This is a genomic window from Acinetobacter sp. A3 (genome assembly GCF_012371415.1).
Classification (GTDB): Bacteria; Pseudomonadota; Gammaproteobacteria; order Pseudomonadales; family Moraxellaceae; genus Acinetobacter.
The window spans coordinates 57,672-109,935 of the sequence record NZ_JAAZQW010000004.1; the positions used below are offsets into that span (position 1 = coordinate 57,672).

The window sequence follows — 52,264 nt, forward strand, 5'->3', positions numbered from 1 at the left end:
GAATAACCAATTGTTTATTGTTCTATGAATTGATGCGGAATGACTTTGCTTTATTGGTGCAGAGTAAAGTAAAATTGCGCAACATTGTAGGCCTATTTAGGCTCGATTGTACGAGAAACCCAATGACCCATTTTATTTTCGTGACTGGTGGTGTAGTTTCATCACTAGGTAAAGGTATTTCAGCTGCTTCAGTTGCTGCACTTTTAGAAGCCCGTGGTTTGAAAGTAACCATGGTCAAAATGGATCCATACATTAATGTCGATCCAGGGACAATGAGTCCTTTCCAACATGGTGAAGTTTTTGTCACAGAGGATGGTGCTGAAACTGACTTAGATTTGGGTTATTACGAACGTTTCTTGCGTCGTGCGAAAATGACCAAGTTAAATAACTTTACTTCAGGTCGTGTTTACCAAGACGTTTTAAACAAAGAACGTCGTGGTGATTACTTGGGCGGCACAGTTCAGGTAATTCCGCATATTACCGACAACATTAAAGAACGTGTACTTCGCGCAGGCGAAGGCTACGATGTCGCAATCGTAGAAATTGGCGGTACAGTAGGTGACATTGAATCTCTCCCATTCATGGAATCTGTACGTCAACTTATGGTAGAATTAGGTCATAAGCGCACTATGCTAATGCACTTGACATTATTGCCATATATCAAATCTGCTGCAGAGTTGAAAACCAAGCCAACTCAGCACTCTGTTAAAGAATTATTGTCTATTGGTATTCAACCAGACATTCTGATCTGTCGTACAGAACATGATGTCGATGCTGACACGACCCGTAAAATTGCACTGTTTACGAATGTGGAAGCACGTGCGGTGGTGGTGTGTAAAGATGCCAAAACCATTTATCAAATTCCACGTACTTTCTATGAGCAAGACGTTGATGATTTAATTTGTGAGCGTTTTGGTTTCAATGATCTTCCTGAAGCAGATTTATCTGATTGGGACAACGTAGTTGAAGCATTATTGAACCCAGAGTACAGCGTTCGTGTGGCGATGGTGGGTAAATATGTTGAACTGCCAGATGCTTACAAATCTGTAAACGAAGCATTGCTGCATGCGGGTATTCAAAACCGTGTCAAAGTTGAAATTGACTACGTTAATGCTGAAGAACTAGAAAGCCAAGATGTACGCACTGTACTGAAAGATGCAGATGCGATTTTAGTACCAGGCGGCTTTGGTGAGCGTGGTACTGAAGGTAAAATGCAGGCAATCCAGTATGCACGTGAAAACGGTGTACCTTTCTTGGGTATCTGTTTAGGTATGCAGTTGGCTGTGATTGAATATGCACGTAACGTGGCCGGTATTACCGATGCAAGCTCAACAGAATTTAACCGTTCAACCAAGTCACCACTCATTGGTTTGATTACTGAATGGTTAGATGAGCGCGGCGAAGTGCAACAGCGTTCTGTTGATTCTGATTTAGGTGGCACAATGCGTTTAGGTGCACAAAAATCTGAATTGGTAGAAGGCACAAAAACTGCACAAGTGTACGGTTCTAACGAAATTGTTGAGCGTCACCGTCACCGTTATGAGATGAATAACCGTTATATTCCAGTGCTTGAAGAAGCAGGTCTAAAAATTTCGGGTTATTCACCAATTCAGCACTTGGTTGAAACTGTGGAAATTCCGCAACACCCATGGTTTATTGCGGTACAATTCCACCCAGAATTTACCAGTTCGCCACGTGATGGACACCCATTGTTTGCAGGCTTTATTGGTGCAGCGAAGCAACAGCATCAAAAAAACAAATAAGATGGCTTTAGGAATAGACTAGGAAGTTTAAATGTCACTATTAAAACCACAGGAAATTGTCCGTTTAGGTGATATACAAATGGCGAACCATTTGCCATTTGTATTGTTTGGCGGCATGAATGTCCTTGAGTCCAAAGACCTTGCTTTTGAAATTGCTGAAACCTATGTGGATATTTGCAAACGCTTAGATATCCCGTATGTGTTCAAAGCCAGTTTTGATAAAGCCAACCGCTCAAGCCTGAACTCGTTTCGTGGTCCAGGCTTGGAAAAAGGCATTGAATGGCTGGCTGACATTAAAAAGCATTTTAATGTGCCAATTATCACCGATGTGCATGAGCCATATCAGGCTGCACCTGTGGCAGAAGTAGCTGACATTATTCAACTTCCTGCGTTTTTAAGTCGCCAGACCGATTTGGTTGAAGCGATGGCGAAAACTCAAGCCATTATCAACATTAAAAAAGCACAATTCCTTGCGCCACACGAAATGCGTCATATTTTGCATAAGTGTTTGGAAGCAGGGAATGACAAACTCATTCTTTGTGAGCGTGGCTCAGCATTTGGTTACAACAACTTGGTTGTAGATATGCTTGGCTTTGACATCATGAAAGAAATGAATGTTCCTGTGTTCTTTGATGTAACCCATGCCTTGCAAACCCCTGGTGGTCGCGCAGATTCAGCAGGTGGTCGCCGTGCACAAATTACCACTTTGGCACGTGCAGGCATGGCAACAGGCTTGGCTGGTTTATTCCTAGAAGCGCATCCTGATCCTGAGCAGGCAAAATGTGATGGACCTTGTGCCTTGCGTCTCTCACAGCTTGAGCCGTTCTTGGCACAGCTCAAAGAATTGGATACCTTGGTTAAAGGTTTCAAAAAGCTAGATACACACTAAGTTAGACGTATATTAAATTATAGACTCATTGATGCGATCAAAAGCATCTTGTTATTAATCAACTGAGGAATTGTTCATGAGCCAAATCGTTGACATTCGTGCACGTGAAATTTTGGACTCTCGTGGTAACCCAACCATCGAAGCAGACGTAATCTTAGCATCTGGCGTAGTTGGCCGTGCATGTGCACCATCAGGTGCTTCAACTGGTTCTCGTGAAGCTCTAGAACTTCGTGATGGCGATCAAGCACGTTACTTGGGTAAAGGTGTTAAAACTGCAGTCAACAACGTGAACACGCTAATCCGTGATGCGTTAGTAGGTAAGTCTGTGTTTGAACAAAAAGACATCGACAACACCATGATCGCGCTTGATGGTACTGAAAACAAAGAAAAACTAGGTGCAAACGCTACACTAGCAGTATCTTTGGCTGCTGCACGTGCTGCTGCAGACGAAAAGAAAATTCCTCTTTTCCAATACATCGCAGATTTACGTGGTCAAACAATTTTGACTATGCCTGTACCAATGATGAACATCTTAAATGGTGGTTCTCATGCAGACAACAACGTAGATATCCAAGAGTTTATGATTGAGCCAGTAGGCTTCACTTCATTCTCTGAAGCATTACGTGCAGGTGCAGAAGTATTCCATTCGTTGAAATCTGTATTGAAAAAACAAGGTTTGAATACTGCAGTAGGTGATGAAGGTGGTTTCGCGCCGAACTTACGTTCAAACGAAGAAGCAATTACTGTTATTCTTGAAGCAATTGAGAAAACGGGTTACAAAGCTGGTTCTGATATGATGCTTGCGCTTGACTGTGCATCTTCAGAATTCTACAAAAATGGTCAATATATTCTTGCAGGTGAAGGCAATAAAGCATTCTCAAGCAATGAATTTTCTGACTATTTAGCAGGTTTGGTCAACCAATATCCAATTATCTCAATTGAAGATGGTTTGGATGAATCTGATTGGGAAGGTTGGTCTTACTTGACGTCTATTTTGGGTGACAAGATTCAATTGGTAGGTGACGACCTATTTGTGACCAATCCAAAAATCTTACAACGTGGTATTAATGAGAAAGTTGCTAACTCAATTCTGATTAAATACAACCAGATTGGTACTTTAACTGAAACGCTTGATGCTATTTATCTTGCTAAAGCAAATGGTTATACCACTGTTATTTCACACCGTTCAGGCGAAACTGAAGACTCTACAATTGCAGATCTTGCAGTGGGTACTGCAGCGGGTCAAATCAAAACAGGTTCATTGTGCCGTTCTGACCGTGTAGCAAAATATAACCAATTACTTCGTATTGAAGAATTGACGAAAGCTGCATATCGCGGTAAAGCTGAATTCAAAGGTTTGAACTAAGCGACATCGTGCATGTTAAATGTATTTGACTCCAAAGCGAGTAAAGCATTGTTGGGCCTTGCGATCTTTTTGATCGCAGGGTTTCAATATTTATATTGGTTTGGTGAGGGTGGTTATCAGGACCATGCCGCACTGACAGAAAAAATCCAACAACAAACAGAATTAAATCAAGATCTCAAAGAACGCAATCGTGTACTTGCGGCAGAAGTGTATGACTTAAAAAATGGGGTAGAAGCCATAGAAGAGCATGCCCGTTTAGATTTAGGCTTGATTAAGCCACATGAAACATTTGTGCAAATGAGTACCATCAGCACACAATATAAACCCATTTATATTCAACCCAATTCAACTGTAGATTTACGCACCAATGAATCACAACAACCCGCAGCAACCGCCACAACACCCTAAACTTTGGGCGATTATTCCCGCAGCGGGTTCGGGTAGCCGTTTTTCAAAAACTGAATTAAAACAATATCAAACCATACAAGATCAAACTGTCTTAGAGCATAGTATTGCACGTTTAAATCATTTACCGTTGGCAGGCTATGTTTTGGCCATAGGTCAAGCAGATGATGTAGCACAAAACCTAAATTTGGCCCAAAAAGAAAAAGCACATTTTTGCTTAGGTGGCGCCGAGCGAGTAGACTCTGTACTGAATGCGCTACGTTATTTGGCGGAAATTGCACATGCAGATGACTGGGTCTTAGTGCATGATGCAGCACGTCCTTGTGTTACGACTACTTGTCTAGAGCAGCTGTATAAGACTGCACAAGACACAGATCAAAGTGCAATTTTAGCTATTCCTGTGCGAGATACCTTAAAGCACGTTGCACATGCACCTCAAATTGAAAAAACAGTCAGCCGTGACCATCTCTGGCAGGCGCAAACCCCTCAAATTGCAAAACTAAGTGTGCTCAAAACCGCAATCGAATCTGCTTTGGAGCAGAAACATACTATTACGGATGAAGCCAGTGCTTTAGAAGCTATGGGGTATGCAGTCAATGTCGTACAGGGGCGTTCTGATAATATTAAAATCACCTATCCTGATGATTTGGAACTTGCACGTTTAATTTTATCTGCACAACAACAAGCCCTGTAAAACCACAAGATAAAGTGGAAATTTCAGCGATTATAGTTTAATGATTCACTCTGTGCAGCTTTGCTTCTATAATTGTCCGTTCTGTCTATTTAAAACCTTTGAGCCGTATGAATCCATCGCAGCAGTATCGTTTTTTACGTCACTCATTACGTGATGGTAGAAGCATTAAAAATGATTCCTCACGTTGGACTAAACTACATTTAGATCCGTGGTTGCTATGCTTTTTAATTCTAAATGCGATTCTAGGTTTAATGGTGGTGTATAGTGCCACAGCACAAGACATGGGGATGGTTTTACGCCAAGCCACTAGTTTTGGGATTGGTTTTGTGGCCATGATCATTCTTGCGCAAATTCCACCGAAAGTGTATCAGGCGGCTAGTCCGTATTTTTATATGTTTGCTGTGGTCATGCTGGGGCTTGTTCTGCTCATTGGTGAAACCCGTATGGGCGCAAAACGCTGGATCAGCTTACCCGGAATTGGCAGCATGCAACCCAGTGAGTTTATGAAATTTGCTATGCCGTTAATGATGGCGTGGTATTTTTCTCGTCGTGCTTTTCCGCCTAAATTTATTCATATCATTGTTGCCTTAGTGTTGATGATGATTCCTTTTGTCCTTGTTGCCTTACAACCTGACTTGAATATTGGCCTGATTATTCCAGGTGTATTTGCCTTATTTTTAAGTGGGATGTCGTGGCGTTTGATTCTAGGTGCAATTGGGGCTTTGGCTGTTGCTGCACCTTTGCTTTGGATGTTCTTTTTACAGGAATATCAAAAGAAAAGAGTCTTGACCTTGTTTGACCCTGAATCTGATGCCTTGGGTGCAGGCTGGAATATTATTCAGTCAAAAATTGCAATTGGCTCAGGTGGTTTTACAGGCAAGGGCTATTTGGAAGGAACCCAGTCACACTTGGGTTACTTACCTGAACATCATACTGACTTTATTATGTCGACCTATGCCGAAGAATTTGGATTTATAGGTGTATTTTTACTGTTCAGTTTGTTTGCTGCCATTATTTTACGCTGCTTAATGATAGGGATGAACTGTTTCCATAATTTTGGCCGTTTGTATGCAGGTACAGTTGGGCTGACTTTCTTTTTCTTTGTGTTTTTAAACTCTGGGATGGTGAGTGGTATTTTACCTGTTACGGGTGACCCATTGCCGCTGATGAGCTATGGTGGTACAGCTGTGATTTCCATGCTTGCCAGTATGGGCATTGTGATGTCAATTCATACCCATCGTTGATATTGAACTAAATTAAGGTGGAGTGGATATAGTTCTTCATCATCTTATAAACTACTGAAATAGCCGAAGCTTAACAGACGTTCTCTATAAAATTTAAGCAGATCAGTGGCACACCGAGTACATCATGACCCAGTTAATTTTTATTGCACTGTTCCCCTTAATTGCTTTAATTGCAATGGGCTATGCATTGAAGCGTATTCACGTACTGGATGAACCATTCTGGAAAGGTGCAGAGAAATTAAATTATTATATTTTATTTCCAAGCATGCTGTTTTTAAACCTTGCCACAGCACACATTGAAGCGAAATCAATCGCACAAATTATGTTTGTGGTGGGTATCGTGGTCACATTGGCAAGTTCTCTGTTGTACGCTTTACGGCATTATTTTAAGACACCTGCGGCACGCTTTGGGGTGTATATGCAAAGCATGGTGCGCTTCAATACCTATATTGGTTTAGCATTAGTCGCAGCATTGTTTCAAGCGCAGGGCATGGCACTGTTTGCAATTATTCTGGTGTTTTGCATTCCATTGGTCAATGTATTGTCGGTACTTGCTTTGAGTGATACCAAGACTTTACAGCCACAGCAAATTTTATATGCACTGATGAAAAACCCACTGATTTTAGGCTGTATAGTCGGTGGTTTGTTTAACATATCAGGGCTGAGTTTGTGGATCGGCGCAGAGCATTTAATTCGGCAGATTGCTTTATGTAGTTTACCATTAGGGCTGATGTGTGTAGGGGCAGCACTACAGTTTAATGGTTTACAGCGAGACTTAATGCCTTTGGGATTAAATGTCGTTGGTCGCTTGCTCTTTATGCCTGCTTTGGCATGGCTTGTTTGTTGGGGTTTGAAACTACCAGTTTTAGAAACACAAATACTGGTCTTGTTTTTTGCTTTACCGACAGCATCTGCCGCTTATGTTCTAACACAGGTTTTAGGTGGTGATAGTCGGATGATGGCAACGGTCATTAGCCTGCAAACAGTGTGTGCAGCTTTAAGCTTACCATTCGTGTTGTGGTGGTTAATCTGAAGATTGATAAGGCTTAAACAGACTTAATCATATAAACGGTATATTCCTGCAAAGCGCTCACAGCCTTTTTGGCGAGTGTGTATTTTTAATATCGCTTTAGAATAGTCAAATTGATAACTGCAATCATGTTCATTGTCAGTAATTTCTGTTTTTTGTTCAGGTGTGGTGTAGGCTAAAAAAGCAATACTTTGCGATTCGAGTCGATTGTTCGGATTGCGATAAGCAAGTCCTTCAATTTTAATGCTATTTTTACTGAGTTGATGAATCTGTAAATGCACAGGCTGTGCAGCAAATTGACCATTTTCATATTTTAAATAATGCTGGGTCATGCTCTGATTCATAGAGGTAAAAAAATTCAGTTGATCGATACGTACATCAAATTGTTGGGTATAACAATTTAAACTTTTACATTGCTGTAGGCGTTGCATCCACAACTGTTGAGTGTCTTCTATAAGGCGAATTGGCGCATCACTCATCAAATATGCAGTTAAATGTTGATCATTTAATTTTTCACGTAATTCTGAAAAATCATCATTGCACACTTTGCTGAGCTTTGTTTGGGCAGCAGTAGAACAATCAATCCCTTGAGCATAAGAGAAAGATGAATATAAACAGCCAAATAGCAGCAGTGTGCCTAAGTTTTTGATAAGATAAATTTCAGATTTCAACAGCATGATCGCTTATACTTTCACTATGTTGCGCTAGTCTAACTATAGCGAAATCGAAAGTATGAATACAAGATTTCAATGATTTATTTCTACAGGAGTTGAACATGGTTGCACATATTCGAATTGGACAAGGATTAGATGTTCATGCCTTTGAAGCAGGGGATTTTGTGACGCTTGCAGGTGTTCAAATTCCGCATACACAAGGTTTAAAAGCACATTCAGATGGTGATGTGGTGTTGCATGCGCTGTGTGATGCGCTGTTAGGTGCATTGGCCTTAGGAGATATTGGTCAGCACTTTCCAGATACAGACCCGAATTATAAAGGTGCAGATAGCCGAGAGCTGCTTAAACATGTGTACCAACTGATTTTAGACCGTGGTTATAAACTGAATAATGCCGATATTACGGTGGCTTGTGAGCGTCCAAAACTTGCTACGCACACTTTGGAAATGCGCCAAAGTATTGCCGATGTGTTGGATGTGGAAGTAACACAAATTAGTATTAAAGCCACAACTACCGAAAAACTCGGTTTTACTGGACGTCAGGAAGGTATTTTAGCAACTGCAACAGTGCTAATTTCACATACTAAATAAAAATGAAGATATCTGCTGAGGTGAATCAAGTTTCAGCAGATTCTAAAGCCTGCTGTAAGTCTTGAGTGGCTTTACGACCTTGAAGCTGTAAAGATACTGCGTGAATTAAACCTGTCCACGTTTCATTGGGTTTCCAAATGTCATGTAAGAAGTCTTGTGCTGTGGCAATATCCATATCCATAAAATATTGGCGATATACATACATCAAACTACTGGCGTGATTATTGTTGCTACAGTGAACCCAGACCATTTGGCTTTCCAGTAAATGATCCAGTAAATCTAAAAACAATAAGCACTGATCTGAAGATGGTGTTTCCAGTGAAATTGGCAACTGAATATAGTTGAGTCCAATATCTAGACAAATTTTATCCTCATGGGGAAGGGTGTGTTCGGCATCACTTTCAGCCAAATTAATTACTGTGCCAATGCCGTACTCTTTAATCAGTTTTAATTCGTCTGCGGTAAGTTGACCTGAAGTAAACAGGCGTTCATGAACAAACTGGAATTTTTTAATTTGGCTAAGTTGAGTTTCAAGTTCATTCATGGCGAGTCATTTCCTATGCAACAAATAGAAACGCCATCATGAAGATGGCGTTTTTTAAATCTTAACGATTTGCTAAAACGTCTTTTAATGCTTCATGCATTTCAAGTAATGCTTTTTCTGTGGTTTCCCAGTCGATACAACCATCAGTCACAGATTTACCATACTCTAAATCGCATAAGTTTGCAGGAATATCTTGACGACCACCTTTAAGGTGACTTTCGACCATAATGCCTACAATAGACTTGTTACCATCAACAATTTGCTCGGTAATATTTTTTAATACCAGCGGTTGTAAGAATGGGTCTTTGTTGGAGTTGGCATGACTGGTGTCAATCATGATTTTGGTGCTAACTTTGGCTTTAGTTAAAGCATTTTCAGCTTCTGCAACAGAGCCAGCATCGTAGTTAGGTTTGCCATTGCCACCTCGTAAAACCACATGCGCATATGGGTTGCCGCTGGTACGAATTACAGAAACTTGACCTTGATCATTCAGGCCTAAGAAGCTATGACCATGTTTTACCGATTGCATAGCGTTGGTTGCAACTGTTAAACCGCCATCTGTACCATTTTTAAAACCAACAGGAGATGAAAGACCTGAAGACATTTCACGGTGTGTTTGGCTTTCTGTGGTACGTGCACCAATTGCAGACCAAGAAATTAAATCTTGATAATACTGTGGTGAGTTTGGATCAAGTGCTTCGGTTGCACATGGTAAGCCTTTTTCATTTAGCTCAAGTAAAAGTTTACGACCAAGACGTAAGCCTTTTTCAATATTGAAAGAGTCATTCATGTCTGGATCGTTAATTAAGCCTTTCCAGCCCACAGTAGTACGTGGTTTTTCAAAATAGACACGCATGACAATGTAAAGAGAGTCTTTTACTTTTTCGCTTAAAACTTTCAAACGATCTGCATATTCGTGTGCAGCAACAGGATCGTGAATAGAACATGGGCCAATGACCACAAATAGACGCTTGTCTTTACCATCTAAAATATTGCGGATAGTTTCACGACCATGAAGAACGGTTTGATAAGCAGTTTCAGTCAAAGGTAACTCAGTTTTTAATTCTGCAGGAGTCACGAGTGGCTGAATACTTTTAATATTCACGTCATCGATGTCTGATTGTGTAAGAGGATTAGACTGTAAAGTATTCATTGCCGTCACTGGTTTGATCATACAAAAGATTGTTTAATAGTCTGAATATAACATGAATTTCACTGTATTTTGTTATAAAAAGATGAATACTTCTTTAAAAAATAAGTGATGAATCGGGCAGATAAATTAAACTGCCCATTTCTATAAATTATATTCAAACTTAGTTTGTTAATTATTGCTTGGATTGTGCTTCAGAAATCACAACCGCTGTTTCAGGTGTACTTACAGGCTTAGATTTGACAGGATTCACCATAAAGTTAATCCCAATCACAAATAGGGTAATCCCTAAAACTTTACGAATAACTTTTTCAGGTAAACGGGAACTGAGCAAAGTCCCAACCACAATGGCTGGAATTGAACCGACTAGCAACCAAATCAATAAATTGAAATCGACATTGCCTGAACTCATGTGTCCTAAGCCTGCAACTAAGGTTAGCAGTACTGCATGCACGACATCTGAGCCGATAATACGAATCATTGGTAGGTTTGGAAACATTAACACCAAAGCCATAATGCCAAAAGCACCAGCGCCGACTGATGAAAGTGTGACAAATACCCCAAGTACAATACCCATAATTACAATCAGTACGCGCTTATCTGCGGCCTGAAGTTTGACTTTTTCTAAATCCTGAGTCATGTCAGGTAATTCTTGTTTTCTGTATTTATTAAAAAAAGTTTCGATTTGGCTACGGAAAACAATTGAGATGCCAGTTAAGGTCAACATAAAGCCAAGAACAACGGTCAGCACCATTTTATAATGAGTAGATTGGCTTAAGTAATTTTCCAATACCCAATGTGTGGCAAAAGATGCTGGAATACTGCCTACAGCAAGCCAAATTACAATAGGCCAGACGATATTCATTTTTTTTGCATGCACCAAAGAACCACAAAATTTTGAAATCGCGGCATAAAGTAGGTCTGTGCCAATGGCAATGTGCGGTTCAATTTTAAACAGGCTGATCAGAATAGGAGTCATGAGTGAACCACCTCCAACGCCAGTGACACCAACGCAGAAGCCAACCAATACACCCGCTAAAATAAACTCAATAGGACCAACCATGAAAAGCTGCCGAACATAAAAAAACGTGGATATAGTATGACTTTTGCAAATAAGCTGTTGTCTTGATTAATGATTTACTTATTCTTAAAACAGATATAGTGAATTTGGCTGTTTCAGGAAAATAGTCATCTAAAATTTCTATTTCTTACAAAATACAGTGGCTATGCTAAAATGCCCTAAGTGATATAAATTAAAATTTAGAGGAAAAACCTTTGCAAAATCGGAAACTTAAAATTGGTATCGTTGTGGGAGAAGTATCGGGAGATACTTTGGGTGCACAACTTATGCGACGTTTTCGTGAGCAAGGCATTGATGCAGAGTTTGAAGGCATTGGTGGGCCTCAAATGATTGCAGAAGGCTTTAAAAGCTATTATCCGATGGATATTTTATCGGTGATGGGCATAGTTGAAGTACTCAAAGACCTAAAAAAACTATTTGCGGTGCGCGATGGTCTAGTCGAACAATGGAGTAACAACCCAGTCGATGTTTTTGTAGGTGTCGATGCCCCCGATTTTAATTTACGTCTTTCTAAAAGTTTAAAACAAAAAAACCTACCCATTAAAACGGTACAATACGTTAGTCCTTCGGTGTGGGCATGGCGTCAAGGTCGGGTACATGGCATAAAAGCCAGTATAGATTTGGTGTTGTGTCTATTTCCATTTGAAAAAGCCTTTTTTAAAAAATGGAATGTGCCTGCTGCTTTTGTTGGGCATCCACTTGCGAGCCAGTTAAGTCTAGATAATCCAATTACAGCAGCGAAGCAGGAATTGGGTTTAGATGACACTCAGGCACATATTGCCTTATTGCCAGGTAGTAGACGTGGTGAAATTGAACGTTTAGGACCTTTGGTGTTAGATGCAGCTCAAATTTTAAGCCAAAAACATCCACAGTATATTTTTTTGATTCCTGCCATTAATGACGCACGCAAACAACAAATTGAAAATCTGTTGCAGTCTTATCCGCTAGTATTACAAGCCAAAATCAAGATTATGGAAAATCGTGGTACGGAGTCAAAAATTGGACGTCAGGTCATGAATGCATCCAATATTATTGCACTGGCTTCGGGAACGGCGACTTTGGAAGCGATGTTGCTGCACCGTCCTATGGTGACTTTTTATAAGCTCAACCGTATTACCTACTGGATTGCAAAATTGTTGGTCCAAATTCCGTATTATTCATTACCGAATATTATTGCAGGTAAAAAGGTCATTCAGGAATTAATTCAGGATGATGCAACGCCTGAACGCTTGGCTTCTGAAATTGAAAAGCTAATGAATATTGAAGCTGCACAGATTCAAGCCATGCAGCACATGACCATGCATAAACAATTGCTGTCAGACAATAGCGAAGACCCAGCCCAAGCAATTTTGGCAATTTTGGATCACTAAGTTATTCGCATAATTATTTATAGAGTGGTTTGAAATTGCTGTCGATATTGGCTAGGCGTCAGTTCAAACTGCTTTTTAAATGTCTGGCTAAATGCGGTTTCTGAAGAATAACCCACACGATGTGCTATTTGTTGTATCGACAGTTGGCCTTGCTGCAAATAATTTGATGCCAAACGCAGACGATGTTGTTGTAAGTAGGCCAAAGGTGGCTCGCCAATTAACTGATTAAATAAGTTGGCAAATTTAGAGCGGGACATACAGCATTGTTCTGCTAGGCTTTCCACAGTCCAAGCCTGTTCGGGTTGGCCGTGAATAGCCGCTAAGGCATTGGAAAGTTCGGGATGTGCCAAAGCACCAAGCCAGTTATTGGAGTCATCTAACTGGGCAATATAATCCCGCACACATTCTATAAGTAAAATACTCACCAAGTGATCGAGTATTTTGTCACGGCCAGGTCGGATTTGATGACTTTCTACTGCTAAAAACTGTAAGCCAATTTGCAACCATTCAGGTGCTGTGCTGCACATAATATGTGGAATATGTAGATATTCGGGTAGGGCATTTAAAAGTGGTTTTGCCATCGTGGTATCCATGTGGCACTGGATTACCAATATAAATGCATCTTCAGCTTGTTCGTGATGAACCGTTCCGAACTGAACAGACTGCTGTGATTTAAGTTGGAATAAGTCTGAAATATCAAAATGTTCAGTCCAGTGTGTCTTGGCTTGCGCACATGCATAATGACTACAACCCGAAGGAATCAGCACAATATCGCCTGCATCTACTTGTAGTTGGGTTTTTTCAGACAAGTGCACATGCAGTGTCCCTTGTAGCACCACATAAGCCAGCATGGCACCCTGATCATGATATTGAAATGACCAATTTCCATGCGGATTCAAATAGATATACGCAGACTGGTGTAAATGTATATCTTCAAAAATCTTACTTAAAGCATCCATATTTTAAGCATAAACAAACGTAAAATTAAAAACCTGTGATTTCGGGACAATATTGCGCATTTTGCGCCAAAGACTTTTGCATAGTTTTTTTGGACGTCTGCAACTGTTCATTCTTGTATTGATATTCAACTATATAGACAGATGAGCGTAGAAGGAAGCTAAGAAAATGAACGCACCACTTCATTTAATGGAAAAAATGGAACAGGATGTTCCTTATAAGAGCGTTACTCAACTCGATAAGAAGCGTTATTTGTGGTTGATCAGCCCATTTTTACCTGTGTTGGGTATGGGAATTTTAGCGGGATACCAATTTGCACCTAAGCCTGCCAAAAAAGTATTTGCGTTGGGTGGGCCATTATTATTACATGTCATTATTCCAACCATTGATACCTTAATAGGTCAAGATGCGAATAATCCAAGCAATGAAGATGTAAAGCGACTTGAACAAGACCCGTATTATTCACGTTTGGTGAAAAGTTTTATTCCGTTGCAATATGCCACCAATATCTATGCTGCTTATTTGGTTGGACGCCCACAAACTTCATTACTTGATAAAGTTTTATTGGGTATTTCTATGGGCATGGTGAACGGTATTGCTGTAAATACCGCACATGAACTCAGTCATAAATCTTCAAAAATAGATCATTTGCTGTCACATTTGGCCTTAGCACCAACAGGCTATAATCATTTTCGGGTAGAACATCCTTACGGTCATCATAAACGTGCAGCAACGCCTGAAGACCCTGCATCTTCACGTATGGGTGAAACATTTTATGAGTTTTGGCCACGTACAGTGAAAGGCTCGTTTCAATCTGCCATTCAAATTGAAATCCAGCGTTTAAAGCGTAAGGGCAAACAATTTTGGTCTAAAGAGAATGAGTTGTTACAAGGCTGGGGGATAAGTGCTGCTTTTCATAGTGTATTGCTGGCACGTTTTGGTACAGGAATTTTACCGTATTTAGCCACTCAGGCTTTTTATGGCATCAGTCTATTTGAGCTGATTAATTATATTGAACATTATGGCTTGCTCAGACAAAAAGATGCGCAGGGTAAATATGAACGAACCATGCCCGAACACAGCTGGAACAATAACAATATTGTGACTAATTTATTTTTATATCAATTACAACGTCATTCTGACCATCATGCGTATCCGACCCGGCCATTTCAGGCACTGCGCCATTTTGATGAAGCGCCTGAATTACCAAGTGGATATGCCAGCATGTTGCTGCCTGCACTGATTCCACCACTGTGGTTTAAAATTATGGATCAGCGAGTGTTTGAGCATTATCAGGGCGACTTAAACAAAGCCAATATTCAACCTAAGCGTCGTGCACGTATTTTTAAGAAATTTGCGGTAATTGATCGTTGGTTAAGCCGTTAAACTTTCTGCTTTAATAGCAAAAATTACATCAATAATATGTTGAGATAAGAAAACGTGATAGGGTAAAAGACAGAAATTTACCAAGATGTTTGAATAAATTCTGTCTTTTATTGCATAAAGTTATATGTCTGAATGGGTAAAATTATTTCAATTCGCTTGAGCTTTTTCCTAATTCACGTCGGGCAATAATCAGTTGCTGAATCTGTTGCGTGCCTTCAAAAATATCTAAAATTTTGGAGTCACGTGCCCATTTTTCCAATAATTCATCTTCGTTATAGCCTACCGCAGCCGCCAATTCGACACATCTTAAAGTAATGTCATTACAAATTCGGCCTGCTTTGGCTTTGGCAATGGAGGCTTCACGTGAATTAGGCTGTTTATTGTCTGCCATCCATGCGGCTTTGAGCATCAGTAAACGTGCAGCTTCCCATTCTGCTTCCATTTTATAAATTTGTGCAGCGATATGTGAGCACTGTAAATATGGGGTGGCATAGTGTTCATCTAGGTGGTCTTTGAAAATTTTTTGAATACGCTCCAATGCGGCTTTGGCACAACCCACAGCCATGGCTGCAACCAAAGGGCGGGTATTGTCAAAAGTTTCCATTACCCCTGCAAAACCTTTCGCAACATCAATTTCTGCATTACCCAAAAGATTGCTAGCAGGCACGCGACAATCTTCAAAGCGAATACTGGCGGTGTCTGACGCTTTGATCCCTAATTTATGCTCCAAACGTTCTACCGTCATGCCTGGTGTGCCTTTAGGTACCACAAATGATTTAATCGCAGCACGTCCAAGTTGTTTATCTAAAGTTGCCCAAACCACTACTGCATCTGCACGATCGCCAGAGGTTACAAATATTTTTTCACCATTTAAAATATATGCATCGCCATCTTTGCGGGCTGTGGTTCGTATGGCCGCAGAGTCTGAGCCACAGTTGGGTTCAGTAATGGCCATAGCAGCCCAAACCCCATGAAAGCGTTGCAATTGTTCTTCATTGGCAACCGCTGCAATGGCGGAGTTACCTAAACCTTGGCGTGGCATACTGAGTAATAAACCTGTATCGCCATAACACATTTCTACAATACTGAGGGCTGTAGACATATTTACGCCATTTTTATTGCCTGTAGATGTATCGCCACGTTTATTGACTGCAGCACCTGCATTCATGCCATCTCCCGCTTGGTTCATGCCATCGACTAAGGCAGCGAGCATATCCAGTTCTTTTGGGTAAGCATGTTCAGCTTTATCGTATTTTCTAGAAATAGGGCGCAAGACATTGAGTGCAACTTCATGTGCCTGATCAATCAGCATTTTAAATTTTTTCGGGTTTTGTAAATTCATGCCTGTATTCCTTATATTTTTTGGCTTTATTTTTGATTGAATTCAGCATTAAGCATGTAAACCAGAATGCATAATTGCCGTTGCACGTAAATCACGATACCAGCGTTCTACAGGGTGTTCTTTGGTAAAGCCATGACCACCTAAAATTTGTACGCCATTGGTGGCAATTTGCATGGATTTTTCTGCACATAGCAGTCGGGCTAAATACGCTGCACGATGAAAATTTTGTCCTGATTCTGCAAGACTTGCGGCATTCAGCAACAACATGCGCATAGCTTCAATTTCAATGGCCATGTCGGCAATCATAAATGCCACACTTTGACGATGTGAAATTGGCTCGCCAAATGCAGTGCGTTCATTGGCATAGCCAATGCAATAACTTTTAACTGCTTCACAGCAACCTAAGGCCATGGCGCACCACATGAGATTGCCTAAATCTAAAAAGGCGCTATAGTCAAAATCATCTGTACCTAAGCGTTCTGCAGGGGTTTGATTAAAACTCAAAGTGACTGTTTCAGAGGCTTTTAGCCCCATAGCAGGTGATTCTTTCAGTTTTATGCTTGCATCACGCTGAACGATAAAGACTTCGGGCTTGTTATCAAGCTCGGCACTAACTAAAAATAAATCGGCAGTTTTGGCTAAAATCACCAGCGTTTTTTCACCTGTGATTAGGTACTGTCCATTTTGTAAGGTTGCTTTGGTTTTTAATTGATACGGATTAAAAGCAGCAGTATTTTCCTGCACTGCAAATGTAGCTTGTATTGTCAGCCCGCTAGACTCTGCTTCAGCAAAGGCTGTTAAATAAAGATTTTGAACCGCTTCTGAACCCCAACGGGTGATGGCATTGATTACACTAAAAGTCGAAAGCAGTCCTGCAGTTAAACTAAAATCGCCTCGCGCCAATTGTTCTGCAATTAAAAGATGACTGACAATATTTTGCTCAGTTGCCACTCCGCCTAAGGCTTCGGGTAGGGCGTAGCTATTTAAGCCTAAATCTGTGCTGTATTGCCAAAGTTGTTGTGGGAATTGCGCATGAAGGTCTGCTTCATAAGCCAAAGGATAGATCACCTCTGTTGCAAATTGCTGCATCGCATCGACCAGCATTTGTTGTTCTTCATTCAGTGATAAATCAAATAAATCTTTCGACTGCTGCTTCAACCGTTGCTGTGGCACGCTTTGGGTACGTTTAAATGTTTTTTGAGTGCTTTCCAGTGTTTTAAATCCTGCTTTTGCAGAATGATAAAGTGACTTTTCGACCCATTTGCGCAATTTGAGTTGATCCAGTCGGTCACTCGATGCCATTTTTGTGAGTAGTGCTAAGCCGAATCCTTGGGCTTTATTGATCATTTGACTCATGATTATGCTGTCCTGCATAGAAAGTGCTTTTTTATGCTGACATGCAGCGTATAAAAAAACTATGTCATTGCTGACATGCAGAATTGTCAAAGATAAACGGTAAAAACTAAACAGCAAGTGGCATTAATTAAATGATATTGCACAATTATTTTTCTTTTTGAAAAATATTAATTTCAAAAAAATTGACCTAAATGACAATTAAGCGAAATGCCAGTCTGCCGTTTAGGTCATTTAATCCAGTTAGATGATTCAAGTTGTGATGAATGCAGAAAATTTTTTCACTTAAATAAACTTTTGAATCATCTTGCGTACATTGGTTTTTGCATCAATCACAGTCATAAATGTATAGGCACCAATGAATTTACGGCTAATAAACATAAATTCTTTAGGCGGTACACTAAAGTAACGTGAAGCCATAGACTTAGATGCCTGTTGCATGACTCGGCTATGTAACTGACTTTTTTTCCAGTCATAGCGAGAGTGTTCATCCATTACGCCAGCAGGTAAGTCACGGTTATTGTCTAGGTGACTAAAGGCTTCTGTGGCCAGTAAAAATACTTTGGCCATATCGGGTTTAATACTTTCAGGAATACTGTCAAAAAACTCGTAACCTGTCATAGCATTCACCATCATTTGTGGGTCATGGTAATAACCTGCTTTAATCAGATTACGTGCCACAGTCAGCAAGTGCTGGTCAAATTGACGGATAGCACCGAAGTCCAATAGTACAATTTTATCGTGAATATCTTCACCATTACCCAAACGCACCAAGTAGTTGCCAAAGTTCGGGTCGGTTTGCATTTCGCCCCATTCAAACACTTCACGCACCGCAATTTCTAAAGAAGCTTCGCCCAATAGATTACGGCGTTCTTGTGGCAGGGAAAGCATCACAGGGCTGTTAATTGGCACACCACGTTCAAAAGTCATGCACAGCACTTGATCACTGCAATACTCATCTACAATTTGCGGCACGATATAACGTGGATCATCTTTTAAACGTGCTGCAAAGCGACGAGTGGTGTCTGCTTCAATTTGATAATTCACCTCACGGTGCATCATCTCACGCACTTCATCAAACCACTGATCAAATTCGCGGGTTTGAGGAACCATGCGGGTTAATTTGAGCATGTTTTTGAATAGACTCATGTCTGAGTCTATTGCATCTGCAACGCCTGGGTATTGAATTTTTAGCACCAATTCTAAACCATCAGACTTGCGTGTAGCACGGTGTACTTGCGCTAAAGAGGCTGTGCCTAAGGGTTCGTGATCAATAGTCAGATCATCTAGTTTTGCACCCAATTGTGCTTGTAATTGCTGTTTAATTGCAGGCCATGCCAAAGCAACAGTTTGGTTATTCAGTGTGTTGAGTGCTTGTGTGATTTCTTCAGGTAAAAAGTGTTCGCCATACAGCGCCATCATTTGGCCAATCTTCACGATTGAACCTTTTAATTTTCCAATTTCCGCCACCAAATAGTCGGCTTGCTCTTTCATGGCTTTTTTGCGTTTACGTTCTTTTTCTTCTTCGCTAGAAAACATGGAAGTGGCATTGGAAGCTGCCCAGCGTGTTCCCGCCAGTAAGGATGCTTTTGCGATGGATAAGCGTCGATCCATAGAGGAAGTCTTGAGTTGTTTAAGCTTATCGTTCTGATCTGACATTAAAATCAATCCTTAAATCAGCAATTCGCAGGAAAATTAGATTGTAACGGATATTACCGTGTCTTAACGTATTAAAAAAGTTCAACTTGCTGAACGTCGAGTTTCCTATCAAAAAAAAACCTATAAAACGCATGGAAAATAGAATAAAGCATCGAAATGAATTTTTTACATGCGATATTGTACTTTGGTTTCAGCTTTTTTCATTAACAGGGTTTTATTGTCCTGAATGAATTTGAGAATCATGGTTTTGACCGATTCATGTAAAAAACCGTGTGCATAACCTTTTACAATAATCACGCTAGGCAGGCAAAAAAACAGATATTTGGCATCATCCATAGACGCATTTTCAAAAATGCCGTTTTCAATCAGGATTTGCTGAAAAAATTGTTTTTCAATCAATACCGCATCTGAATGGTTGTCATTCCAGTAGCTTTGGCGCATGGCCATTAAATTATTGTGTTTGTAGCTCATAAGGCTGAACGATTCATCTATAAAATGAGTAATTCAATTATTGGGATGACGTCACATTTTTCAATGATTTTTCTGTATATATCATTGACTGGGCAATAAAAGCTGGGCGTTGACTATAGGATTTTGAGCCTGAATCTTGTAGCATCAATACAGCAATTTACGTTTCGCAAAATTATAAAATATTGAAGAATCACCGCGCATGCATCAAAAGGCGCTCAGGGGAAAACATGAAAGTTTGGGCAGTTACATTAATGGGGATGCTGGCTTTAGGTACAAGCCAAGTCTGGGCCAATGGTTTTTCACAGGCCTATATACAATGTATGAATAATACTTATGGGAGCATTGATAAATCACAAAAATGTATTCACAAAGAGCAGAAAGCTCAAGTTAAACGATTGAAAAAACATTATAAAGCCTACGTGAAGCGTAGCGCAGGCAATGCTCAAAATATTCAACAACAGCATCAACTTTGGGAAAATCGTGTGAAACAGCGTTGCCATTTATCGGGCAAAACCAATTTTGCAGAAATGCAACGTCGCCAATGTGTATTGGCACAGACAGTAGAACGTGCGGATTATTATCAAGGTCAATTTGTAGGCATTAAATAGCCAAGTTGCAGCTTAAAATAATTGTCTGAAATGCGCTTAAACATTATAAAACCGAGTAAAACAGGGTATTATAAAGCGTTTTAAAATTAGACCTTGGAGCGCCTTAAGTGGATCGACCGACAATTAGCCCTGAACATTTGCAGGAAGCTGCTGAAAACCTAAGCACTATTCGTGATTTTATCCGTTTTGGGGTTACAGCATTACGTCAATACGATGCACATTTAGGTCAAGGTACAGAAGATTATTTTGCAGAAAGCTCTGCATTGGTATTGCAAACCATGTCTTTAGACTGGAATGCAGACCCAGAAATTTTAGATGCCAAACTTTTACCAAGCGAAGTGGCTGAGTTTTTAAGTCTGCTTGAACGCCGTATTAACGAAAAAGTACCAACTTCATATTTGTTGAATTTGGCTTATTTCTTTAATAAACCATTTTATGTAGATGAGCGTGTTTTGATTCCACGTTCACCTATTGCAGAACTAATTGAAAATCGTTTTGCGCCATATTGTCTAGATGAAAATGGTCAAATGCGTGAAGCAGATAATAATTTACCTGCTAATTCTGCACCAAAAACACCACAACGTATTTTAGATATGTGTACGGGTTCAGGGTGTATTGCGATTGCATTGGCTTATGCATTTCCAGACTCAGAAGTGGATGCAACCGATATTTCTAAAGAAGCCTTGGAAGTTGCTCAAATCAATACTGAGCATCACAACAAGCAGTATCAGATTGCTTTATTGGAATCGGACTTATTTGCCAAAATTCCAGCAGAAAATCAGTACGATTTAATCGTATCTAACCCACCGTATGTTGATGCCGAAGATATGGCAGATTTACCTGAAGAATTTCACCATGAACCTGAGTTGGCATTGGCAGCAGGGCAAGATGGCTTAGATTTAGTGCGCAAAATGCTGGCGCAGGCTGCAGATTACCTAACTGAAGATGGTTTGATTGTGATTGAAGTGGGCAATTCTGAATGGGCAATGAAGCAAAACTTCAATACGGTCGATTTACATTGGCTTAAATTCCAAAAAGGTGGATCAGGTATTTTTGCACTGACTGCAGCACAATGTCGTCAGTGCCGCGATTTATTTATTCAATCTGTTCAAGCATAAGGAGTCGTTGGACATGGCAGGCAATAGTATTGGACAACTCTTCCGTGTAACGACTTGTGGCGAATCTCATGGCGTAGGGCTTATGGCCATTGTAGATGGCGTGCCACCAGGCATTGAACTGTCTGCTGAAGATTTGCAAAAAGATTTAGACCGCCGTAAACCAGGTACATCTAAATTTGCGACACAACGTAAAGAACCCGATGAAGTAGAAATTATTTCAGGCGTGTTTGAAGGTAAAACCACGGGAACGTCGATTGGTTTATTAATTCGTAATACTGACCAGAAATCTAAAGATTATGGCAACATTGCGCAAACGTTCCGCCCTGGACATGCAGACTATACCTATACCCAAAAGTACGGTTTCCGTGATTATCGCGGTGGTGGACGCTCTAGTGCGCGTGAAACAGCTATGCGCGTTGCTGCGGGAGCAATTGCTAAAAAATATCTATTTGAAAAATTTGGCATTGTGATTCGTGGTCATGTAACGCAAATTGGTACAGAAAAAGCTGAAAAACTGGATTGGAATGAAGTAGTCAATAATCCATTCTTCTGTGGTGATGTAGATGCTGTGCCACGTTTTGAAGCTTTAGTAACATCTTTGCGTGAGCAAGGCACAAGCTGCGGTGCGAAGCTTGAAATTGTGGCAGAAAAAGTACCTGTGGGTTGGGGTGAACCGGTTTTTGACCGTTTAGATGCCGATATTGCACATGCCATGATGTCAATCAATGCTGTGAAAGGTGTAGAAATTGGTGATGGTTTTGCCGTGGCAGAACAGTTTGGTCATGAAACCCGTGATGAACTCACGACGGATGGTTTTTTGGCAAACCATGCAGGTGGTATTTTGGGCGGGATTTCAAGCGGGCAGGATATCCGTGTTGCAATAGCCTTAAAACCAACGGCGAGTATTACCACACCAGGTAAAACTATTAACCTAAACCGTGAAGACACAGATGTATTGACCAAAGGTCGCCATGACCCTTGCGTGGGCGTGCGAGCAACGCCAATTGCAGAAGCAATGCTTGCGATTGTGTTAATGGATCATTTTATGCGTCATCGTGCACAAAATGCCGATGTGGTTGCACCGTTTGCACCTATTGAACCAAAATAACTGTTTGGTCTAAGATTTTATTTTGAGTTTTAAAAAAGCTAAACCAAATGGTTTAGCTTTTTTTATGCTGAAACATAGCAGACATTCAATAAATAAAAAGAGCGCATTTTGCGCTCTTTTTAAAGGATGTTCACTTAATTAACTAAAGAACCAAGTGTAATAACCCCAAATCATCAATGGCCATGCCACAAACGGGCTAAAGAGCCATTTCCAAAACCAGAAGCGTGGAATGAAACCAACGCCATGAACAAAGCCACCAGAAATACCAATCATAATAAACATCATGGCGCGGTGGCTGTATTCACCGTTGGCATCCAGCATTGCTGCTGGATGTAGAAGCAGTACAGCTGCGAGCGGGAATGCCAATAAACATGAAATAACCATCGCAATTTTGTTAGGTTTTTGAACTGTTGTTTCAGCGTTCACTGCAGTGTCTGTCATCTATTTATTCCTCGTCAAGGTCTTGATGAGATTCAATATACAGGGCACTCAAGACACCTGCAAAGCATGCCATCAGAATACCGAGAATCCATGCAAAGTACCACATAATTTATTCTCCTTAGACACAGCCTTAGTAAAGGCTGTGTGAATTCTCTTTAATGTGCTTGTTGGTGATAACGCCCCACATTTTGTAGTAACACCAAGTGGTGTACAACAAAATAATTGGTACGAAGATACATGCTGCTACAGTCATAACAGTTAGCGTATTTTGACTAGATACCGCATCCCACATAGTCAAGCTTGCAACAGGGTTGAGGCTTGAAGGCATTAAGAATGGGAACAATGCAAAACCAGCAGTTAAAATTGCACCGATTACCGCTAAAGATGAACCAGTAAAACTCAAACCTGCCTTGCCTTTACCAGCTGCAAGAATAATCAAGATACCGCCCAAGATGCCCATTACTGGCGCAATCATGGTGATTGGGTAAGTTGAGTAGTTATTCATCCAACCAGGGTTACCATTGGTAAGCACTTCTTTAGCCAATGGATTCGCAACGCCATTTGTGTCGTATGGAGTAACAAGGGTATAACCTTCGATACCACCGAAGTATAACCATGCACCTGCACCTAAGAAACACACAAGGAACACAATGCCCATGATTTGTGTTGCTTTAGCAGAGCGTGCACGTAAGTCACCATCTGTACGAAGCATTAACCAAGCACCACCATGCGCACAAAGCATAGACAAGCTCACTAAACCACATACCAGAGCGAATGGGTTTAATAACGCAAAGAAGCTACCTGTATATGTTGAACGTACAGTTTCATCAAGGGTAAATGGCACACCGAGGAACATGTTACCAAAAGCTACACCGAATACTAATGCAGGAACTGCACCACCTACAGCTAGAGCCCAGTCCCAAGATGTACGCCACTTGGTGTTTTCAAGTTTTGAACGGTAGTCAAAACCGACTGGACGCAAGAACAGGGCAAATAGGACTAAGAGTAGTGCCCAGTACATGCCTGAGAATGCAGTTGCATATACCATAGGCCATGCTGCAAATAACGCACCACCAGCAGTAATGAACCAAACTTGGTTACCATCCCAGTGCGGTGCAATCGTGTTGATTGCAGCGCGGCGTTCTTCGTCATTTTTACCTACAAATGGCATGATTGCCATTGAGCCCATGTCGAAGCCATCGGTAAGGGCAAAGCCAATTAGTAGTACACCAACTAGCACCCACCAAATGATTTTGAGTAATTCATATTCGATCATGCTTAAGCCTCCTCATTGGCTTTTTTCGCAGCTTCAAGTTTCTCGAAGTGGTATTTACCAGTATGAAGCGAGCTTGGGCCTAGACGTGAGAATTTGATCATCAAGTACATTTCAATAATCAGCAATACGGTGTAGAACGCAGCCAATGCAATGATTGAGCCCCATACGTCACCTGTGCTGAGTGAAGATGCAGAAAGGTGAGTAGGAAGTACTTCACCAATTGTCCATGGTTGACGGCCAACTTCTGCAACATACCAACCTGTTTGCGCAGCAATCCAAGGTAATGGTAAAGCAAGTAAAGCAAATTTTAATAACCATGGTTTGCTTTCAGCATTGCGTTTCGCAACAGCAAAAGTTGCAAGAGCGAATAACAATAGCATTAAGAAACCAGAAGCAACCATTGCACGGAATGCCCAGAACAAGCTTGGTACGTGTGGAATAGTGTCCGCAGCAGCCATTTTAATTTGTTCGTCTGTTGCATCTACAACGTTTGGTGTATATTTTTTCAACAATAAACCGTAACCCAAGTCTTTTTGAGTTTGGTCAAATGCAGCCTTCAGTTCAGGAGATTGATCGCCCGCACGTAATTGCTCAAGTTGTTGATAAGCAACCATACCGTTACGGATACGCAACTCATGGTTTGCGATCAGGTCTTTAATACCAGTCACTTCTTCAGTCACAGAACGCGTTGCAATAATACCCATAACATAAGGAATTTTGACTGCGTAATCTGTGGTTTGCGTTTCTTCATTTGGAATACCAAATAAAGTGAACGCTGCTGGCGCAGGGTGAGTATCCCATTCTGCTTCGATTGCAGCGAGTTTGGTTTTTTGAACATCACCTAATTCGTAACCTGATTCATCACCAAGAAGAATTACAGAAAGAGTAGATGCTAAACCGAAAATTGCTGCGATAGCGAATGAACGACGCGCAAATGGTAAGTCTTGTTTTTTCAATAAGTAATAGCTTGAAATAGCCAAGACGAAAATTGCACCCGTTACATAACCTGCTGAAACAGTGTGTACGAATTTAACCTGTGCAACAGGGTTGAAAATCAATGCCCCGAAGTCTACAAGTTCCATACGCATGGTTTCGTAGTTAAAGGTTGAACCGACAGGGTTTTGCATCCAGCCGTTTGCAACCAGAATCCAGAGTGCAGACATGTTAGAGCCAAGCGCGACTAACCAGGTGACACATAAGTGCTGTACTTTGGAGAGGCGATCCCATCCGAAGAAGAACAAACCAATAAAGGTTGATTCTAAGAAGAAGGCCATTAAACCTTCAATTGCGAGTGGTGCACCAAAGATATCACCCACGTAGTGTGAGTAATATGCCCAGTTCGTACCGAACTGGAATTCCATGGTTAAACCAGTCGTAACCCCTAAAGCGAAGTTAATACCGAAGAGTTTTCCCCAGAATTTAGTCATATCTTTATAAATTTCTTTACCAGAAATCACATACGTGGTTTCCATAATGGCAAGAATAAAAGCTAGACCTAAAGTCAGTGGAACAAAAATAAAGTGATACATCGCGGTCATTGCGAATTGGAACCGCGAGAGATCGACCACGCTTTCAGAAATCATCAACGTGTCTCCTTGATTGAGGAAGGACTGCTGGCTATACGCTCAGCAACTTGTGAATCAAAATTTTGAGGGATCGTTGGGGCATCAAACCAAATGTTTTTGATAACCATTAGCAACACGACCTTAATAATTAAAATGGCCGTGAGCTCACGAACAACTTTTCTATTTAAATCTTTAGGTACTAAGCTCACTTTTTATAAGCCTATTTTTCAAACTGTGTTTTATATTATTAAACAAAAACATACAAAAAAAAATAGCCAGCACAATTAAAATAAAAATATATTGTTAATTCTTTTGAAAACAATGGTTTATTTTTGTGTTTTGGTCGATTTTAATTACTAACTTTGATTAATTCATACTTTACTGAAACACTTGTAATTAATAATTCAAAATCAGACTAAAATACTTATGTTTATTTCTTTATAAAACAAACCAAATTAGTATGAATAAAAATAAAACAAAATTAAGCATTTATGTAAGGCTATTTTTTGGCGGTAATTATATTGATGGTCTTGTTAAAATTTGATGAATTTTTTCTTTCAGTTTTGCGACTCAGTAGGAGAATGAATACTTGTTGATATGGCGTTCTTACATGCTTATATGCCAAGTAGATTGGACTGATTGGGTAGAAATAACATGAAATAGCGATGTTATTTTAAGTAGTACAGAATTTAAAATTGTCAGTGTTATGCATGATAAATAGTTCAAGATCACTCAGTTGTTAGAGCTGAAGCCTATAACTGTGTGGCTTATTGATGTGTAAATAAATTATTTGAATCTGAAATTTTTTTGGCAAGATAATGTGACTTTTTTTTACGAATTAAAATAATTTGTGCCTGAAATTCAAGCTCACCAAATTCAGGTTCAACCTGTACATAGTGTAGTTGTCCAAATTCATCACGAACGCGTGCTTGTGCGGAAAAACCAGGTCGGGCATTGCCACTAGAAATTGTGGCCAAGCGACCGAGTAAATCGACTTGTCTTACGCTGTATTTGGGTTTAATCACCTGATCCAGGCAGTGAATCATAAATACGGTAAAAAATATTGCAATGATCAGGGCAGGAATAATGATGTAATAAGCGGGCACAAAATTTTGTTGTTGCGAATAAATTAAAAACTGTAAGAAATAGCCTGCAACGCTAAAATTCATCAGTAAGAATACAAAAATCAATACTTTGGAGAATTTAACATCTAAAAGGGGCGATGTTGTAATACGCTGTGAAAAAGCACGTTTTAGCAATTGGCTTGGGCGATAATTGAAATAATAACCAATGGTTTCCACAGTACTGAGAATCAGCAACACCACTAAACTCAGGTGAAAAGGCATTAAGTTCAGATCGTATAGAAACTCAAGCATGCGCTAAACTCTTATCGTGATTTTTCATTGTGATTATTATCAATTTGATGGCAGATCATCTATCTATACTTTATCAAAAAGTCTTGCAATAAATGATCTGCACATTTTGGTAGATTGGCTATAGCTAAAAGGTTGCCTTAATCTACCAAATAAATTCCACCATCTGAATGTACACTAATCTCTACTTTTTCCAGTGATTGCCCTAAACAAGGCCCTGAAATACATTCACCCGTTTCAACCACAAATAGAGCGCCATGTGTAGAACACTCAATGTATTCCTGATCACGATCTAAAAACTGGTTTTCTAAAAATTCCAGTTCTACCTGTAAGTGCGGGCAGACATTTTGGTAAGCATAATACATACCATCACGTTGGGTAATAAAAATCGTGTCGCCATTCGGTGTTTCGTAAGCACGTGCTTCGCGTTCTGGAATTTCTTCCATCATACAAATTTTATTCATTCTGCAGATTCCTTCTGAATGCTGTGCAAGAGTTTAGCGTAATCTGCAACTTCAAGACGAGGGCCAAATTGAGATACGACTTCACTTGAAATAAGAATGGCGAGTTTGGCAGCAGTTTGGAAATCTAAACCTGCATTTAAGGCATATAAGAATGAACCTGCAAACGCATCGCCCGCACCGTTAGCATCTACTGCATCTACTTTGCGGCCTGGTACTGTAAAAGTGGTTGTACCATCATAAATTAAGGCACCTTGTGCGCTCAATGTAATGACAATGTACTTGCTTTTTTGTTTTAACTGTTCTAACGCAGCTTCAGCTGTTTCTGTACCTGTGTACATCATCGCTTCTTGTTGGTTGCAGAAGAGCAAGTCTATGCCATCATCAACTAACTCATCTAAACCTGCACGGGCATATTGCACCATGGCAGGGTCAGATAAAGTCAGTGCAATTTTTACCTTATTGGCTTGAGCAATTTCGCGCGCTTGTTTTACTGCGGCACGTGCGGTGTCGCTAGTCGATAGATAACCTTCAATATAAAGCCATTTTGCAGTCTTGAGCTGTTCAAAATCAATTTGTGCAGCAGAAAGTTCTGCAGTAATACCTAAATAGGTGTGCATGGTACGTTCAGAATCCTCACTGACCAAAACCATACAAGTACCTGTAACACCCTCACTGACTGATTTTGTTGTAGTGTGAATACCTGCTTCATTAAGACCTTTGAGGTAAATATCACCCAATTCATCATTTCCAACGCGACATGCATAGAATGCTTGTCCGCCCAAAGCACTGAATGCTACTGTTGTATTTGCTGCAGAACCGCCCGAAGCTTGGCCTTTATGTCTTTGCGTTTTAATTAAGTTGTTGTATAAATTTGCTTGTGTTTCACCATCGGTTAATTGCATAGTACCTTTTTGCAAGCTATGTTGAATGAGGAAGTCATCCGAGACTTGAAATTCTTGGTCAATTAATGCATTACCAATTGCAAAAAGGTCAACAGTTGCCATGTCTTTAAATCACAGTCAAAATTAAAAACGCTAAGTTTACACCAATGCTCAGGATTGCTGTAGTTTCATGAATAAAATTCAGTTGAATGAATGATATTGATGGAAAATAGGGGTTTAGCAGAGTTATCAGGAAGGTTAGATGAACATCGAAATTAAAGAAGCACAGGAATTACCAGCGCAAATACAGACTTTGGCAAAACATGCTGCTCAGGAAGGCTTTGATTTTGTCCATCGTTTAATTGAAGAATGGGAAAGTGGTAAAAACCGCTTTGATCAGCCTGGTGAATTCTTACTGTTTGTTTATGATGGCGAACAATTGGTTGCTTGCGGTGGCTTAAACCAACAGTGGAATGAGCAAGATATTGAAAGTCGCATCGGGCGGGTTCGTCGTTTCTATGTTTTACCAAATTACCGTAAACATGGTGTGGGTAAGCAGTTATTGCAACATTTAGAGAAAAAAGCACGTGCCAATTTCTCTGCGCTGTGCCTGAATACAGATACTAAGTCTGCAGCACATTTCTATCAAAAACAAAATTATGTGTATGTTGAGAATCATCCAAACTATAGTTATTTTAAATACCTGATTTAGTTTTTTGCAGTAGCAAAACCCGACTTGTGCTGCACTTTGTTGATACTTTGCAAATTTCAATCAATTTAGTCGGGTTTTCAACGTGAATTATAGGGAGAACTAAAGCTATAATGGCTTTAGTTTTTTTATTTGCTTATTTAGGAGATCACATGACTGTAGATGTCACTGAAACCATTTCCCAGACTGTACATCCTGCGTTTCAGTTGGTACGTCAACACCATGTTGAAGCCTTAGACATTTTAGTGTCTGAATATAAACATAAAGTTACAGGTGCGGTGCATTATCACTTGGCGACAGATCATGATGAAAATGTATTTCTAGTTGCATTTCGCACCCAGCCAATGGATTCCAAAGGCGAGGCGCATATTTTAGAGCATACTGCGCTATGTGGTTCAGAAAAATTTCCTGTACGTGACCCGTTCTTTTTAATGATTCGTCGTTCATTAAACACCTTTATGAACGCATTTACCGCTGCAGACTGGACGGCGTATCCATTTGCGACACAAAACAAAAAAGATTTTCAAAACTTACTTTCGGTATATATGGATGCAGCTTTTGCAGCCAATTTAAATCCTTTGGATTTTGCACAAGAAGGTATTCGCATTGAGCTAGAAAATGGTGAGCCTGTTTATAAAGGCGTGGTTTTTAATGAAATGAAGGGGGCAATGAGCTCGCCATCCGATCAGTTGTATCATCAATTGGCTTATCATTTATTCCCTGAGACCACCTATCACTACAACTCAGGCGGCGACCCGAAAGACATTCCAGATTTAAGTTATCAGGAGTTAGTCGATTTTTATAAGTCGCATTATCATCCAAGTAATGCGGTATTTATGACGTTTGGTAATACGCCTGCATACGATTTACAGGAACAGTTTGAACAATTGGCCTTGGCGAAATTTGAGCAGGGGCAAACGCTGTATTCTAAGCCAGAACGTCGCCTTGCTGCGCCTGTTGCAGTTACAGAAACTTATGCTGTTGATGCAGAAGAGCTGAAGGATAAAACTTACCATGTCTTAGCGTGGTTATTGCCTGAAGCCAGTGATATTAAATTGCGTTTGGGGATGCGTTTAGTTGAAGGTGTTTTGCTTGAAAACTCTGCTGCACCATTACGCCATTATTTAGAAACTTGGGCGCATGCACAATCGACAGGCCCGTTGATGGGTGTGGATGACTCCAATTTTGAAATGACATTCTTCTGTGGTGTGCAAGGTTCAAACCCTGAACATGCAGCCGAATTTCAGGCAGGTGTATTAAAGGTTTTACAAGACGTTGCTGCAAAACCTGTAGATACCGCTTTAGTCGATGCAATTTTACATCAGATTGAATTGCATCAGCGTGAAATTAATGGTGATGGTATGCCTTATGGTTTGAGCTTGATTTTAAATGGCTTGAGCAGTGCCATTCACCACAATGACCCAATTCAAGTTTGGGATGTGGATTCTGCAATTGAACAGGTTAAAGAAGAACTGAAAGACCCAATGTGGTTGTCGCAATTAATTCAAACCCATTTAATTGATAACCCGCATCGGGTACAAATGACGTTGGTGCCTGATGCAGAAAAATCGGCCAAAGATGCTGCACTTGAAAAAGCACGTTTGGCAGAGATTGCTGCACAATTGACTGAAGAGCAGAAAGCCGAAATTGTAGCGCAAACAGAAGCTTTAAGAGTCCGTCAAGACACCCCAGATGATTTAAACTTGTTGCCAAAAGTTGGTTTGGAAGATGTGCCAGCTGCTTTGCATATTGTACAAGGCGAACTACGTGAAATTATCAGTAACCGCATTGATTATCCGTTAAATTTATATCATGCAGGTACCAATGGTATTTACTATCAACAAGTGTTGATACAAATTCCAGATGAAATTGTACAGTCGCCATACTTTAACTTGTTATCTATTTTAATGGGCGAAGTCGGAGCGGGAGAATACAATTATTTAGAATTGCAGCAACTCCAAACCGCAGTTAGTGGTGGTTTGGGCATGGGCGCATCGTTACGTTCTAAAGTGGATGACAAAAATCAGATTAGCGCATGGCTTACTTTAACCACTAAGTCTTTAGTGAATAATTTAGAAGCGATTCGTTTGCTGAAACTTGCATTTGAACAATTACGCTTTGATGAAAAAGACCGCATTATTGAGCTGTTACAACAACGTAAAACCCGTTGGCAGTCACGTTTGTCGGGTTCAGGGCATAGTTATGCTATGCAAATTGCGGGACGTCAGCATAGTGCTTTAGCGCAGCGTGATTACAACAATACAGGTTTAGGTGCATTAAACTGGTTGGCAGATTTGGTCGGAAAAATTGAAAAAGATGAAGCCGAATATGCCAAATTAATTGCTGAATTGCAGTTGATTCACAATAAATTGTTGCAAGCACCAAAACAGTTCTTATTGGTATGTGAAGAGCATCAATCAGATCGTTTGGTTGAAGAAATCCAAGAAGTTTGGGATAAACTCACTGTTGCTGAAAACACAGCCGCATTAACCCAAGTAGATGTTGATCAATCTACACAAGATCAGGCATGGTTGATTCAGGCCAATGTGCAATTCTGTGCTGCGGCATATCCTGCTGTAGAAGTTTCACACCCTGATGCTGCACCATTAATGGTATTGGCTGCATACTTGCGTAATGGCTTCTTGCATAGTGCAATTCGTGAGAAAGGCGGTGCTTACGGTGGTGGTGCAAGTTATGATGGCAATGCTTGCTCATTCCGTTTCTATAGTTATCGTGACCCACGTTTAGCTGAAACGTTTGCAGACTTTGAAGCGAGTATTGATTGGTTATTAAATGCAGAGCAATTGCCGCATCAACTTGAAGAAGCGATTTTAGGCTTAATTGCCAGTATGGATAAGCCAGGTTCGCCTGCGGGTGAAGCGATTACTGCATGTTATGCCTTATTACACGCACGCACACCTGCCTTCCGTACTGTATTACGTGAGCGTTTGCTGGCTGTGACTGTAGACGACTTAAAACGTGTAGCAGAGCAGTATTTACGTCAGCAGCTGGTTTCTAAAGCTGTGGTTGCGCCTGTAGCAAAACGCGAAGCGTTAATAGCACTTGGTTTTGAAATCAAACAAGTGAACTAAAGCTTTAAATGAAATCAAAATAAAAACTAAACCATTGGGGTGACCTATGAGCGCGTTCAAAACCTTTGAACGTACAACACTAATGCTGAGTGTAAGTACACTCAGCACAGTGTTTGTGGCAAACAGTTATGCACAAGACCTAGCAACACTGATTGCACCTGCAACACCTGAAGCGTGTGTGGCTCTAGAAGCGAATGCTGCTCGCCTGGCTTGTTATGATGCTTTATTTAAAATTCCTGAAGCAGAAAAAACAGCGTTGATCAGCGAACGTCAAGCTGCTCAGGCACTTGCGCCTGAACCCGAAACGGTGACAGAAAAAATTGCAGTAAGCGTAAGCAATTTATTTTCTTTTGATGCACCTAAACTGGATCCAAATGTTTCTTTGTTGGATAAGCGTTGGGAACTTTCGGCAGACAGTAAATTGGGTACATGGAATTTACGTGCTTATCAACCTATGTATTTAATGCCCGGCTTTTGGACCAGTGATAAAAACGAACGTCCACAAAGTTTAAATGAGCAATACACAGTGCAATTGGGGAAGGAGCAGAATCTCACTTCAATGGAAAGTAAATTTCAGCTCTCTTTAAAAACCAAAGCGGTTGAGAACTTGCTGGGAAATAATGGTGATGTCTGGTTAGGATATACCCAGTCTTCTCGTTGGCAAGTTTACAATGGTGATGAGTCACGTCCATTTCGTGAAACTAATTATGAGCCAGAAGCCAGTTTAATGTTCCGTACCAATTATCAGCTTTTTGGTTTACATGGGCGTTTGATGGGGCTAACGCTGAATCACCAGTCCAATGGTCGTTCAGACCCTTTGTCACGTAGCTGGAATCGAGTAATTTTCAATCTTGGTTTTGAAAAAGACAATTTTGCTTTGATGTTGCGTCCTTGGTATCGCATTGAAGAAGACCGCGCTGATGACAACAACCCAGATATTAAAAACTATATCGGGCGTGGTGACATGTTGGCATTTTATCGTTGGAAAGAGCATGACTTTTCTTTGATGTTACGTCATAGCCTAAAAGGTGGTGATGACTCACACGGTGCGGCACAGTTTGATTGGGTTTTCCCGATTAGTGGTAAGTTACGTGGTCATTTCCAATTGTTCGATGGTTATGGAGAAAGCTTGATTGACTATAATCACCGTGCAACCTATGTGGGTTTAGGTGTTTCATTAATGAATTGGTTTTAATGACCTAGCATTGATTTAAAAACGTTTTTAACTGAATTTAAAACGCCAATCTTGAAGATTGGCGTTTATTTTTCTATCGCATGTAATTTGTTTTATCCAACCTGAATATCTGCATTAGGGTGTTTAAGACGGCTTTTTTGTGGTGTGGCAATTAAATAGGCCAAGGTCAGAGGCCCTAGACGTCCTGCAAACATCAGCAGCATTAATACAATTAAACTGGCAGGTTGTAATTCGCCTGTGACACCACGAGATAAACCTACCGTGCAGGCAGCAGAAACCACTTCAAAAAGTAAATCCAAAAAATTTTGCTTAGGTTCAAATAGAAGTAGGCTGAAGATGCCGATTGTAATCAACATTCCTGTAATGCTAACTACAGCCAATGCTTTAAAAGTCGTCCGTTCGGGTACAGCATGATTAAATACACGAACTTCATCTGAGCGCCTTAAAAAGCTGATCACACTTAAAACGACAATAATAAATGTACCCACTTTAATGCCACCTGCGGTACTGAGCGAACCGCCACCAATAAACATCAGTAACATGGTGAGTAGGGTGCTGGCATTTTGCATGCTGGCCATATCTAAACTGTTGAAGCCAGATGAACGCGGCACGGTGGCATGGAACCAAGCGTTGAGGGCTTGATCGCCAATACTCATCGCAGCAAGGGTATGCGGATTGCTGGCTTCAATGGCCCATATCAGCAAAAATGCAACGAGGTTTAATCCTGCAATAGTAGAAAGAATGAGTTTGCTATTGGGTGAAAGAGTTTTCCAGCGTTTGGCTCGTTTAATATCCATGAGTACCACAAAGCCTACACCGCCAATAATATAGAGCATACTAATGGTAAGTGTAATCAAATACTGATCTGCAAAGCTCATTAAGCTATTGGGAAATAATGAAAAGCCGCCATTATTAAATGCAGACACACTATAAAAAGCAGCATAGAAAAAGGCATCTTGAAAAGGGTAATCCTGCATCCAAGCGATCGTTAGAATTAGTGTGCCAATGCCTTCAAAAAACAGTGAATACAGCAATACCCCTTTAATGGTCATTGCTACTTTAGACAGATTGGTTTGCCCAATCGTGTCTTGCGCCATAATTTGTTGTTTGAGTCCAATTTTAGCGGACAAACTTAAAACCGCTAAAATTGCAAAGGTCATAAAACCTAAGCCACCACATTGTAAAAGCAACATAATGACCATTTGCCCAAATACGGTATAAGCATCACCAATATTGACTACAGATAGTCCTGTAATGGTTACTGCAGAAGTTGCAGTAAATAGGGCGTTAATCCATGTCATATCACCATGATGTGAAATAGGTAATTTCAGCAGAATGGTACCAATACAGATAAAGCTTAAAAAGCCTAGCGCTAAAAGGCTAGGCGGGCTTAAATTGACCGTTTTTACAGGAAGCTTAGATGATGTTTTCATTCTGATTTAAATTGTTTAGATAAGCGTTTGAGCGGTTCAAGTCGCCCTTCAACAACCAAAATGTCACCAGTTTGTAGCATTAAATTGGATTCAAGTGTATAGAAAATGGTTTCAGCACGTTTGAACAATAAAAGTTTAACTTCTGGGGCATGTGACATCAGACTCTGAATACGTGTGCCGTGCAAGTTGTCTTTAATTTTTACTTTTACAATGAAATGGTCGTCATTCAGGCTCATATAGCGACTCACCATAGGATAGCTTAGCGATTGTGCAATCCGCACGCCCATATCTTCTTCTGGGTGAATAATTTTGGTAACACCTAAATGGGTTAAAATCATGGTATGTGCTTTACTTTTGGCTTTCACGTATATTTTAGTGATGCCCATATTCTTTAAATTGAGAACACATAAAATACTGGCTTCAATATCTTCACCAATTGCGACAACCACAGCATCACAATTTTGAATGTTCAATTCTTCTAAAACGTGCTCATCAGTGGCATCAGCAATGACCGCATGGGTAATTTGATCGGCAATGTTTTCTACAAATTTTTTATTGCTGTCTATGCCAATAACATCGTGGTTTAACTTGACCAGTTGCGTAGCAACCGTGGCACCAAAGCTGCCTAAACCAATGACTGCAAATTGCGCCATAGCATTATCCTGAAAAAGTGTTTTATTGTACGTGAGCTGTGATTTATTTTGCCTGAAGCTGCGTATTTTAAATACGCTCAACAGAGATGAATATTTTAAAATAATTCCTTGTGTCACACTGTAGCATTATGACTAAAAAACCGCCTGAATCAGCGGTTTTTTTTGTAGATGGGAACAAATCAGCAAATTATTTTAAGAAGCGTTGATAGCCTAAGTTATTGGTAATTTCTGCGTATGGATAAGTGATATTTTCCAACGTTTCAATTAAACCATCTGGGTTCTGTTTGGCATCCGATGCTTCTAAACCAACCAATACACGACCTTCTGCTGCACCGTGGTTACGGTAGTGGAACAAGGTAATGTTGTGTGTTGGGCCTAAGCGTTCTAAGAAGGTGAGTAACGCACCTGGACGTTCAGGGAATTCCACACGGAATAAACGCTCATTTTCAATATCGGCATGACCGCCTACCAAATAACGAATATGCAGTTTGGCAACTTCATCATCAGATAAATCATCTACATCGTACTGAGTTTTAAGTAACTCATAAATGTCGTGGCGTTCTTTTTCACCTGATTTTAAGCTAATGCCGACAAAGACCTGTGCAGCTGTGGCATCACTGGCACGGTAGTTAAACTCAGTGATGTTGCGGCCTTGTAGTGCACGGCAGAAGTTGAGGAAAGCGCCTTTTTCTTCAGGAATGGTCACCGCAAAAATTGCTTCTTTATGTTCGCCCAGTTCAGTGCGTTCAGCAATGTAGCGCAAGCGGTCAAAGTTCATATTGGCGCCACATACAATGGACACAATATTTTTATTTTGCAGTTGATGCTGCTCGACGTATTTTTTGATACCTGCCAATGCCATTGCACCTGAAGGTTCAACAATACTACGGTTTTCATCAAAGGTATCTTTAATTGCGGCACAGATTTCATCGGTATTTACCAAAACGACATCGCGCTCAACAATTGGCCCAGATTGATCTGATTTTTGCAGTTGCAGCACTTCAAATGGTTTTTCACCAATTTGTGCGACGGCAGTACCATCGGCAAATAAACCCACTTGCGGTAAAATCACACGTTCATTGGCTTCAAATGCGGCTTTTAAACAAGCAGATTCATCATATTCTACAGGTATGACTTTGACATGTGGTGCAACATCCCCCAAATACGCCGCAACACCTGCAATTAAACCGCCCCCACCAACAGCAACGAAGACATATTCTACATCACGCCATTGACGTAAAATTTCATTGGCAATGGTGCCTTGACCTGCCATGACCAATTCATCGTCATACGGTGGAATAAAAGTCATGCCTTCGTCTTTGGCACGCTGAATTGCATATTTATTGGCAACATCAAAAGAGTCGCCATGTAACACCACTTCACCGCCTAAGCGTTTCACCGCTTGTACTTTAATATCGGGTGTGGTCTTAGGCATGACGATAATGGCACGAATACCCAATTTTTGCCCAGACAGAGCTACACCTTGTGCATGGTTGCCAGCAGAAGCGGTAATCACACCTCGTGCAAGTTGCTCTTTGGGTAATTGACTGATGCGGTTGTAGGCACCACGTAATTTAAAAGAGAATACAGGTTGTAAGTCTTCACGTTTAAAGCGGATGTTATTATTTAGTTTTTCGCTAATTCGTGGCGCTGCTTCGAGTGGGGTTTCGATTGCAACATCGTAGACTGTTGCTTGTAAAATTTGTCGAACCAAACGAGACAGCATGTTAATCTTCCATCTAACAGTTTAAAATAAGGGGTTATTGTAACAAACCCCTGCACATTTGCGCTGTAAAATCGGCAATAAATGTCAAAAATAGTTGAGTGAAGTCATGAGTCTGTATGCTACCCAAGATGAAAAGAAGCAAGCCGCTGCAAAAGCAGCTTTAAAACATTTGCCTAAAGGCGGAATTTTAGGGGTAGGAACAGGCAGTACGGTGAACTTCCTGATCGATTTATTGCCTGAATTGCAACTTGAGGCCGCAGTGGCAAGTTCAGAAGCGACCGCGGAGCGTTTAAAAAAGCTTGGTATTGAAGTTGTAGATATGAATTCTGTAGGCAGCCTAGATGCGTATGTTGATGGTGCAGATGAAATTGACCGTCACATGCACATGATCAAGGGTGGTGGTGCGGCGTTGACCCGTGAAAAAATTGTGGCATCTATTGCACGTAAGTTTATCTGTATTGTAGATGATTCTAAATGGGTAGAGCAGTTAGGGCGTGAGTTCCCACTGCCAATTGAAGTGATTCCAATGGCACGTTCTGCGGTAGCACGTAAAATTGTGGCTTTAGGTGGTGACCCTGCTTACCGTGAAGGTGTAGTGACCGATAACGGCAATGTGATTTTAGATGTATATAACCTGAATATTTTGAATGCGTTGGAATTAGAGAAAACGCTGAATGATATTCCTGGTGTCGTGACTAACGGTATTTTTGCGATTAATAAAGCCAATATTGCGATTGTTGCAACCAACAACGGTATTGAAGAGCGTACCGCAGTTTAAGGCATAAAAATTTATATAAACCGTTATGTAAATTGAGCTTTGATTCATATTTTTCTCTAATGAAAGTTCCCTTTCCTTTGTAAGGAAAGGGAACTTATCAATATTCATTTTACGACCAACATTTTACAGCCAAGATCGAATCTTTATAAATCATCAAAATCACTGAGAGTAGAGAATTTGCTTGAGAAAAATAATTCAAATACTAATAAAAATATGATGTCCTGCTTACCTAAAATTAAAATCACACCACATGCAAGAGCAACACGTTTGCGTTTGCGTGTCGAACCGCATCAAATCCGTTTAACTGTGCCGAAGCATTGTACCCAGCGACAAATTCAGGATTTCTTGCAGCAGTCTGAGCAGTGGATGATAGAGGCTTGGCATAAACAACAGGTGCAGCAAGGGTTGTTAAAGAGAGAACTACCGAATCAAATAGCACTTTTTAATTTGGCTGAACCTTTAAATATTCGTTATCAAACCCAAAAACACAGTTTTATTTTAGATTTAAAACAGCATTGCCTTTTCATTAGTGACCGCCAACCCACAGCATATTTAAAAGCTTTTGTGATTGCTTATGCCAAACAGATGTTACCTGCATATTTGCAAATGGTGAGCAATGAAACGGGTTTGCCGTTTAAACAGTGTGCGATTCGTCAGCCCAAAACGCGTTGGGGCAGTTGCAGTGCGCAACAGCATATAATGCTAAATAGTGCTTTGGTGTTATTTCCTGAACAGATTGTGCGTTATGTGAGTGTGCATGAGTTGGCACATACACAATATTTTGATCATAGTGCGAAGTTTTGGGCAGAGGTGCAGCGGCATGATGCACACTATTTGCACCACCGTAAACAGCTGAAAACAACACCTTTGCCTTGGTGGTGGTATGAGTAAAAAAGCCAACACGTACACTACTTGACTGTGCTGTAATGAAGAGGTGTTGGGCGTATTGTTTATCATTAAATGTATTTTTCAATATAAAATCAACAGAATAAAGAAAAGCCCTAAAACCCAAGTAAAACAGTTTAGAAAACCAAAACTTCCTGTCATACTATAGCGTTAGCTTAAACATGCTTTTGAATTGAGGTAATGCACGTGATTTCAGTTGGTATTGTCGGTGGTACAGGTTATACAGGCGTTGAATTATTGCGTCTTTTGCTACGACACCCAAATGTAAAAGTAAATGTACTGACTTCACGTACAGAAGCGGGTCGTCGTGTAGATGATATGTTCCCAAGTCTACGTGGACATACTGACCTTTGCTATTCCGATTTAAACATCGAAGACCTAAAACAATGTGATGTAGTGTTCTTTGCTACGCCGCATGGTGTTGCTATGCAACATGCTGCGGAACTTGTTGCAGCCAATACAAAAGTGGTCGATCTTGCTGCAGATTTCCGTTTGCAGGATTTAGCACAATTTGAAAAATGGTATGGCATGCAGCATGCCTGTCCTGAAATTTTAAAAGATTCTGTTTATGGTTTATCTGAACTTAATCGTGAACAAATTAAACAAGCGCAAGTGATTGGTAACCCAGGTTGTTATCCAACCACGGTACAGCTTGGTTTAGCACCATTGTTTAAACAAGCTGAAGCTTTAGTGAAACCTGAAAGCATTATTATTGATGCAAAATCAGGTGTATCTGGTGCAGGTCGTAAAGCCAGTCTGGGCATGATTTACTCTGAAAATGCAGATAACTTTAAAGCCTATGGCGTTGCGGGGCATCGTCATCATCCTGAAATTGTAGAGGCACTAGAAAATATTTCGGGTCAAAAAAATGTGTTTAATCACATATTATTTGTACCACATTTAGTGCCGATGATTCGCGGTATGCTCAGCACCATTTATGTAGATTTAACTGATGCTGGCGATGCAGCAGATTTACAAAACTTGTATGAGCAGTTTTATGCCAATGAGCAATTTGTAGATGTAATGCCAGCCAACAGTTCACCAGAAACACGTTCAGTACGTGGCGCCAACCAGTTGCGTATTGCGTTGTATAAACCACAACCGAAAAAATTGGTACTTTTGGTGGCGCAAGACAACTTGGTGAAAGGTGCAGCAGGGCAAGCAGTACAAAATATGAACCTGATGTTTGGTTTTGCTGAAAATGCAGGACTTGAGGTGATTGGTTTATTACCATAAAACACGTTTTTCAACTTCACACACATTTAGATTTCGATTTAAATGTGTGTTTTGAATGAATCAAAATAAGAGATGACGATGCATAACACTGATACTGAAACCACGTCACAGTCGAATTCAACCACGACACCATCTGCAACACCACCAGAAAAAAAGCCATTTCTTGAAACAAATGCGCCTTTAGCGATTGGTGCTGCAATTTTAATTTTAGGCAGTGGTTTTTTAGGGTATTCAGTTGGACATCGTCAAGGCTTGACTGTTGTTGGTTATGATGCTGACGCTGAACAACTGGTAGAAGTGGTACAGGAACAGAAAACCCGTTTAGAAAGCTTAAACAAAAGTTTAAATGCTGCCGTGCAAGAGCGTGATGTTGCGGTGAGTAACTCGAATGACTTATATCAAGCATTTACGCAAGCAACTGAAGATAAGCAACGTACTGAGGGAATGAGTGCGATCTATCGTGAAGTGTTGCGTCAACGTGGAGGTTTGAGTCTGACTGTACAGAATTTAGGGGTAAAACCTTTACCTGAAAATGCCTATGAATATCAGGTCGATTTAGTACAAGTCAGCCCAAATAAACGCCGTGCAAGCGGTACAGTCGAGTTGCGTTTAATTCAGGGCACAGAAGTACTGGTTATTCCAATGGAAGACAGTAATTTTAATTTTGATAATTATGAGCGTTTAACGGGACGCTGGACAATGCCAAAAGGCTTTAATCCAGATTTTATTGAAGTCCGTATCAATGGCTCAACGCCTGTCATCAAGCGTTTCAGTTGGAGTAAGGGCAAAGCTGTGGAAGCCGATTCAGCATTTATTGCTGAAATTCCACAAGCAGAAGCCAGTGCTCAATAATGTGTGATATGTAAAACTTATGCGAACCCAGAAACGATCTATTTGTTTAAACGAAATTAAAAATAATTTTCATCAATCTGGCTATGTCGATTGGCATTTAAGCCCACGTTTGGCGGTGGATGATGAAGGGCATGAGGATGATGGTGACATTGCAGTACAGACCGCACCACCACAATTAAAGCGTCCACCTTTGTATGCTGTAGTTTTAATGAACGATGATTACACCCCAATGGACTTTGTAATTGAAATTTTACAACAATACTTTGCAATGAATCTTGACCAAGCGACTCAAGTAATGCTAACTGTACATTATGAAGGAAAAGGTGTCGCAGGGGTCTATCCGCGGGACATTGCGGAAACGAAAGCGAACCAAGTCAATAATTACGCTCGATCACAAGGTCATCCATTACTTTGTCAGATTGAGCCTAAAGATTAAGGGGGTTGCATGCTCAGTCGTCAATTAGAAGTATCATTACGTTTGGCTGTTAGCATGGCTCGTCAAAAGAGACATGAGTTCTTAACGGTTGAACATTTATTATTGGCTTTATTAGATAACGATTCTGCGGTTAATGCGTTAAAAGCATGTGGCGCAGACGTTGTGGTGCTGCGTAAAGAATTAGAAGAATATGTAGAACAACATACCCCTAAACTTGCTGAAAATAGTGATCAGGCGCCACATCCAACCGAAAGTTTTGACCGTATTTTGCAGCGTGGTATTTTCCATGTGCAATCTAGCGGTGGTGACCGCACCGTTGAAGGTGCAGATATTTTAGTGGCAATGTACTCTGAGCGAGATTCATTTGCGGTGTATTTGCTTAAACGTCATCAAATTAACCGTTTGACTTTAACGCAATACCTATCACACGGGACCCGTAAAGATGAAACACAAGCTGAAGAAGAAATTGAAGAGTTAGATGGTGAAAGTTCAAGCTCTGCCAATGCAGGCCCGCTTGAGCTTTACACGCTGAATTTAAATACTGAAGCTCAAAAGGGTAAAACTGATCCTTTAATTGGTCGTGAAAAAGAAATTGAGCGTGCCGCACAAATTTTATGTCGTCGTCGTAAAAATAACCCATTGTTGGTAGGTGACCCAGGCGTGGGTAAAACTTCCATTGCCGAAGGTTTGGCTTGGTTAATTGTGAATGGTAAAGCACCAGCACCATTGGCCAATGCAGAAGTATATAGCTTAGATATTGGTGCTTTGGTTGCAGGAACGAAATACCGTGGTGATTTTGAAAAGCGTTTAAAACAGCTATTAAATGCCTTGAAAAAGAAACCTGATGCAATTTTGTTTATTGATGAAATTCACATGATTATTGGTGCAGGCTCGAGTATGGGCAGCACTATGGATGCGTCAAACTTAATCAAACCTGCGTTGGCAAATGGCACTCTACGCTGTATTGGCTCGACTACATTCCAAGAATATCGTCAGGTATTTGAAAAAGATCATGCGCTGTCACGCCGTTTCCAAAAAATTGATGTCAATGAACCTTCAATTTCAGAAACGGTTGATATTTTACGTGGTTTAAAATCGAAATTTGAAGAATTTCACCATGTAAAATATGACGATAAAGCCTTGGTGTCTGCGGTAGAGCTATCGGCTAAATTTATCAATGACCGTTTCTTGCCAGACAAAGCCATTGATGTGATTGATGAAGCGGGTGCACAGCGCCGTTTAAGAGCCGAGCAGGATGACACCTTAATCACAGTTGAAAACATTGAAGATATCGTGTCGAAAATTGCACGTATCCCACCTAAAACTGTATCTAAAGATGACAAGAGCGTACTTGAATATTTAGAACGTGATTTAAAACGTGTGGTATTTGGGCAAGATGAAGCCATTGAAGCTTTGGCATCTGCAATTAAACTGTCACGCGCTGGCTTAAAAACACCAGACAAACCAGTCGGCAGCTTCGTTTTTGCAGGCCCTACAGGCGTGGGTAAAACTGAAGTGACCAAGCAGTTGGCCAAATTGTTAGGTGTGGAATTAGTACGCTTTGATATGTCTGAATATATGGAGCGTCATGCGGTTTCACGTTTAATTGGTGCGCCTCCGGGTTATGTAGGCTTTGATCAGGGTGGCTTACTCACTGATGCGATTCATAAAAACCCGCATTGTGTGTTGTTGCTAGATGAGATTGAAAAAGCACATCCTGATGTATTTAACTTATTGCTGCAAATTATGGATCACGGCTCATTGACCGACAATAATGGTCGTAAGTCAGATTTCCGTAATGTGATTTTAGTACTGACTACCAATATTGGTGCAGAAAGTATTTCACGAGTCAGCATTGGTTTCATGGATCAAGACAACAGTAATGACAACCAAGAAGCAATGAAAAAAGCCTTCTCGCCAGAATTCCGTAACCGTTTAGATGGTGTGATTCAATTTAAGGCGCTACCAACTACCGTGATTGAGAATGTAGTAGATAAATTCTTGACTGAATTACAAGCTCAATTGGATGATAAAAAAGTCATTCTTGAGGTCGATCAGGATGCACGTGAATGGATGGCTGAGCATGGGTATGATCGCTTGATGGGAGCACGACCAATGCAACGCCTGATTCAGGAACACTTGAAGAAACCATTAGCAGAAATGATTTTATTCGGTGAATTGGCTGAACAGGGTGGTAATGTCGCTGTTTCTGTGAAGAAAGAGAATGGTAAAGCGGTTGGTTTGAAACTTGAAGTATTTGAAGATCAAACTGCTGAACCAGCTTAACGTTTATATTGCATTATCATGAATGAAAATAACCCATGTTCAACATGGGTTATTTTTTATGTATTCCACTTTTAAGTAAAGTCGCTTATGGATGTTCAGATCACAAAAATTGCCAGTACCTTGCTCTTATTTTTTATAACAGCAGTGATGGAAATATTAGGTTGTTATTTTCCTTATTTAATTTTGAATCAGGGAAAATCGCAGTGGCTTTGGGTGCCAACAGTTTTGGCTTTAGCGGCTTTTGTGTGGTTGCTTACTTTGCATCCTGCGGCATCGGGGCGAATTTATGCAGCGTATGGCGGAATCTATATTTGCACCGCTTTAATTTGGCTAAAGTATGTGGATCAGGTTAATTTGACCCGTTGGGATATGTTCGGGGGAATGGTGGTCATTTTGGGTGCATTGATTATTATTTTACAACCTCAAGGTTTAATACGTTAAATCTCAAATGTTTATCGAGTATTCAACCTATTAAACCTGTAATGAGGATGTGATGTTTATAGAATTTTTATTTAATCTGCTTTAAATTTACATTCACTATTCGGCAATAGCACATTAAATTGTGTTTTCTCTGCACTGAGTTGTAAATTCAATACATACGGATTTACACGCTGAAATTGATGCTCAAACATTGAATCGCAGTTATGAATCAAGTTTTGTTTAATCATGTTTTTAACATTGTTGTAGCCCGTGCTTTCTACAAATTGAGTAAAATCGGGTGAAATAATCATACCGCGAATGTTAATTTGCTTGTCTGTAGTTGTACTTTGTTCAATCACGGTATTTTGATCGACTTGATACGGCATAGTGCGTGAATCTTCATCGCTAATTACATCTAAAATTTCTTTTAAAGCTGTTACATTTTTAATTTTGTAGTCAGCCGTTAAAATATCGTGCTGAACCAAATATTGGTCTAATTCGCTAGGTTTAGCATAGGCTGTGCTATGAGCAAGCATTGCAGCTGCGCAAAGTGTTATTGTCGCAAGTGTTTTATACATCATATTATTCATCTAGGCTCTTTTTGAAATTTTAGAAAATAACCGTCGTTTCAGATTATAGCGAGCCAAATAAAAAACAGCACCATTTGGTGCTGTTTGTAACAAAACTCATCAAAGTGTACTCAATGCTTTGAAGTTGCTTAGTCTTTTTTGAGGTTTTCGTTCAATAAAAACTCAACCAATGCTTTTTGAGCATGCAAGCGGTTTTCTGCTTCATCCCAAACCACAGCGTTTTTATGATCTAGCATATTTTCAGAAATTTCTTCACCACGGTGCGCAGGTAAACAATGCATAAACAAGCAATCTGGATGTGCCAAGTCCATCAAGCGCTCATTGACTTGATAGTCTGCAAAGGCTTTTTCACGGATTTTTTGTTCTTCTTCCTGCCCCATACTCGCCCAAACATCGGTCACAATCAGGTCAGCATTGACTGCGGCATCTTCAGCAGAGTCTACTAATTCTACACAGTGTGCAAATTCAGACAGGAAACGTTGTTCAGGTTCATAGCCTTTAGGCGTTGCAATTTTTAAATTAAAGCCCCACATGTGCGCAGCTTCAATATAAGAGTTACACATGTTGTTACCATCACCAATCCAAGCCACGGTTTTACCTTCAATTGAACCGCGATGCTCTAAGTAAGTTTGCATGTCTGCAAGTAACTGGCAAGGGTGGTGATCGTCCGTTAAAGCATTGATCACTGGAACTTTTGAATAAGATGCAAAACGTTCTACAATGTCATGTCCGAAAGTACGAATCATCACTATATCAAGCATGCTTGAAATGACACGTGCAGAATCTTCAATCGGTTCACCACGACCTAACTGTGTGTCACGTGATGATAGGAAAATTGCGCTGCCACCAAACTGACTCATACCTGCTTCAAACGATACACGAGTTCGGGTACTAGATTTTTCAAAAATCATTCCCAAGACTTTGCCCACAAAGGGTTGGAAAACTTCATTGTTATGCTGTTTACGCTTGAGCTCAATGGCGCGTTGCAAAATTTGATTCAGTTCTAAAGTCGATAAATCGCGTAATGTTAGAAAGTGACGTAGAGCCATTCGTTACTCCACAATAATTGCTGAATGAGAAAAACAACAATTAGTTGTTGGTTGGTTAAGTGAAAAAGGGAATCGGCTAATATACTATAGGATGAAGAAATTGCAAAAAAACTAGACTTTTTGATGGGCGTCTAGAAAGCGATCTACACAATAACTTACATAATTGATTGTTTCTTGTTCAGTTTCTTGTTTTGGAATGCCCATAATAATGCGCCATTCTAAATTTCTTAAAATCCCAAAATACAATTGTGCCGAATAAACAGGGTGTTCGCAGCGAATGAGCCCTTGTTGGCTGGCATGCTCTAGCACTTTGGCAATGCACAATTGTACGTGCAGAGGGCCGCGCTCATGAATATGCAAGGCAATGTCAGGGTTGCGCTGACTTTGCTCTAAAACTAAACGCATAAAAGCTGCATTTTCAGGCGCTAGTATATGATGATAAAAATTCAGCAAGGTCTGAATTAAATAACCACGTAAATTGGAATCTATTTGTTCAAAAGGGATGTGAATATCCTGAAAAAACTTGTCACGGCGATAATCACAAATTGCTTTAAACAAGCCTTCTTTATTACCAAAGTATTTATAAATAGAAGCTTTAGAACCGCCAGCATGCTGCACAATATCATCTAAAGATACTGCATCGTAGCCACGTTCTAAAAACAGATCAGTTGCACTGACGAGCAGCGCCACACATCGCTCATGTCCACGCTTTGTAGGAGGGACATCTTTACCGAAAGGGGTTAAATGAGCGATATCTTGCATATTGGATAAAATTTCAGCAAATGATCAAAGGGAGAGATTGTTATTATAGCAAATTTATGCACAGCGTGCTGTGTTGAAGTGTACGGGCAGCGTGCTTGAATTTAGAAAAAATAGAAATACACTCAAAATAAGCTAAATTTTGCTTATTTAGTATGCAAAAAAGCTATGTTTATTAAATTTAAATAATAAGCAATATCACGAAAATTTATTGTGCAATAAAATTTCGAATTATTTGACTAAAGTTTTAGAGCATAGATTCTAAAAAGTCATGGCGCAGCGTTGCATTCCCGATATACTCAAACCTCGAAAAATATAGTAAGAAAAGCGGAAAGGAAGATGATAGAACAAACATCTGCGGGCTTAAGATTCAGACAAGCTTTAGAAGTGGAAAAGCCATTACAAATTATCGGCACGGTAAATGCTTATGCTGCAATGATGGCAAAGCAGGTTGGCTATAAAGCCATTTATTTATCTGGCGCAGGTGTCGCCAATTACTCTTACGGTTTACCTGACTTGGGCATGACCAGTTTAGACAACGTCTTGGAAGATGTGCGTCGTATTACTGAGCGTGTAGATACTCCATTATTGGTGGATATTGATACAGGTTGGGGTGGTGCATTTAATATTGCCCGCAGTATTAAGCAAATGATTGCTGCAGGTGCTGCTGCAGTACACATTGAAGATCAGGTTGCACAAAAGCGTTGCGGACACCGTCCAAACAAAGAAATTGTAACTCAGCAAGAAATGGTCGATCGAATTAAAGCTGCGGTTGATGCAAAAACTGATTCAAACTTTGTAGTCATGGCACGTACAGATGCCTTGCAAAAAGAAGGTTTGCAAGCGGTGATTGACCGTGCTTGTGCATGTGTGGAAGCGGGTGCAGATGCAATTTTTGCTGAAGCGATGACAGACATTACCATGTATAAAACAGTATGTGATGCAGTTGGTGTACCAGTACTTGCAAACATTACTGAATTTGGTGATACCCCATACTACACCACAGAAGAATTGGCGGAGCAGGGTATTCGTATGGTGTTGTATCCACTTTCACCAACACGTGCCATGCAAAAAGCTGCCTTAGAAGTGATGCAATCTATTCGTAAAGATGGCACTCAAGTTAATGTCTTAGACAAAATGCAGCAACGTAAAGAATTATACGAATTCCTTGATTATCACACTTTTGAAAACACATTAGACAAGCTGTTCAAACAGGAGAATTAAAAAAATGGCTGAAGGAAAAGTACTCACAGGCGCAGGATTGCGCGGACAAGTGGCGGGTAAAACTTCACTCTCAACTGTAGGTAAAAGTGGCGCAGGCTTAACCTACCGTGGTTATGATGTACAAGACTTGGCAGAAAACTGCCAGTTTGAAGAAGTTGCTTACCTGATTTTCTTTGGTGAATTGCCTACTTCAGAGCAATTGGCTGCCTATAAAGCAAAATTGAAATCTTTACGTGCATTGCCACAAGCATTGAAAGAAGTGCTTGAGCGTATTCCTGCAGATTCACACCCAATGGATGTGATGCGTACAGGTGTTTCAATGTTGGGTAACCTAGAAACCGAACAGTCATTTGAACAGCAACAAGATGTTGCAGACCGTATTTTGGCAACTCTGCCAGCCATTATCTGCTATTGGTATCGTTATAGTCACGATGGCGTACGTATTGAAGAAAATACTGACGATGACTCAATCGGTGCACAATTCCTGCATTTATTACGTGGTGAAAAACCAAATGAATTGCATGAACAAGTGATGAACGTATCATTAATTTTATACGCAGAGCATGAGTTCAACGCATCGACCTTTACGGCACGTGTTTGCGCATCAACTTTATCTGACATGCATTCATGTATTACAGGTGCGATTGGTTCATTACGTGGTCCATTGCATGGCGGTGCCAATGAAGCTGCGATGGAAATGATTGAAAACTGGACCTCGCCAGAAGAAGCTGAGCGTGAAATGCTGGGCAAGCTTGAGCGTAAAGAAAAGATCATGGGCTTTGGTCATGCTATCTATAAAGACAATGATCCACGTAATGGCATCATCAAAATTTGGTCTGAGCGTTTAGCGCAAGATGTAGGCGATACTGTGCTTTATCCTGTATCAGTACGTTGTGAAGAAGTGATGTGGCGTGAGAAGAAATTATTCTGTAATGCTGATTTCTTCCATGCGTCTGCTTATCACTTCATGGGTATTGCAACTAAACTGTTCACCCCGATTTTTGTGATGAGTCGTGTAACCGGTTGGGCTGCTCACGTAATGGAACAGCGTGCTGATAACCGTATTATCCGTCCAAGTGCAGATTATACTGGTCCTGAATTACGCAAAGTTGTACCAATTGCAGAGCGTTCAGCAGCTTAATTGGCACTCTAAAAAGCAGCATAGCCAGAATGTTGGTTTGGTAATACTGCTTTTAGACTAAAAATAAGGTTTCATTCTGAGTGAATGGAACCTTATTTTTTGAGCAGTAAATTATTGAGCAGATTTAAGGCGTTAGTATCACAGGGTCTTCAATGCTATAACCTGTTTCAAAAGGGATACCTAAATATTTCACGGTCATTAACACTTTATTGTGTTGCGGAATTTGATAGCGCTGAGAAATACTTAACCCTGTTTTATAATCCACTGCCTTTTGGACAGGACTTTTATACTTGCCATATCGTATGCGGTAGGTGTAGCTAAATTGAGGAACTTTAATTTCAGGATCAAACCACGATGCGACGTAGACTGTCTTCTTTGAAAGGATTTGAATTTTGGCAGAACTGGCACGGATTGGCGTTAAAGGTTTCAACCGCTTTTTAATTTTAGCAATTTCACGATCAAATTTTTGACTGTTCTGATCATAATCAATGCGTTTGGTTTTTGGATTGATATACAGTGATTTAACCTCAATCAGTTTTACAGGTGACTGTTTGGAATTCGTTTGTGTACGGTTGAGTTGATAGTAATACAATTGCGGTAAACGACCACGACCATCTAAATAATGTCGCATTAAATAGACTTTTTGATCTGCTTGATCTAAACCTAAAACTTCAATATTTTGTGGACCACCAACAGTTGCAAAAGCAAAATTGGGTAGCCATAAACTGGCGGTAATGAACAGAATAGTGTTGTAGCGCATGGCATAGATCACCCACTTTATACATAAAACGAGTGTACGACTGAACCATGAAAAAAGTGTGTGAATTATGCAGTTTATTTTTTAGTTTATTTCAAGATGTCGTTGGCGTATTAGAATCTTGCTGGATTAAATCAATCAGGTTTTGAGCAACCAAATTGGTTAATTGTTCTAGACGTTGTAAAGGATCACCTTCTAAAAAATATTGGTAATGATAAGTCTGCTGCAGATATTGAATGGCGATAAAAAATGTCCCGACAGGTTTTTCAGGTGTGGCACTGCCACCTGGTTTGAGTAAACCTGTGCACGCTACAACAAAGTCCGCACGGCTAAATAACTTTTGCCCCTGAATTGCCATGGCTTGAGTGACTTCGGGTGATTCAGCAGTATAAGTATCAATTAGTTCTGCGCTGACTTTCAGGATTTCACGTTTAATGCTTGGATCGTAACTGACCAATCCACCGAGTAAAATATTCGCACCACTATTTTTATAGATAGAAAATTGGCTACATAAATAACCAGAACTGGCACTTTCAATAAAAGCCACTGTTAGTTGGCGTTGTTCAAGTAAGGCACAGCAATGTTTGAGCATGATTCATCTGCAAGGGAATAGAGTAAGCTATTTAAGTGTACTGAATTTTCTGTACTTGTGCGGAAAATCATCAATCTAAAATTGGTTTTAATCTCATCACTGCTGATTTAACTTCATATAAATACAGCGAAATTTACAATTATGAGTTTAATCAGGGCATAAACGATGATACAAATAAAAGTAAAGCAAAAAGTAAGATAAGGCAGGTGCTCATGAAAACAACAGTAAAATATATGGTATTAAAAAGTTTGGATTATCAATTGGGTACACCTTTGTTTCAGGAAGAAATTGAGGCAGATGCTCAATATTTTGATCAAATACCAAATATTATCGAATATCAAAATATGCGATTTAGAGTGATCAGCAAAGAGCAGAAGCGTTTACAACTCACTGAAGAAAACGAAGAAAATCAGACCATCATTGTAAGAGTTATCGTGGTTTAAACACAGCAGTTGTCTAGTTTTGAAGCTAAGCGGTTGAGGAAGGGTTTACAAGTATTTATTGTGAAATCCACACTTTGAGCCGCTTCTTTGTAGTGTTTGGTATATTTGATTACAGAAATATAGGGTTCATCTGAAACAAAATGCCAAATGCTTTGGGTCTATCTAAAATCATATTTTGATGTTTGAATTGAAAAAAACGACTAACTTTTTGTTTATTAATATTTTTAAATTTTAGGGTGAATTTTAAAGTTTCCACAGGATCTTTTTTAGCAACAACGTCCTAAATATTACACTTTACTCAAAGCGATAGTACAGTTTGCAAGATGCTTACAAGAATTTTTAAAGATAATTGAATTTTATAAAAATATTATTTGAATAGACGTTATATTTTGGTTTTTCTTATATTGTTAAATTATAAAGTGATTTTTATAATGTAGTTACAATATTGTATTTTATTTGTAGGTTTTGAGCTTTTTTGTTATTGTTGTAAATGTGACTTGCATCACATAATGATGGCTAAGAAAGATTGAGCAAAATACAATGAATCAAAATGTAATCATCAGCATGGCACTGATCATTTTAGCTGTGGGAATTTCACTGGGTGTGTATGTATATTTTGATCAGAAGCAAAAACAGAATGAAGAAATCCAGATGATCATTACTGAAGCCCGTCAGGGATTGGTCGAGTTAGATCGAAAACCATGATCAGACTCTATGGCCTTACATCAGCGTTAAAGTTGAGATGTTTGAATGGTATGTATTGATTTAAAACACAGCAAGAAATTGTAATTTTCTGCCAGTGAATATCAAGTGAATGACGATAAAATAAGCGAATAGAACATTGCTGTAGTTTCTTAGTTTTCCCACATTCCCATGTGGGATTTTTTTTGCCTGAAAATTAATAAAAGCATTGGTTGGGTGGTGAGGGAAAATATAACTATTTATTTTCAAAAAAGAAAAAAAGATGGAGCAGGATAGTGGTAATCCCCCTAAAAATAATAGGATCTAAAAGTAGAATTTTCTCTTAAGATACGAGCAGGAGATTCTGCATGAAAACATCTAAATTTACTGACAGTCAGATCATGTCCATCTTGAAACAGGCAGAATCTGGCACACCTGTAGCGACCCTTTGCCGTGAACACGGCATGAGTAATGCTACCTTTTATAAATGGCGTGCCAAATATG

At 40.1% G+C, this 52,264-nt stretch carries 53 protein-coding genes; 28 read left to right on the forward strand and 25 right to left on the reverse strand.

Annotation, left to right across the window (positions count from 1 at the left end; genetic code table 11):
* The first annotated feature begins 122 nt into the window (after positions 1-122).
* The 7 genes from HHA42_RS02775 to HHA42_RS02805 all read left to right on the forward strand — a co-directional run bounded on the left by HHA42_RS02775 (position 123) and on the right by HHA42_RS02805 (position 7,394).
* Positions 123-1,763 (forward strand): CTP synthase, encoded by a 1,641-nt coding sequence (locus tag HHA42_RS02775; RefSeq protein WP_168460667.1) that lies wholly within the window; start codon positions 123-125, stop codon positions 1,761-1,763.
* 31 nt (positions 1,764-1,794) lie between these two features.
* Positions 1,795-2,652, forward strand: a complete 858-nt coding sequence (gene kdsA, locus HHA42_RS02780) for a 3-deoxy-8-phosphooctulonate synthase (RefSeq protein ID WP_168417395.1) — start codon at positions 1,795-1,797, stop codon at positions 2,650-2,652.
* A gap of 76 nt (positions 2,653-2,728) precedes the next feature.
* Positions 2,729-4,018 (forward strand): phosphopyruvate hydratase, encoded by a 1,290-nt coding sequence (gene eno, locus HHA42_RS02785; RefSeq protein WP_168417394.1) that lies wholly within the window; start codon positions 2,729-2,731, stop codon positions 4,016-4,018.
* Positions 4,019-4,030: 12 nt separating this feature from the next.
* Complete coding sequence (locus tag HHA42_RS02790) at positions 4,031-4,426, forward strand: septum formation initiator family protein (RefSeq protein WP_168460668.1); 396 nt, start codon at positions 4,031-4,033, stop codon at positions 4,424-4,426.
* Positions 4,386-5,117: a 2-C-methyl-D-erythritol 4-phosphate cytidylyltransferase gene (gene ispD, locus HHA42_RS02795; RefSeq protein ID WP_168525394.1), complete on the forward strand. Its 732-nt coding sequence runs from the start codon at positions 4,386-4,388 to the stop codon at positions 5,115-5,117. Before HHA42_RS02790 ends, ispD begins: the two co-directional genes overlap by 41 nt.
* A 107-nt stretch (positions 5,118-5,224) precedes the next feature.
* On the forward strand, positions 5,225-6,361 hold the full coding sequence (gene rodA / locus HHA42_RS02800) for a rod shape-determining protein RodA (protein WP_168460671.1): 1,137 nt from the start codon (positions 5,225-5,227) through the stop codon (positions 6,359-6,361).
* Positions 6,362-6,485: 124 nt separating this feature from the next.
* On the forward strand, positions 6,486-7,394 hold the full coding sequence (locus HHA42_RS02805; RefSeq protein WP_168525396.1) for an AEC family transporter: 909 nt from the start codon (positions 6,486-6,488) through the stop codon (positions 7,392-7,394).
* Positions 7,395-7,417: 23 nt separating this feature from the next.
* On the opposite strand, the gene HHA42_RS02810 is transcribed toward HHA42_RS02805, so the two are convergent.
* Positions 7,418-8,068, reverse strand: coding sequence for a hypothetical protein (locus tag HHA42_RS02810; RefSeq protein WP_168525398.1), 651 nt, complete (start codon positions 8,066-8,068; stop codon positions 7,418-7,420).
* 98 nt (positions 8,069-8,166) lie between these two features.
* Here HHA42_RS02810 and ispF point away from each other — a divergent pair, with 98 nt between their 5' ends.
* Complete coding sequence (gene ispF / locus HHA42_RS02815; protein WP_168460674.1) at positions 8,167-8,655, forward strand: 2-C-methyl-D-erythritol 2,4-cyclodiphosphate synthase; 489 nt, start codon at positions 8,167-8,169, stop codon at positions 8,653-8,655.
* A gap of 25 nt (positions 8,656-8,680) precedes the next feature.
* Here the strand turns inward: ispF and HHA42_RS02820 are convergent, their stop codons facing one another.
* From HHA42_RS02820 to HHA42_RS02830, 3 genes are all read right to left on the reverse strand, one after another.
* Complete coding sequence (locus HHA42_RS02820; RefSeq protein ID WP_168460675.1) at positions 8,681-9,199, reverse strand: hypothetical protein; 519 nt, start codon at positions 9,197-9,199, stop codon at positions 8,681-8,683.
* A 61-nt stretch (positions 9,200-9,260) separates the two neighbouring features.
* Positions 9,261-10,352, reverse strand: a complete 1,092-nt coding sequence (locus HHA42_RS02825; RefSeq protein ID WP_180051312.1) for a 3-deoxy-7-phosphoheptulonate synthase — start codon at positions 10,350-10,352, stop codon at positions 9,261-9,263.
* A 172-nt stretch (positions 10,353-10,524) separates the two neighbouring features.
* Positions 10,525-11,412, reverse strand: coding sequence for a sulfite exporter TauE/SafE family protein (locus tag HHA42_RS02830; RefSeq protein ID WP_168525400.1), 888 nt, complete (start codon positions 11,410-11,412; stop codon positions 10,525-10,527).
* Between the two features lie 212 nt (positions 11,413-11,624).
* On the opposite strand from HHA42_RS02830, the gene lpxB reads away from it, so the two are divergent.
* Complete coding sequence (lpxB, locus tag HHA42_RS02835; protein ID WP_168525402.1) at positions 11,625-12,800, forward strand: lipid-A-disaccharide synthase; 1,176 nt, start codon at positions 11,625-11,627, stop codon at positions 12,798-12,800.
* A 17-nt stretch (positions 12,801-12,817) separates the two neighbouring features.
* Here lpxB and HHA42_RS02840 read toward each other — a convergent pair whose 3' ends face one another.
* A complete protein-coding gene (locus tag HHA42_RS02840) occupies positions 12,818-13,759 on the reverse strand; it encodes an AraC family transcriptional regulator (RefSeq protein WP_168525404.1) in 942 nt (313 codons plus the stop codon).
* Between the two features lie 166 nt (positions 13,760-13,925).
* Between HHA42_RS02840 and HHA42_RS02845 the strand changes: the two genes are divergently transcribed.
* The gene (locus HHA42_RS02845; protein ID WP_168460680.1) at positions 13,926-15,143 is read left to right on the forward strand and encodes an alkane 1-monooxygenase; all 1,218 of its coding nucleotides are present in this window, start codon (positions 13,926-13,928) and stop codon (positions 15,141-15,143) included.
* A gap of 142 nt (positions 15,144-15,285) precedes the next feature.
* On the opposite strand, the gene HHA42_RS02850 is transcribed toward HHA42_RS02845, so the two are convergent.
* From HHA42_RS02850 to HHA42_RS02865, 4 genes are all read right to left on the reverse strand, one after another.
* On the reverse strand, positions 15,286-16,485 hold the full coding sequence (locus HHA42_RS02850; RefSeq protein WP_168460681.1) for an acyl-CoA dehydrogenase family protein: 1,200 nt from the start codon (positions 16,483-16,485) through the stop codon (positions 15,286-15,288).
* Positions 16,486-16,533: 48 nt separating this feature from the next.
* On the reverse strand, positions 16,534-17,841 hold the full coding sequence (locus HHA42_RS02855) for an acyl-CoA dehydrogenase family protein (protein ID WP_168460683.1): 1,308 nt from the start codon (positions 17,839-17,841) through the stop codon (positions 16,534-16,536).
* Between the two features lie 282 nt (positions 17,842-18,123).
* Positions 18,124-19,497 carry an AarF/ABC1/UbiB kinase family protein gene (locus HHA42_RS02860; protein WP_168417379.1) on the reverse strand — a complete coding sequence of 458 codons (1,374 nt, stop codon included), beginning with the start codon at positions 19,495-19,497 and terminating at the stop codon, positions 18,124-18,126.
* Between the two features lie 165 nt (positions 19,498-19,662).
* Positions 19,663-19,968, reverse strand: coding sequence for a hypothetical protein (locus tag HHA42_RS02865; protein ID WP_168460684.1), 306 nt, complete (start codon positions 19,966-19,968; stop codon positions 19,663-19,665).
* A 227-nt stretch (positions 19,969-20,195) separates the two neighbouring features.
* On the opposite strand from HHA42_RS02865, the gene HHA42_RS02870 reads away from it, so the two are divergent.
* The 3 genes from HHA42_RS02870 to aroC all read left to right on the forward strand — a co-directional run bounded on the left by HHA42_RS02870 (position 20,196) and on the right by aroC (position 22,802).
* Positions 20,196-20,576: a lysozyme inhibitor LprI family protein gene (locus HHA42_RS02870; RefSeq protein WP_168417377.1), complete on the forward strand. Its 381-nt coding sequence runs from the start codon at positions 20,196-20,198 to the stop codon at positions 20,574-20,576.
* A 107-nt stretch (positions 20,577-20,683) separates the two neighbouring features.
* Entirely contained in the window at positions 20,684-21,694 is a 1,011-nt protein-coding gene (gene prmB, locus HHA42_RS02875; protein WP_168525405.1) for a 50S ribosomal protein L3 N(5)-glutamine methyltransferase, read from the forward strand.
* A gap of 13 nt (positions 21,695-21,707) precedes the next feature.
* A complete protein-coding gene (aroC, locus tag HHA42_RS02880; RefSeq protein WP_168525406.1) occupies positions 21,708-22,802 on the forward strand; it encodes a chorismate synthase in 1,095 nt (364 codons plus the stop codon).
* A 138-nt stretch (positions 22,803-22,940) separates the two neighbouring features.
* On the opposite strand, the gene HHA42_RS02885 is transcribed toward aroC, so the two are convergent.
* From HHA42_RS02885 to HHA42_RS02920, 8 genes are all read right to left on the reverse strand, one after another.
* Positions 22,941-23,243: a cyd operon YbgE family protein gene (locus tag HHA42_RS02885; protein ID WP_019837288.1), complete on the reverse strand. Its 303-nt coding sequence runs from the start codon at positions 23,241-23,243 to the stop codon at positions 22,941-22,943.
* A gap of 4 nt (positions 23,244-23,247) precedes the next feature.
* The gene (gene cydX, locus HHA42_RS02890; protein ID WP_004860610.1) at positions 23,248-23,349 is read right to left on the reverse strand and encodes a cytochrome bd-I oxidase subunit CydX; all 102 of its coding nucleotides are present in this window, start codon (positions 23,347-23,349) and stop codon (positions 23,248-23,250) included.
* Between the two features lie 24 nt (positions 23,350-23,373).
* Entirely contained in the window at positions 23,374-24,519 is a 1,146-nt protein-coding gene (gene cydB, locus HHA42_RS02895; RefSeq protein ID WP_168525407.1) for a cytochrome d ubiquinol oxidase subunit II, read from the reverse strand.
* Positions 24,520-24,521: 2 nt separating this feature from the next.
* Positions 24,522-26,102, reverse strand: coding sequence for a cytochrome ubiquinol oxidase subunit I (locus tag HHA42_RS02900; protein ID WP_168460687.1), 1,581 nt, complete (start codon positions 26,100-26,102; stop codon positions 24,522-24,524).
* Positions 26,102-26,293, reverse strand: a complete 192-nt coding sequence (gene cydP / locus HHA42_RS02905) for a cytochrome oxidase putative small subunit CydP (RefSeq protein ID WP_019837291.1) — start codon at positions 26,291-26,293, stop codon at positions 26,102-26,104. The genes HHA42_RS02900 and cydP overlap by 1 nt, the downstream gene beginning before the upstream one ends.
* A 558-nt stretch (positions 26,294-26,851) precedes the next feature.
* Positions 26,852-27,460 carry an OB-fold-containig protein gene (locus HHA42_RS02910; protein ID WP_168460688.1) on the reverse strand — a complete coding sequence of 203 codons (609 nt, stop codon included), beginning with the start codon at positions 27,458-27,460 and terminating at the stop codon, positions 26,852-26,854.
* A 137-nt stretch (positions 27,461-27,597) separates the two neighbouring features.
* Positions 27,598-27,906 (reverse strand): Rieske 2Fe-2S domain-containing protein, encoded by a 309-nt coding sequence (locus HHA42_RS02915; RefSeq protein ID WP_168417500.1) that lies wholly within the window; start codon positions 27,904-27,906, stop codon positions 27,598-27,600.
* Positions 27,907-27,917: 11 nt separating this feature from the next.
* Positions 27,918-28,925: an adenosine kinase gene (locus HHA42_RS02920; RefSeq protein ID WP_168525408.1), complete on the reverse strand. Its 1,008-nt coding sequence runs from the start codon at positions 28,923-28,925 to the stop codon at positions 27,918-27,920.
* A 139-nt stretch (positions 28,926-29,064) separates the two neighbouring features.
* Between HHA42_RS02920 and HHA42_RS02925 the strand changes: the two genes are divergently transcribed.
* The 3 genes from HHA42_RS02925 to HHA42_RS02935 all read left to right on the forward strand — a co-directional run bounded on the left by HHA42_RS02925 (position 29,065) and on the right by HHA42_RS02935 (position 33,798).
* Positions 29,065-29,514: a GNAT family N-acetyltransferase gene (locus tag HHA42_RS02925; protein ID WP_131260878.1), complete on the forward strand. Its 450-nt coding sequence runs from the start codon at positions 29,065-29,067 to the stop codon at positions 29,512-29,514.
* Between the two features lie 149 nt (positions 29,515-29,663).
* Complete coding sequence (locus HHA42_RS02930) at positions 29,664-32,603, forward strand: insulinase family protein (RefSeq protein ID WP_168525409.1); 2,940 nt, start codon at positions 29,664-29,666, stop codon at positions 32,601-32,603.
* Between the two features lie 46 nt (positions 32,604-32,649).
* A complete protein-coding gene (locus HHA42_RS02935) occupies positions 32,650-33,798 on the forward strand; it encodes a phospholipase A (protein ID WP_168525410.1) in 1,149 nt (382 codons plus the stop codon).
* Between the two features lie 92 nt (positions 33,799-33,890).
* Here HHA42_RS02935 and HHA42_RS02940 read toward each other — a convergent pair whose 3' ends face one another.
* The 3 genes from HHA42_RS02940 to ilvA all read right to left on the reverse strand — a co-directional run bounded on the left by HHA42_RS02940 (position 33,891) and on the right by ilvA (position 37,610).
* Positions 33,891-35,231, reverse strand: a complete 1,341-nt coding sequence (locus HHA42_RS02940; RefSeq protein ID WP_168525411.1) for a TrkH family potassium uptake protein — start codon at positions 35,229-35,231, stop codon at positions 33,891-33,893.
* A complete protein-coding gene (locus tag HHA42_RS02945; protein WP_168460698.1) occupies positions 35,228-35,884 on the reverse strand; it encodes a TrkA family potassium uptake protein in 657 nt (218 codons plus the stop codon). Before HHA42_RS02945 ends, HHA42_RS02940 begins: the two co-directional genes overlap by 4 nt.
* A 187-nt stretch (positions 35,885-36,071) precedes the next feature.
* Complete coding sequence (gene ilvA, locus HHA42_RS02950; protein WP_168417367.1) at positions 36,072-37,610, reverse strand: threonine ammonia-lyase, biosynthetic; 1,539 nt, start codon at positions 37,608-37,610, stop codon at positions 36,072-36,074.
* A gap of 106 nt (positions 37,611-37,716) precedes the next feature.
* Between ilvA and rpiA the strand changes: the two genes are divergently transcribed.
* From rpiA to HHA42_RS02985, 7 genes are all read left to right on the forward strand, one after another.
* On the forward strand, positions 37,717-38,388 hold the full coding sequence (rpiA, locus tag HHA42_RS02955) for a ribose-5-phosphate isomerase RpiA (RefSeq protein ID WP_168525412.1): 672 nt from the start codon (positions 37,717-37,719) through the stop codon (positions 38,386-38,388).
* A 213-nt stretch (positions 38,389-38,601) separates the two neighbouring features.
* Complete coding sequence (locus HHA42_RS02960; RefSeq protein WP_168525413.1) at positions 38,602-39,279, forward strand: SprT family zinc-dependent metalloprotease; 678 nt, start codon at positions 38,602-38,604, stop codon at positions 39,277-39,279.
* A gap of 195 nt (positions 39,280-39,474) precedes the next feature.
* Entirely contained in the window at positions 39,475-40,530 is a 1,056-nt protein-coding gene (gene argC / locus HHA42_RS02965; protein WP_171525558.1) for an N-acetyl-gamma-glutamyl-phosphate reductase, read from the forward strand.
* Positions 40,531-40,608: 78 nt separating this feature from the next.
* Positions 40,609-41,382, forward strand: a complete 774-nt coding sequence (locus HHA42_RS02970; protein WP_168525414.1) for a DUF6776 family protein — start codon at positions 40,609-40,611, stop codon at positions 41,380-41,382.
* A 19-nt stretch (positions 41,383-41,401) separates the two neighbouring features.
* Positions 41,402-41,818: an ATP-dependent Clp protease adapter ClpS gene (clpS, locus tag HHA42_RS02975; RefSeq protein ID WP_168417363.1), complete on the forward strand. Its 417-nt coding sequence runs from the start codon at positions 41,402-41,404 to the stop codon at positions 41,816-41,818.
* A gap of 9 nt (positions 41,819-41,827) precedes the next feature.
* Positions 41,828-44,104, forward strand: a complete 2,277-nt coding sequence (clpA, locus tag HHA42_RS02980; protein ID WP_168525415.1) for an ATP-dependent Clp protease ATP-binding subunit ClpA — start codon at positions 41,828-41,830, stop codon at positions 44,102-44,104.
* 87 nt (positions 44,105-44,191) lie between these two features.
* Positions 44,192-44,545: a YnfA family protein gene (locus HHA42_RS02985; protein WP_168417361.1), complete on the forward strand. Its 354-nt coding sequence runs from the start codon at positions 44,192-44,194 to the stop codon at positions 44,543-44,545.
* Between the two features lie 71 nt (positions 44,546-44,616).
* Here HHA42_RS02985 and HHA42_RS02990 read toward each other — a convergent pair whose 3' ends face one another.
* The 3 genes from HHA42_RS02990 to HHA42_RS03000 all read right to left on the reverse strand — a co-directional run bounded on the left by HHA42_RS02990 (position 44,617) and on the right by HHA42_RS03000 (position 46,925).
* Positions 44,617-45,060, reverse strand: a complete 444-nt coding sequence (locus HHA42_RS02990) for a hypothetical protein (protein WP_228278926.1) — start codon at positions 45,058-45,060, stop codon at positions 44,617-44,619.
* Positions 45,061-45,242: 182 nt separating this feature from the next.
* The gene (gene argF / locus HHA42_RS02995; protein WP_168525416.1) at positions 45,243-46,163 is read right to left on the reverse strand and encodes an ornithine carbamoyltransferase; all 921 of its coding nucleotides are present in this window, start codon (positions 46,161-46,163) and stop codon (positions 45,243-45,245) included.
* A gap of 111 nt (positions 46,164-46,274) precedes the next feature.
* Positions 46,275-46,925: a TetR/AcrR family transcriptional regulator gene (locus HHA42_RS03000; RefSeq protein WP_168417358.1), complete on the reverse strand. Its 651-nt coding sequence runs from the start codon at positions 46,923-46,925 to the stop codon at positions 46,275-46,277.
* Between the two features lie 336 nt (positions 46,926-47,261).
* Here HHA42_RS03000 and prpB point away from each other — a divergent pair, with 336 nt between their 5' ends.
* Together prpB and prpC are read left to right on the forward strand one after the other, a co-directional pair.
* The gene (gene prpB / locus HHA42_RS03005) at positions 47,262-48,146 is read left to right on the forward strand and encodes a methylisocitrate lyase (RefSeq protein ID WP_168417357.1); all 885 of its coding nucleotides are present in this window, start codon (positions 47,262-47,264) and stop codon (positions 48,144-48,146) included.
* Between the two features lie 4 nt (positions 48,147-48,150).
* Positions 48,151-49,287, forward strand: a complete 1,137-nt coding sequence (gene prpC / locus HHA42_RS03010; RefSeq protein ID WP_004973461.1) for a 2-methylcitrate synthase — start codon at positions 48,151-48,153, stop codon at positions 49,285-49,287.
* 124 nt (positions 49,288-49,411) lie between these two features.
* Here prpC and HHA42_RS03015 read toward each other — a convergent pair whose 3' ends face one another.
* Both HHA42_RS03015 and HHA42_RS03020 read right to left on the reverse strand, forming a co-directional pair.
* Positions 49,412-50,047 (reverse strand): aminotransferase, encoded by a 636-nt coding sequence (locus HHA42_RS03015; RefSeq protein WP_168525417.1) that lies wholly within the window; start codon positions 50,045-50,047, stop codon positions 49,412-49,414.
* Between the two features lie 91 nt (positions 50,048-50,138).
* On the reverse strand, positions 50,139-50,636 hold the full coding sequence (locus tag HHA42_RS03020; protein WP_168525418.1) for a nicotinamide-nucleotide amidohydrolase family protein: 498 nt from the start codon (positions 50,634-50,636) through the stop codon (positions 50,139-50,141).
* 212 nt (positions 50,637-50,848) lie between these two features.
* Between HHA42_RS03020 and HHA42_RS03025 the strand changes: the two genes are divergently transcribed.
* The 3 genes from HHA42_RS03025 to HHA42_RS03035 all read left to right on the forward strand — a co-directional run.
* Positions 50,849-51,079 (forward strand): hypothetical protein, encoded by a 231-nt coding sequence (locus tag HHA42_RS03025; protein ID WP_168417354.1) that lies wholly within the window; start codon positions 50,849-50,851, stop codon positions 51,077-51,079.
* Between the two features lie 540 nt (positions 51,080-51,619).
* Positions 51,620-51,784 carry a hypothetical protein gene (locus tag HHA42_RS03030; protein WP_168417353.1) on the forward strand — a complete coding sequence of 55 codons (165 nt, stop codon included), beginning with the start codon at positions 51,620-51,622 and terminating at the stop codon, positions 51,782-51,784.
* A 344-nt stretch (positions 51,785-52,128) separates the two neighbouring features.
* On the forward strand, positions 52,129-52,264 hold a 136-nt coding region (locus HHA42_RS03035; protein ID WP_168525419.1), incomplete at its 3' end, for a transposase.

Coding starts and splice junctions, on each gene's coding strand:
- HHA42_RS02805 (WP_168525396.1), top strand. CDS start 6,486: ATGACCCAGTTAATTTTTATTGCACTGTTCCCCTTAATTGCTTTAATT.
- HHA42_RS02985 (WP_168417361.1), top strand. CDS start 44,192: ATGGATGTTCAGATCACAAAAATTGCCAGTACCTTGCTCTTATTTTTT.
- HHA42_RS02990 (WP_228278926.1), bottom strand. CDS start 45,060: ATGCTTGCTCATAGCACAGCCTATGCTAAACCTAGCGAATTAGACCAA.
- HHA42_RS02930 (WP_168525409.1), top strand. CDS start 29,664: ATGACTGTAGATGTCACTGAAACCATTTCCCAGACTGTACATCCTGCG.
- HHA42_RS03025 (WP_168417354.1), top strand. CDS start 50,849: ATGAAAACAACAGTAAAATATATGGTATTAAAAAGTTTGGATTATCAA.
- HHA42_RS02845 (WP_168460680.1), top strand. CDS start 13,926: ATGAACGCACCACTTCATTTAATGGAAAAAATGGAACAGGATGTTCCT.
- ilvA (WP_168417367.1), bottom strand. CDS start 37,610: ATGCTGTCTCGTTTGGTTCGACAAATTTTACAAGCAACAGTCTACGAT.
- cydX (WP_004860610.1), bottom strand. CDS start 23,349: ATGTGGTACTTTGCATGGATTCTCGGTATTCTGATGGCATGCTTTGCA.
- rodA (WP_168460671.1), top strand. CDS start 5,225: ATGAATCCATCGCAGCAGTATCGTTTTTTACGTCACTCATTACGTGAT.
- HHA42_RS02885 (WP_019837288.1), bottom strand. CDS start 23,243: ATGACAGACACTGCAGTGAACGCTGAAACAACAGTTCAAAAACCTAAC.
- rpiA (WP_168525412.1), top strand. CDS start 37,717: ATGAGTCTGTATGCTACCCAAGATGAAAAGAAGCAAGCCGCTGCAAAA.
- HHA42_RS02900 (WP_168460687.1), bottom strand. CDS start 26,102: ATGATTTCTGAAAGCGTGGTCGATCTCTCGCGGTTCCAATTCGCAATG.
- HHA42_RS02960 (WP_168525413.1), top strand. CDS start 38,602: ATGATGTCCTGCTTACCTAAAATTAAAATCACACCACATGCAAGAGCA.
- HHA42_RS02935 (WP_168525410.1), top strand. CDS start 32,650: ATGAGCGCGTTCAAAACCTTTGAACGTACAACACTAATGCTGAGTGTA.
- HHA42_RS02910 (WP_168460688.1), bottom strand. CDS start 27,460: ATGCTTGAGTTTCTATACGATCTGAACTTAATGCCTTTTCACCTGAGT.
- HHA42_RS02775 (WP_168460667.1), top strand. CDS start 123: ATGACCCATTTTATTTTCGTGACTGGTGGTGTAGTTTCATCACTAGGT.
- ispF (WP_168460674.1), top strand. CDS start 8,167: ATGGTTGCACATATTCGAATTGGACAAGGATTAGATGTTCATGCCTTT.
- argF (WP_168525416.1), bottom strand. CDS start 46,163: ATGGCTCTACGTCACTTTCTAACATTACGCGATTTATCGACTTTAGAA.
- prpB (WP_168417357.1), top strand. CDS start 47,262: ATGATAGAACAAACATCTGCGGGCTTAAGATTCAGACAAGCTTTAGAA.
- HHA42_RS02855 (WP_168460683.1), bottom strand. CDS start 17,841: ATGAGTCAAATGATCAATAAAGCCCAAGGATTCGGCTTAGCACTACTC.
- HHA42_RS02940 (WP_168525411.1), bottom strand. CDS start 35,231: ATGAAAACATCATCTAAGCTTCCTGTAAAAACGGTCAATTTAAGCCCG.
- argC (WP_171525558.1), top strand. CDS start 39,475: ATGCACGTGATTTCAGTTGGTATTGTCGGTGGTACAGGTTATACAGGC.
- HHA42_RS03000 (WP_168417358.1), bottom strand. CDS start 46,925: ATGCAAGATATCGCTCATTTAACCCCTTTCGGTAAAGATGTCCCTCCT.
- HHA42_RS02790 (WP_168460668.1), top strand. CDS start 4,031: ATGTTAAATGTATTTGACTCCAAAGCGAGTAAAGCATTGTTGGGCCTT.
- HHA42_RS02945 (WP_168460698.1), bottom strand. CDS start 35,884: ATGGCGCAATTTGCAGTCATTGGTTTAGGCAGCTTTGGTGCCACGGTT.
- HHA42_RS02925 (WP_131260878.1), top strand. CDS start 29,065: ATGAACATCGAAATTAAAGAAGCACAGGAATTACCAGCGCAAATACAG.
- HHA42_RS02825 (WP_180051312.1), bottom strand. CDS start 10,352: ATGAATACTTTACAGTCTAATCCTCTTACACAATCAGACATCGATGAC.
- ispD (WP_168525394.1), top strand. CDS start 4,386: ATGAATCACAACAACCCGCAGCAACCGCCACAACACCCTAAACTTTGG.
- kdsA (WP_168417395.1), top strand. CDS start 1,795: ATGTCACTATTAAAACCACAGGAAATTGTCCGTTTAGGTGATATACAA.
- HHA42_RS02915 (WP_168417500.1), bottom strand. CDS start 27,906: ATGATGGAAGAAATTCCAGAACGCGAAGCACGTGCTTACGAAACACCG.
- HHA42_RS02810 (WP_168525398.1), bottom strand. CDS start 8,068: ATGCTGTTGAAATCTGAAATTTATCTTATCAAAAACTTAGGCACACTG.
- HHA42_RS03030 (WP_168417353.1), top strand. CDS start 51,620: ATGAATCAAAATGTAATCATCAGCATGGCACTGATCATTTTAGCTGTG.
- HHA42_RS02920 (WP_168525408.1), bottom strand. CDS start 28,925: ATGGCAACTGTTGACCTTTTTGCAATTGGTAATGCATTAATTGACCAA.
- HHA42_RS03020 (WP_168525418.1), bottom strand. CDS start 50,636: ATGCTCAAACATTGCTGTGCCTTACTTGAACAACGCCAACTAACAGTG.
- HHA42_RS02840 (WP_168525404.1), bottom strand. CDS start 13,759: ATGGATGCTTTAAGTAAGATTTTTGAAGATATACATTTACACCAGTCT.
- HHA42_RS02850 (WP_168460681.1), bottom strand. CDS start 16,485: ATGAATTTACAAAACCCGAAAAAATTTAAAATGCTGATTGATCAGGCA.
- HHA42_RS02870 (WP_168417377.1), top strand. CDS start 20,196: ATGAAAGTTTGGGCAGTTACATTAATGGGGATGCTGGCTTTAGGTACA.
- aroC (WP_168525406.1), top strand. CDS start 21,708: ATGGCAGGCAATAGTATTGGACAACTCTTCCGTGTAACGACTTGTGGC.
- HHA42_RS02865 (WP_168460684.1), bottom strand. CDS start 19,968: ATGAGCTACAAACACAATAATTTAATGGCCATGCGCCAAAGCTACTGG.
- cydB (WP_168525407.1), bottom strand. CDS start 24,519: ATGATCGAATATGAATTACTCAAAATCATTTGGTGGGTGCTAGTTGGT.
- HHA42_RS02970 (WP_168525414.1), top strand. CDS start 40,609: ATGCATAACACTGATACTGAAACCACGTCACAGTCGAATTCAACCACG.
- HHA42_RS02830 (WP_168525400.1), bottom strand. CDS start 11,412: ATGGTTGGTCCTATTGAGTTTATTTTAGCGGGTGTATTGGTTGGCTTC.
- clpS (WP_168417363.1), top strand. CDS start 41,402: ATGCGAACCCAGAAACGATCTATTTGTTTAAACGAAATTAAAAATAAT.
- eno (WP_168417394.1), top strand. CDS start 2,729: ATGAGCCAAATCGTTGACATTCGTGCACGTGAAATTTTGGACTCTCGT.
- clpA (WP_168525415.1), top strand. CDS start 41,828: ATGCTCAGTCGTCAATTAGAAGTATCATTACGTTTGGCTGTTAGCATG.
- prpC (WP_004973461.1), top strand. CDS start 48,151: ATGGCTGAAGGAAAAGTACTCACAGGCGCAGGATTGCGCGGACAAGTG.
- HHA42_RS02820 (WP_168460675.1), bottom strand. CDS start 9,199: ATGAATGAACTTGAAACTCAACTTAGCCAAATTAAAAAATTCCAGTTT.
- HHA42_RS03015 (WP_168525417.1), bottom strand. CDS start 50,047: ATGCGCTACAACACTATTCTGTTCATTACCGCCAGTTTATGGCTACCC.
- HHA42_RS02860 (WP_168417379.1), bottom strand. CDS start 19,497: ATGTCAGATCAGAACGATAAGCTTAAACAACTCAAGACTTCCTCTATG.